This is a genomic window from Streptomyces sp. SA15 (assembly GCF_002291145.1).
Taxonomy (GTDB): domain Bacteria; phylum Actinomycetota; class Actinomycetes; order Streptomycetales; family Streptomycetaceae; genus Streptomyces.
In genome coordinates, this window is sequence record NZ_NTGE01000007.1 from 1 (window position 1) to 57,671 (window position 57,671).

A 57,671-nucleotide genomic window follows, 5' to 3' on the forward strand; every position below is an offset into this window, starting at 1 on the left:
CCGTGTGGCCGGGGTGTACTCGGACCTGGTACGGGCGTCGGGGGGCGAGCGGCGGCGCACGGCGGCCGGGGCGCTGCGGGAGGCGGCGGTGCGGGCGGTGCGCTGGCGGGGCGAGAGCGTAGCCTTCCCTGGGCTCGCCGAGCGGGCGACCACCACCTCGGCGTCGGCGACGCCCACCGTGTAACACGTACGGCTCGACCCGTACGGGAAGGGAACGACTCGCGCATGGCTTTCGAACCGCCGCGGCGTCTGGTCAGGGCGCTCGGTGAGACGGCGCTGGACGGTGACGACTGGCTGGAGAAGCTGCCCGAGGCGGCCGGGCAGGCCGTCGCGCTGCGTGAGTTGACCGTCGAGCGGGTGCAGGTGCCCGGTGGGCGCAGCAGCCTGGTCGTGCTGGTACGGCGGCCGGACGGCACCCCCGCCGTGCTCAAGCTGGCCCCGCCCCGGGCCCGCCCGGAGAGCGAGCGGGCCGCACTCGCCCACTGGGGCGGCCTGGGTGCCGTACAGCTGCTCGAGCCGTTCACGGCGGAGGGCGTGCTGCTGCTGGAGCGGCTGCATCCGGATGTGTCGGTGCGGTCGCTGCCGGAGGCGAAGGCGCTGCTCGAGGCGGCGGGCACGCTGCGGCGGCTGTGGGTCGAGCCGCCGGTCGGACACCCCTTCGAGACCGTGGCCGAGCGGACCGGGCGGCAGGCCGAGGCGATGCGGGCGAGCGCGGCCGCCGACGCGGAAGTACGGCCGCTGGTGGACGCGGCGCTCGCGGCGCGCGAGGAGCTGCTGGCCGCGCCGCCCGAGCAGCGGCTGCTGCACGGCACCTTCCGGCAGAGCAAAGTGCTCGCCGGGGACCGGATGCCGTGGCTGGCCGTGGGCCCCGATCCGGTGGTCGGCGAGTGCGCCTTCGACCTGGCGCGACTGGTACGGGACCGGGTGGAGGACCTCATCGCCTCGCCGTCGGGGGCGGCGACGACCCGGCGGCGGGTGAAGCGGCTCGCGGAGTCGCTGGACGTGGACCAGGAGCGACTGCGCGGCTGGACGCTGTTCCGGGCCGTGGAGTCGGGCGTGCGGGCGCGGAGGGTCGGGCGCCGGGCCGACTCGGAGTTGTTGCTGGAGTTCGCCGGCTGGCTGTAGGGCGTTGCAGCCGGCGTTCCGGGGGCTGCTGCCCCCGGACCCCGTCGGCCTGAACGGCCTCGTCCTCAATCGCCGGACGGGCTGGGTCGGTCAGCCCGGCCGGCGCTGTGCAATGCCGTCACACGGACCAGCGCTTGGGATCCGGGCCTCAGGCCGTCAGCCTCGCGACCGCCTCCTCCACCGTCAGCTCCTCGCGCTCACCGGTCCTGCGGTCCTTCAGCTCCAGCACGCCCTCGGCCGCGCGCCGCCCGGCCACCAGGATCTGCGGTACGCCCATCAGCTCCGAGTCGGTGAACTTCACGCCCGGGGAGAGCCCGGCCCGGTCGTCCACCAGGACGCGGACGCCGGCCGCCGCCAGCTTCTCGGAGACGTCGAGCGCCAGCTCGGTCTGGAGGGCCTTGCCCGCGGCGACGACGTGGACGTCTGCCGGGGCGACCTCCTTGGGCCAGCACAGGCCCTTGTCGTCGGCGCTCTGCTCGGCGAGGGCGGCGACCGCGCGGGAGACGCCGATGCCGTAGGAGCCCATGGTCACGCGGACCGGCTTGCCGTTCTGGCCGAGGACGTCCAGCTTGAGGGCGTCGGCGTACTTGCGGCCCAGCTGGAAGATGTGGCCGATCTCGATGGCGCGGTCCAGCTTGAGGCCGGTGCCGCAGTTCGGGCAGGGGTCGCCCTCCTGGACGACCACGACGTCGACGTACTGGTCGACCTCGAAGTCACGGCCGGCGACGACGTTCTTGGCGTGCGTGTGCTCCTTGTTGGCGCCCGTGATCCAGGCGGTGCCCGGCGCCACGCGCGGGTCGGCGATGTACGTGAGCTTCTCCCGGCCCTGCGGGCCGACGTAGCCGCGGACCAGGTCCGGGCGGCCCGCGAAGTCCGCCTCGGTGACCATCTCGACGACCGCCGGGGCGAAGTGCGCCTCGACCTTGCCCATGTCGACCTCGCGGTCCCCGGGCACGCCGACGGCGACGATCTCGCCGTCGACCTTCACGAGGAGGTTCTTCAGCGTGGCGGAGGCCGGGACACCGAGGGAGGCCGCGAGGGTCTCGATGGTCGGGGTGTCGGGGGTCGGGATCTCCTCGGCGGCCGGGACGCCGGAGGCGTCCACCGCCTTCAGCTCGTACGTGATCGCCTCGGTGTTGGCCGCGAAGTCGCAGTTCGGGCAGTCCGCGAAGGTGTCCTCGCCGGCGCCGGCCGGGGCGAGGAACTCCTCCGACTTGGAGCCGCCCATCGCTCCCGCGGTCGCGGCGCAGATGCGGTAGTCGAGGCCGAGCCGCTCGAAGACCTTCTGGTAGGCCTTGCGGTGCAGGGCGTAGGACCGGGCGAGGCCCTCGTCCTCCGTGTCGAAGGAGTACGAGTCCTTCATCAGGAACTCGCGTCCGCGCAGGATGCCGGCGCGGGGGCGGGCCTCGTCACGGTACTTGTGCTGGATCTGGTAGAGGATCACCGGCAGGTCCTTGTAGGAGGACGCCTGGTCCTTCACCAGCAGGGTGAAGATCTCCTCGTGGGTGGGGCCGAGGAGGTAGTCGCCGCCCTTGCGGTCCTTGAGGCGGAACAGCTCCGGGCCGTACTCGTCCCAGCGACCGGTCGCGTCGTACGGCTCACGCGGCAGCAGCGCGGGGAGCAGCACCTCCTGGGCGCCGATCGCGTCCATCTCCTCGCGGACGATGCGCTCCACGTTGGCGAGGACCTTCTTGCCGAGCGGCAGCCAGGTCCAGATACCGGCCGCGGTGCGGCGGACGTAGCCGGCGCGGACGAGGAGCTTGTGGCTGAGGACCTCGGCATCCGCCGGGTCGTCGCGCAGCGTCTTAGCCATCAACTGGGACATGCGCTGGACCGGTACGTTGGCCATGGTTCTCGAACTCCTGCTGCGAGTAGGTGATGGCAGGAGGTTATCCGGGTGGTACGGGGCGGTGGAAATCGGTTAGGGCCTGTCCGGCGGGTCAGGTCGCAGGAAATCGGCGGCGCTCATCAAACGCCGGTGAGCGGGGTCTGGTGCGTGCAGCTGCAAGGCGGAGGAGGGAGTCGACGCGGAGCGTCGGCGAGTGACGACAACGCGGCAGATGCGCGTGCCAGACCCCGCGTCTGCGGCATGACCCGCCGGACAGGCCCTAACGGCGGAGGGGAAGGGTGGCGCCCATGACGGCGTACGGCTTGGGGGCGCTGGGGAAGAGGACCTGGCGGGCGAGGTCCTGGTAGCCGAGGGAGTGGTAGAGGCCGCGGGCCGGGCTGTCGGTGTCGATCGCGGAGAGGATCGAGCGGGGTTCGGCGGCGCTGTCGGTGATCTTGGTGATCAGTGCGCGGCCGATGCCTCGGTTCTGGTAGCGCGGGTGGACGTGCAGCTCGGTGATCACGAAGGAGTTGTCGAGCCAGTCGTCGCAGTGCCTTGCTCGGAGGTACGGCTCCACGACTGTCGACCACCAGTGGGTGCGGTCGTTGGGCATGCCGTAGACGAACCCTACGAGGTTGCCTCCGACGGTTGCGCCGAGGGCCCTTGCGCCTGGGTAGGTCATGTGGCGGAGGACGATCTGGCGGCGGACGGCTACCTCGTCGGGTCCCAGTCCGAAGGCGACGGCTTGGACTGCTAGGGCCTCATCGACGTGGGCTGACAGGTCCAAGGGGCCGATGACGAGGTCCATGCGGGGAGCGTACAGGGGGGTGCCGGTGTCGTGCCGGGTGCAGGTGGTCCTGGGCTGAGCGCCCACGCGGCGAAGCCGCATATCGATACAGCCCCGCGCCCCTTGGGCACCTTCAGAACAGGACGCTCATGAAGGCACCGACCTCCTGGAAGCCCACCCTCCTGTACGTCCTTCTCGCCGCCGTATTGAAGTCGTTCACGTAAAGGCTGACCGCCGGCGCCACGTCCGCCAGCGCGTAACGCAGGACCGCCGCCATGCCCGGGGCCGCCAGGCCCCTCCCCCGGTACTCGGGGGCCACCCACACGCCTTGGATCTGGCAGGCGCGGTCGGTCGCGGCGCCGATCTCGGCCTTGAAGACGACCCTGCCGTCGGTGTCGAGGCGGGCGAAGGAGCGGCCGGAGCCGACGAGTTCGGCGACCCTGGCCTGGTACAGGAGCCCGCCGTCGCCGGCCATCGGCGAGACGCCGACCTCCTCGGTGAACATCGCCACGCACGCCGGCATGATCGTGTCCATCTCGTCCTTGCGGATGCGGCGGACGTACGGATCGGGGGCGATGTCGGTGGGCATGCGGTCGGTGACCATCAGGGGCTGGTGGGCGCGGACCTCACGCGCGGGGCCCCAGCTCGGTTCCAGCAACCGCCAGAGCTGGGCGGTGGATTCGGCAGGGCCGACGATGGACGAGCAGCGCCTGCCCGCTCTTCGTGCCCGGTCGGCGAAGGCGCGCACGGCGCGCGGGGTGGCGCAGATCGGGACCAGGTTCGCGCCGGCGTAACACAGGGACGTCAGCATGCCGCCCTCGTACCAACCCCACATCTCGCCGCCGAGCCGCCACGGGTCGAGGCCGGCGACCTGGACGCGGGACGTCACGAAGGCGTTCGCGACCGGCTCACGGTGGAGGACGGCGAGCGCGGCGTCCAGGTCGCTCGGTTCGAGGACCCGGGAGGTCGTCTGGGTCAACACGGGCGGGGCCTCACAGTGGGATCTGCTGATCTCCGCACTGTACCTGCGGAAGCTGGGCAGTGGCGCCCTGTGCTTGTTGCCGTTCGTTTGTAGGTGGAGGTGGGCTGCCGTGCTGTCCCTGGGGGCTGCCGCCCCCAGGCCCCCGCTTCGGCCCTGAAGGGGCCTCGTCCTCAAACGCCGGACGGGCTGAGAGTGCCTGACCGGCGTTGAGAGGTGGGGTCCCCAGGCGCTCGAGAGGTGGAGCCCGTAGACGCTCGAAAGACCCGTCAGCCCGCCACCGACACCGACGGCTCACCGGAGGTGACGCCGTCCGCCTCCATCTGCTCGGCCAGCTTCATGGCCTCCTCGATGAGGGTCTCCACGATCTTCGACTCGGGGACGGTCTTGATGACTTCGCCCTTGACGAAGATCTGTCCCTTGCCGTTGCCGGAGGCGACGCCGAGGTCGGCCTCGCGGGCCTCGCCGGGGCCGTTGACCACGCAGCCCATGACGGCCACGCGCAGCGGGACCTCCATGCCGGTCAGGCCCGCCGTGACCTCCTCGGCCAGCTTGTAGACGTCGACCTGGGCGCGGCCGCAGGACGGGCAGGAGACGATCTCCAGGCCGCGCTGCTTGAGGTTCAGGGACTCCAGGATCTGGTTGCCGACCTTGACCTCCTCGACCGGCGGGGCCGACAGGGAGACGCGGATCGTGTCGCCGATGCCCTCGGAGAGCAGGGCGCCGAAGGCGACCGCCGACTTGATCGTGCCCTGGAAGGCCGGGCCCGCCTCCGTCACGCCGAGGTGCAGCGGGTAGTCGCAGGCGGCGGCGAGCTGGCGGTAGGCCTCGATCATCACGACCGGGTCGTTGTGCTTGACGGAGATCTTGATGTCCCGGAAGTCGTGCTCCTCGAAGAGGGACGCCTCCCAAAGGGCGGACTCGACGAGGGCCTCGGGGGTCGCCTTGCCGTACTTCTGCAGGAGGCGCCTGTCCAGGGAGCCCGCGTTCACGCCGATGCGGATCGGGGTGCCGTGGTCCTTCGCGGCCCGCGCGATCTCCTTGACCTTGTCGTCGAACTGCTTGATGTTGCCGGGATTGACGCGGACCGCGGCGCAGCCGGCCTCGATGGCCGCGAAGACGTACTTCGGCTGGAAGTGGATGTCGGCGATGACCGGGATCTGGGACTTGCGGGCGATGGTCGCGAGGGCGTCCGCGTCGTCCTGCGTGGGGCAGGCCACGCGGACGATCTGGCAACCGGAGGCGGTGAGCTCGGCGATCTGCTGGAGCGTGGCGCCGATGTCGGACGTACGGGTCGTGGTCATCGACTGCACGGAGACCGGGGCGTCTCCGCCGACCGCCACGGACCCGACCTGGATCTGACGGCTCTTCCGGCGCTCGGCCAGCTTGGTCGGAACGGACGGCATGCCGAGAGAAATCGCAGTCATCTGCTGTGCAACCCCAAGTCGTGGATCAAGGTCCAGGTCCCGTCAGCGGCGGGCTCCAGGCTTCGAGATTACGGCACATGCCAAGGCCCGGGCACATCACGCCCGTAAACCCACTCGTTGGAGGGCAGCCCGGCACGCTGTGCCCTCTGGGGGGCCAAACCCCCCAGACCCCCCGATATGCCGGGCCGCCACAAACGCCGTATGGCTAGGAGATTCGCACCGGGTTAACGACGTCCGCGATCAGGACCAGGATCGTGAAGCAGATGAAGATCCCGGCCACCACGTACGCGACCGGCATCAGCTTCGCCACGTCGAACGGACCCGGGTCCGGGCGGCGCAGCACCTTCGCCGCGTTGCGGCGCAGCGACTCCCACAGGGCGCCCGCGACGTGACCGCCGTCGAGCGGTAGCAGCGGGAGCATGTTGAACAGGAACAGGGAGAGGTTGAAGCCGGCGATCAGCATCAGGGCCGTGGCCAGTTGCTGGGTCGGCGGAATGTCCAGGGTGAAGATCTCGCCGCCGACGCGGGCCGCGCCGACCACGCCCATCGGGGAGTCCTCCCCGCGCGGGGCGCCGTCGAAGGCCGCGTCCCACAGGGCGGGGATCTTGCTGGGCAGGGCCGCGAGGGAGTCGACGGCGTCGCCGATGCGGTCGCCCATCCAGGTCACCGACTCGCCGAAGTCCTGGCGGACGACGCCGGTGGCCGCGCTGAAGCCGAGGAAGCCCGCGGTGACGTACTCGCCGGGGACGACCTGGCCGCTGGAGTCCTTCTTCGCGACCTGGTTGGTGGCGATCTTCGCCTGCAGGGTGACTTCCTCGCCCTTGCGGTCGACGACGATCGGCACGGTCTTGCCGGGGTTGGCGCGGATGAGGTCGGAGAGCCGGTTCCAGTCGTCCGTGCGCACTCCGTCGAAGGAGACGATCTTGTCACCCGCCTTCATTCCCGCGGCGGCGGCCGGGGACGGGGCGTCGGACGCCTTGCAGGTCTCGCGGTTCTCGCTCTGGGAGATGACGCACTTGGCTACCGAGCTGACCGCGGTGGTCTGCTCCGTGATGCCGAAGCCCATCAGCACGGTGAGGAACAGCGCCACCGCCATGACCAGGTTCATGAACGGGCCCGCGAACATCACGATGACCCGCTTCCAGGGCTTGCGGGTGTAGAACATGCGGTTCTCGTCGCCGGGCCTGAGCTCCTCGAAAGCGGCCGAGCGGGCGTCTTCGATCATGGTGCGCCAGGGTGAGGTGGAGCGCACCTCCACCCTGCCGTCCGCGCCGGGCGGGAACATGCCGATCATGCGGATGTAGCCGCCGAACGGGATGGCCTTGAGGCCGTACTCGGTCTCGCCCTTCTTGCGCGACCAGATCGTCGGTCCGAAGCCGACCATGTACTGCGGCACGCGGATGCCGAAGAGCTTGGCGGTGGACAGGTGCCCCAGCTCGTGCCACGCGATGGACACCAGCAGTCCGACCACGAAGACCACTATGCCGAGGATGAACATCAGGGTCGTCATGCACGGGCCTCCGCCGTTTGTGCCGCCAGTTGCCGGGCCCGGGTCCGCGCCCAGGTCTCCGCTTCGAGGACGTCCGCGACGGTGAGCGAGGTTCCCGCGCGCGGGGTGCCGTGCTCGTCCACCACCCGGGTCACGGTCTCCATGATCCCGAGATACGGCAGCGCGCCGGCCCGGAAGGCCTCCACGCATTCCTCGTTGGCGGCATTGAACACCGCCGGGGCCGTGCCCGCGAGCTCTCCCACCCGGCGTGCCAGGTCGACCGACGGGAACGCGTCGTTGTCGAGCGGGAAGAACTCCCAGGTCGACGCCTTGCTCCAGTCGAAGGTGGGTGCGGCGTCGGGGACGCGTTCGGGCCAGCCGAGGCCGATGGCGATCGGCCCGCGCATGTCGGGGGGCGTCGCCTGGGCGATCGTGGATCCGTCTGTGAACTCAACCATCGAGTGGACATACGACTGCGGGTGCACGACCACCTCAATGCGATCGAAGGGAATGTCGTAGAGGAGGTGTGCCTCGATGACTTCCAGCCCCTTGTTGACAAGGGTCGAGGAGTTGATCGTGATGACCGGGCCCATGGCCCAGGTGGGGTGGTCGAGGGCGTCCTCGACCGTCACCCGGGCCAGCTCGGCCTTGGTACGGCCCCGGAAGGGGCCCCCGGACGCGGTGACGACCAGCTTGCGTACGTCCGCTCTCGTGCCGGACGCCAGCGCCTGGAACAGCGCCGCGTGCTCGGAGTCGACCGGGATGATCTGCCCCGGCTTGGCGAGGGCCTTGACCAGCGGGCCGCCCACGATGAGCGACTCCTTGTTGGCGAGCGCGAGGGTGCGCCCCGCCTCCAGGGCGGCGAGGGTCGGGGCCAGGCCGATGGACCCGGTGATGCCGTTGAGGACGGTGTGACAGTCGGAGGCGGCGACCTGCGTGGCCGCGTCGGGTCCGGCGAGGATCTCGGGCAGCGGCTCCCCGGTGCCGTACTCGGCGCTCAGGGCCTCCCGCAGGGCCGGTACGGCGTCCTCGCGGGCGACCGCGACGGTCCGCACCCTCAGCCGGTGCGCCTGCTCGGCGAGGAGAGCGATCCGGCCGCCGTTGGCGGACAGGCCGGTGACCCGGAACCGGTCGGGGTTGCGCAGTACGAGGTCGATGGCCTGGGTGCCGATCGAGCCGGTGGAGCCGAGGATCACCACGTCCTTCGGCCCGTCGCCCGCCACGGGGTCGTAGACGAGGTGGGGGTCGGCGAGAGGGGCTGGACTGTCACTCATTCCCCCATTGTGGCCGCAACGGCTGTGCGGGAGGACAGGGCGTCCCCTTCACAGGGGGCTCACAGGCGCAAGGGCCGGTCGGCGGAGATGTTCCTCACCCCCGTCGGCCGGCCCATGTCCGGCGATCAGCGGATCGGCCGGTGGACGTTCTCCCGTTCACTGGGTCCGGGGGTGGCGTCGGCGATCCACGGGCCCTCGCCCGACGGGTCGACGATGCCCCGTTCCAGCCACTCGTACGTGCCCGACAGGACTCCCTTGACGACCTTGCGGTCGACGTCGTCGGTGTTGTTCCACAGGCGGCCGAAGAGTTCCTCGACGCGGATGCGGGACTGGCGGCAGAAGGTGTCGGCCAGCTGGTAGGCCTCGCGGCCGTGGTCGCCCTGGCTGCGCAGGAGTTCGGCGCGGACGCAGGCCGCGCTCATCGCGAAGAGTTCGGCTCCGATGTCGACGATCCGCCCCAGGAAGCCCTGTTTGGTCTCCATCCGGCCCTGCCAGCGGGACATGGCGTAGAAGGTGGAGCGGGCGAGTTTGCGAGCGGTGCGTTCGACGTAGCGCAGGTGTGGGGAGAGGTCGACCTCGCGCTTGAACTCGCTGTAGGAGCCGGGGAGTTGGCCGGGGCCCGCGACCAGCTTCGGCAGCCACTTGGCGTAGAAGACGCCCGCGTTCGCGCCTGCCTTCGCCTTGTCCGACAGGGACTTGTCGGGGTCGATGAGGTCACCGGCGACCGACAGGTGGGCGTCGACCGCCTCGCGGGCGATGAGGAGGTGCATGATCTCCGTCGAGCCCTCGAAGATGCGGTTGATGCGCAGGTCGCGCAGGACCTGTTCGGCGGGGACCGCGCGTTCGCCGCGGGCGGCCAAGGACGCGGCCGTCTCGAAGCCCCGGCCGCCGCGGATCTGGACCAGTTCGTCGGCCATCCGCCAGGCCATCTCGGAGGCGAACAGCTTGGCCAGCGCGCCCTCGATGCGGATGTCGTTGCGGTCCTCGTCGGCCATCTGACTCGACAGGTCCAGTACGGCCTCCAGGGCGAAGGTCGTCGCCGCGATGAAGCTGATCTTCGAGCCGACCGCCTCGTGGTGGGCGATCGGCTTGCCCCACTGCTCGCGGGCCGCCGTCCACTCGCGGGCGATCTTCAGGCACCACTTGCCGGCGGCCACGCAGGACGCCGGAAGGGACAGCCGGCCGGTGTTGAGGGTCGTGAGGGCGATCTTCAGGCCCGCCCCCTCGGGGCCGATGCGGTTGGCGGCGGGGACCCGGACCTGGTGGAAGCGGGTGACGCCGTTCTCGATGCCGCGCAGGCCCATGAAGGCGTTGCGGTTCTCGACCGTGATGCCCGGCGAGTTGGTCTCCACGACGAAGGCGGTGATGCCGCCCTTGTGGCCCTCGCTCTTCGGCACCCGGGCCATCACGACCAGCAGGTCGGCGACCACGCCGTTGGTGGTCCACAGCTTCACCCCGTCGAGGATGTACTCGTCCCCGTCCGGCACCGCGCTCATCGCGAGCCGCGCCGGGTCGGAGCCGACGTCCGGCTCGGTGAGCAGGAAGGCGCTGATGTCGGTGCGGGCGCACCGCGGCAGGAACGTCTCCTTCTGCTCGGGCGTGCCGAACAGCTTCAGCGGCTGCGGTACGCCGATCGACTGGTGTGCCGACAGCAGCACCCCGACCGCCGGGCTGGCGGAGCCCGCCAGGGCCAGCGCCTTGTTGTAGTACACCTGGGTGAGACCGAGCCCGCCGTACTTGGTGTCGATCTTCATGCCGAGGGCGCCGAGCTCCTTGAGCCCGTTGATGACGTCGTCGGGGATCCGGGCGTCGCGCTCGATCAGGGCGCCGTCGATCTTCGTCTCGCAGAAGTCGCGCAGCTTGGCGAGGAACTCCTCGCCGCGCTGGGCGTCCTCGTCGGGCGGCATCGGGTGGGGATGGATGAGGTCGAGCCGGAAGCGGCCCAGGAACAGTTCCTTGGCGAAGCTGGGCTTGCGCCAGTCCTGTTCCCGGGCGGCCTCCGCCACCTGGCGCGCTTCACGCTCGGTGACGGTGGGTTGGGTGGGTGCTGCGGACATTGAGGCTCACCTCGCCGCGAATCGGGATCTTGGGGCCGTATGGTTACCGACGGGTGCTACTCGATCGTATGTACCCGATTCGGGCCCGCCCCACCACCCCTGGGACGGCTGTTCAGCCGATGTCGACGGAGTACGACTTGGTGTCCAGACGGCCCTTGCCCTTGAAGACCCCGGTGCCGGACTCGATGCCGGAGACGTACTTGTCGTTGCTCAGCAGCTTGCGCCGAACGAGTGCCTGGGGGAAGTGTGGCCGCCGACGGCCGGACGGGTTGCCGTATCCCTCCGTGATCTCCCACGGATCCCCCGCGGATCCCCCGCCGGAGAATTGCAGTCGAAGCGCTTCGACAACCTATGGACACCCACCCCCGGTGGAGCTACTGTCGAACCACCCTCACCCGCCCATATTCGCAACGCGCACTGTCGAAGCGCTTCACAAAGCTTGGAGAGCTGGATGGTCACCCTCGCCGAGGTCGCCCAGCACGCCGGAGTCTCGGCGAGCACGGTGAGCTATGTCCTCAGCGGCAAGCGGTCCATCTCCGCGACCACCCGGCAGCGGGTCCAGCAGAGCATCCGCGAACTCGGCTACCACCCGAACGCGGGCGCCCGCGCCCTGGCCAGCAGCAGGTCGAACATCATCGCGCTGATGATCCCGTTGCGCACCGACATGTACGTGCCGGTGATGATGGAGATCGCCATCGCGGTGGCCACCCGGGCCCGCACACACGGCTACGACGTCCTGCTGCTCACCGGCGAGGAGGGTCCCGACGCCGTGCGCCGCGTCACCGGCAGCGGGCTCGCCGACGCGATGATCCTGATGGACGTCGAACTCGACGACGAGCGGCTGCCGCTGCTGCGCGGCACCGACCAGCCGTCCGTGCTGATCGGACTGCCCGCCGACACCACCGGCCTGACCTGCGTCGATCTCGACTTCAGGGCGACCGGCGCGCTGTGCGTCGAGCACCTGGCGATGCTCGGACACCGTGACATCGCTGTCATAGGCGAGGCCCCCGCGGTGTACGAGCGGCACACCGGCTTCGCCGAGCGCACCCTCGACGGACTCCGCTCCCGCGCACAGGAGTTGGGCGTACGGCTGCTGCACCGGCCGTGCGAGGGCGGGTACGACGCGATGGCCGTGACCCTCGCCCGCATCCTCGACGAGCGCCCGGGCACCACCGGGTTCGTCGTGCAGAACGAGTCGGCGGTCGAACCGCTGCTCGCCCTGCTGCGCCAGCAGGGCCGCGCCATCCCCGAGGACGTGTCGGTCGTCGCGATCTGCCCCGACCAGGTCGCCACCCAGGCCTCCGTACGGCTGACGTCCGTCGCCATCCCCGCCCAGGAGATGGGCCGGCACGCCGTGGAGCGCCTGGTCGCCAAGCTGGACGGCCGGGGCACCGACGAAGTCGTGCTGATCGCACCCGAGTTGACGGAACGGGCGAGCACGGGCCCGGCTCCCTCCGCCGGCTCCTGACCGCCGCCCTTCCCTCGCACGCCGCGCCCCGCCGGGGCACCTCCATGCCTGCCCTCCTCCAAGGAGACGCCACGTGAACCAGCCTGCCGAAACCCAGACCCCGACCGGCGCGGTCAGCCTCGCGCAGTCGTCACCCACCGTCGGCACCTTCCGTGAGCGGGACGGCGCGCTGGAGTGGAGCGGCCGCCAGGAGACCGTACGCATCGAGCCTTGGGGGCCCGACGCGGTCCGGGTCCGGGCCCGGCTCGGCGGTCCGGTGCTCGAGGGGCTGCCGGGCGCGCTGCTGGACGAGGCGCCCGCCACCGAGAGCACCGTCAAGATCGAGGACGGGCAGGGGTCGTTGACCGTGGGCGCGCTGACCGTCGAGGTCGACGCCGAGGGTCTGATCCGCTTCCTGCGGAGCGACGACTCCGCCGAGCTGCTGGCCGAGGAGCGCGCCCACTTCTGGTGGCCCGGCTCGCGTCTCTACACCGCCGTCGGCAACGGCTACCACCGCCTGGAGCAGCGCTTCGCCGCCTACGAGGACGAGAAGCTGTTCGGCCTCGGGCAGCACCAGCACGGGCGCCTCGACCAGAAGGGCCTGGTCCTGGACCTGGTCCAGCGCAACGCCGAGGTCGGCATCCCGGTGCTGACCTCCAGCCGGGGCTACACGCTGCTGTGGAACAACCCGGCGATCGGCCGCGTGGAGCTGGCCGGCAACGGCACGCGCTGGGTGGCCGACTCGGCCCGGCAGATCGACTACTGGATCACCGCGGGCGCCCCGGCCGACGCGCAGCGCCACTACAGCGCGGTGACCGGCCGTACGCCGATGATGCCTCAGTGGGCGGCGGGCTTCTGGCAGTGCAAGCTGCGCTATCGCACGCAGGACGAACTCCTCGCCGTGGCACGGGAGTACAAGCGGCGCGGCCTGCCGATCGACGTCATCGTCTGCGACTTCTTCCACTGGACGCACCTGGGCGAGTGGAAGTTCGACCCGAAGGAGTGGCCCGACCCGGCAGCGCTGGTCCGCGAACTGGACGAGCTGGGCATCAAGTTGGTGGTCAGCGTCTGGCCGTCGGTGTCCCCGCTCAGCGAGAACCACCCGGTCATGGAGCAGCGCGGTTACTTCATCGGCACGCAGTACGGCCCGATGGCGCACGCCGACTGGCCGGACAAGGAGGTCGCCTCGACGGTCCAGGTGGCGTTCTACGACGCCACGAACCCCGAGGCCCGTGACTTCGTGTGGTCGCGGGTGAAGGAGAACTATCTGGAGGCGTACGGCATCACGGCCTTCTGGCTGGACGCCTGCGAGCCGGAACTGAAGCCGGGCTTCGCGGAGAACCTGCGCTACTGGGCGGGCCCGGGCCTGGAGGTCGGCAACCTGTACCCGGCCGAGAACGCCCGCACCTTCTACGAGGGCCTGCGCGCGTCCGGCGAGGACGAGATCATCACCCTCAACCGCTCGGCGTGGGCGGGCAGTCAGCGTTACGGCGCCGCCCTGTGGTCCGGCGACATCGGCACCGACTTCGCGACCCTGCGCCGCCAGATCGCGGCCGGCCTCAACACCGCGCTGTCCGGCATCCCGTGGTGGAACACCGACATCGGCGGCTTCCACGGCGGCGACCCGGACGACCCGGCGTACCGCGAGGTGATGGTCCGCTGGTTCCAGTTCGGCGCGCTGTCCCCGCTGATGCGCCTGCACGGCTTCCGCGACCCGGGCATGCCGCTGGGCCCGGAGATGACCGGCGGTCCGAACGAGGTGTGGTCGTACGGCGAGGAGGCCGGGGCGATCCTGGAGCAGTACCTGCGACTGCGCGAGCGCCTGAAGCCGTACGTGCTGCGGGTGATGCGCGAGGCGCACGAGGAGGGGCTGCCGGTCATGCGCCCGCTGTTCCTCGAATTCCCCGAGGACCAAGCGACTTGGTCGGTCGACGACGCCTACCTCTTCGGACGGGACCTGCTCGTCGCGCCCGTGCTCACGGCGGGCGCCACGGCCCGCACGACGTACCTCCCGGCGGGCGCGACCTGGACGGACGCGTGGACCGGTGAGACGTACGAGGGCGGTACGACCGTCACGGTCGACGCCCCGCTGGACCGCATCCCGCTGTTCCTGCGGGACGGGGCGAGCCTTCCGATCCTCCCGGTCGCCGAGTAGCGGCGGCGGCCGGGAGCGGTCCGGGTGCGGTCGGCCTTCGAGGGATGGGCCGACCGCACCCGCGCCGTACTGCCCGATGGGCCCCAGGTCTACGCTGTGGCCCCACGGCCGCCGGGTGATCTTCGGGAGTGCGCAGAACATGAACAGCCGTACGGGAGAACCGCGCAGGGGGTCTCGCCACAGACAACCGGGCCGTCGCGTCGGGCCGGTGCACAGACCGCGTACGACGATACGCACCGCCGGCGCCCCCGTGGCCCGGCCGGAGGCGCCCGGCATCCCCCGCGGCTTCCTCCCCGAACCCGCCCGGCACGTCGCCGTGTGGAGTGCGCTCACGCTTCTCGTCACCGGTGTCGTCTCGGTGGGCGTGTGGCTGTGCATCACCTTCCAGACCGCCGTCACTCCGGTGCTGCTCGCGCTGCTCGGCACCGCGCTGCTCGGCCCGTTCTACCGGCGGCTGGTCGCGATGAAGTTCAACAAGTCCCTTGCCGCCGGGCTGACTTGTGCCGCCGTGATCGTGGTTGTGGGCGGCGCCGCGTACATCGTGGTGACCGCTCTCATCGACACCGGCGACCAGATCATCTCCTCGCTGCGGAACGCGGCGCAGTCGCTCAGCGACGAGTTCGGCGTGGCCGGGACCTCCCTGGACGACCTCGCCAAGAACGCGAAGGACCTGCTGTCCAAGTTCGGCGGCACCGCGGCCTCCGGGGTGCTCAGCGGCGTCGGCGTCGTCACCGAGTTCATCGCCACGGCCATTCTGGCGATGCTGCTGATGTTCTTCTTCCTGCGCGACGGCGACCGGGCGATCGCCTCGCTGCACTCGCTCGCACCCCGCGGCACCGGGGAGACCCTTGAAGTGATGGCCCGGCGCGCCTTCCAGGCGATCGAGGGCTTCATGCGCGGGACGACGATCATCGCCTTCATCGACGCCGTCTGCATCGCCGTCGGCCTGCTGATCCTCCAGGTGCCGGGCGCCGTGGGCCTCGGGGCGCTGGTGTTCGTCGGCGCGTACATCCCCTATCTGGGCGCCTTCCTCTCCGGCGCGGTGGCGATCCTGGTCGCGTTCGCGGACCGGGGTCTCGCGACGGCGCTGTGGGCGCTCGGAGTGGTCCTCGCGGTACAGGTCCTCGAAGGGAACGTGCTCCAGCCGATGATCCAGAGCCGGACGGTCCAGATGCACCCGGCGGCGATCCTGCTGGCGCTCACGGCGGGCGCCTCGATCGCCGGGATCCTCGGCATGCTGCTGTCGGTGCCGCTCACCGCGGCTGCGTTCGGCGTGCTGTCGGAGCTGAGGGCACGGTACGGGGACGGGGCGGGCGCGGCGGCCGTCCCGTACAACGCGCTGCGGGCCGAGGTCGACCGGGCCTGACGGCATGGGCCGGCCCCGCAGGAGTGCGGAGCCGACCCATGGGAGTCTCCCAGGCCCTGGGACCTAGCCGACGACCCGGCCCAGTTCGATCCGGTCGATGTTCGGCGCCCATGCGCTCGCGTTGCCGAACGTCACCTTGTTGGCACCCTCCTTCAGCTCGACCGGGACGCCCAGCGTCCAGTAGTCGTCCCAGCTCCAGGTGTTCTTGAAGGTGACCTTCCGCGGCGCGCCGGTCCCGACCGTGATGTCCGCCGTACGGGACATGATGTCCGTGTTGTAGGCGTGGCCGTTGTCGCGCCGGTCGTTGTGCGCGTAGTGGACGACCAGCACGTAGCGGCCGGACTTCGGCGCGTCCACCGTGAACTCGGCTGTGCTTGAGGCGCTGTTGCCGAGCCAGCCGATGTAGGAACCGGCGGAGGCGTGCGGGGAGTCGACCAGCTTGGCACCGCCCGCGAGGGTGGCCGCGGCGCCTTCGTAGGAGAGCATGCCGTTCGTCGAGCCGTCACCGGAGACGTCGAGGGAGCGGACGGAGGCGTACGGGGCGGTCATCGCGACGCGGTTGTTGCCCGCCACGAGGTACAGCCGCAGGGGCCGGCCGGGCGCCGCCGTCACCGTCTCTGCGTGCAGGGCCAGCTTCACCGCCGCCGAGGCCTGCGGCACCACCGTGTAGTAGCCGTCGCGCGGGGCGTAGACGTCGAAGACGGCCTTGTCGCCGGAGCGCAGGACGAGGGCGCCCGTGCCCACGCCGGCCGAGGAGGAGTAGTCGTACGACGGCTTCCCGCTGATGTCCGCCAGCGTGGCCTCGTACGAGGCGGACGGCGCGCCGCCTCGGGCGGTGAGGTCGATGCGGTCGAGGGTGACCTCGGCGGCGCCCTTGGCCAGCGTCAGCTTGTGGGTGCCGGCCGACAGCCGCACGCCGACGTCCTTCTTGGCGCGGTAGGTCCAGTTCTCGGTGGAGGGGTAGGTGACCGTGACCGGATCGGCGCCGTCGATCGACAGCTTCTGTGTGGCGGGGGTGCCGGACTGGTTGCCGTACAGGATCGCCAGGTCGTACGTCCCGTCCTTGGGCACCGACACCGTGAAGTCGACCTTGCTGGAGTCGGTGTTGAGCGAGCCGACGTCCTTCGTGCCGGAGGTGGCGTAGCCGTTGGCGTTGCTGACCGTGCCCTGGGTGTAGACCTGGCCGCCGGTGATGGCGGCGTCCTCGGCCTCGTAGGAGGCGGTCCAGGGGACGGAGGCGGCGGTCGGGGTGCCGGAGCCGCCGGGGGTGAGGACGATGCGGTACGCCGCCATCTTGTGCGTGCCGCGCAGCGGGACGGTCACCGTGCCGTCGGCCGCCACCTGCACCTTCGTACGGGCGAGGACGCGCGGTGTGGCGTGCTGTCCCTCGTAGCCGGACCAGGCGGCCTCGGCGACGGTCGCGGTGACCGTGCGGCCGAAGAGGGACCGGGAGACGTTCTGTACGACCACGTCGGAGTCGCCGGCCGAGCCGCCGAGCAGGACCTGGGCCTGGCGGCGGGAGGTGTCCAGGGAGGCGAGTCCCTGGAGGGTGTCGATGGTGTTGGCCTGTGGCGGGGTCACCTTGACGGTGTTGCCGGTGAGTCCGGCGTACCAGCGGAAGAACCACCAGCCGCCGTTGGGGATGTTGGACCGGACGACATTGCCGTCCATGTTGCCGGCGGCGTCCCAGTAGGCCTGGTTGGCGTACACCTTGTTCCGCTCGAACATCGAGACCCACTGCACGAGTTGCCCGGGCACGGACAGGTCGCGGCGGTTGGCGTACTCGTCGATGTTGATCTTCAGCGGGGTGATGCCCGCCTCACGTTCCAGCGCACGGTAGTTGTCGTAGTGCGCCTGGAAGTCGCGCAGCGAGCCGGAGCCGAGCTCGTGCCAGGTCATCACCTGGGGCATCACGTTCTCCCGCTTGGCGAAGGCGAGGAAGTCCTTCAGCAGGCGCGTGTGGTAGGCGGCCTCGTTCGGGCCGGCGATCCTCGCGTCGGGGTCGATCGCGCGGATGCGCTGGTACACCGTCTTCCAGTCCTTGAAGAACCGGTCGCGGTTGGCTTCGTACTGCGCCTGGTTCGAGGTGCCGAGGTTGTACCAGATCTGGTCGGGCTCGTTGAACGGGATGTAGACGAAGCGGTCGCTGTTCGGGTCCGCCGACACCTCCTTGGTGATCTTGTCGACCTTGGGGAGGTAGTCGTCGATGCCGAGGTCCTCGTACGGCCACTTGGCGTAGATGTCCTGCATCATCACGTTGATCTCGCCGCCGCCGTTGCGGAAGAACGACTTGGAGACGGTGAGCGCGTCGCCGTTGGGGTGCTGGGCGCCGCCCTCCGGCTTCTGCGAGATGCTGGTGATCTTCAAGGGCTCCAGGGCCGCGTCGCTGGGCACCCCGTCGTCGCTGAGCCCGTACAGCGCGCCGTTGGCGCCCCGCATCACGGGGCCCTCGGATGCGGCGAGGTCGACGGTGAGGCGCTGCGGGTCGGCGGCGGCTGCCGCGGAACCCGTGGCGGGGAGGGTGCCTGCCATGAGGGCCGCTCCGAGTGCGGCTGTGAGCAGGGCGGTTCTGGCTCTCGTGCGGGTGGGGATGATCACGCTGCTGGACCTCCGGTCACTTGACGGCTCCACTGGTGATTCCGGACACGATCTTTCGCTGGCCGACGAGGAACACGGCGACCATGGGCAGGCTCATCACCACGACGTACGCGAAGACGAGATGCCAGTTGTTGAGGTAGAGCTGGGCGCTGGCGACCTGGTAGAGGTTCAGCGGGAGGGTGGCCCGCTCGCCGCCGCCGAGCACGAAGAAGGCGTAGAAGACATCGCTCCAGGCGTAGAGCATCACCATGATCGTCGCGGTGGCGATGACCGGCCTGAGCAGCGGAAGGACGATCCGCAGGAAGATCCGGGACGGCTTCGCCCCGTCGATGCGCGCCGCCTCCTCCAGCTCGACGGGGATGGCGCGGATGAAGCCGGTCATGAAGAAGATCGACGTCGACAGATACATGCCGGTGTAGACGGCGATCATGCCGGGGCGGGTGTTCGCGAGCCCCAGCTGCCGCAGCTCCATCACGATGGTGATGACGGCGGGCGGCAGCAGCAGTCCGCTGACGCACAGCGCGTACGCCGCCGAGACCAGCTTGGACTTGCGGCGGGCGAAGACCCAGGCGGCGCCCGCGCCGAGGATCAGGACGAGGGCCACCGAAGGCACCACGACGAGCAGCGAGTTGAAGAAGCCGCGCAGCATCTCGCCCTCGCTGACGGCGTCCTGGTAGTTGCCGCCGGGCTGCCAGTGCCGGGGCAGGTCCAGATTGGGCTTGATGGCCTCCGCCTGCGGTTTGGCGGAGGTGACGGCGACGAGCCACAGGGGGACGCCGACGGCGAGCCCCGCGATCAACAGGACAAGGACCGGACGGCCGTACCGCCAGGCGACGGACGGGTTCACAGCATCTGCTCCCTTCGCCGCAGTCCGATGACGAGCGGGATCGCGATGGCGACCACGACCAGGAACAGGACGAGGCTCATGGCGGAGGCCTGGGCGTACAGGCCCTGGCCGAAGATCCGGAACATGTAGATGTTGAAGACCTCCGTGGAGGCCGCGGGCCCGCCGCCCGTGGTGGCCTGCACGATGTCGAAGGTGTTCATCGAGCCGATCAGCGCGGTGGTGACGTTGAAGGTGACGGCCGGCGCGAGCATCGGCCAGCGCACCGACCAGAAGGTCCGCCAGGGGCCCGCGCCGTCGCACTTGGCGGCCTCCAGCATCTCGCCGGGGATGCCCTTGAGCCCGGCCAGGTAGATCAGCATGGCCAGGCCCATCCACTTCCAGCCGTGGATGAGGGTGACCAGGACCAGCGTCCAGGTCGTCGAGCCCAGCCACGGAATGTCCGTGCCGAGGACGGAGTTGACGGCGCCGTCCTGGTCGAGGAGGGCCTGGAAGACGTAACCGGTGGCGAGCGCCGAGATGAGCACCGGCAGGAAGAAGACGGCGCGGAAGAACCGGTTGAAGCGGGTGTCGTCCTCCAGCAGCAGCGCGAGCACGAGCCCGAAGCCGTTCTGGAACACCGCCGCCAGCAGCGCGTACAGCAGGGTCGTGCGGATCGCCCGCACCAGCGTGCCGTCGTCGGCGATGGTCTTGAAGTTGTCCAGGCCGGTGAAGGCGATGTCCGCGTGGTACGAGGACCAGTTGGTGAACGGGTAGTAGAAGTTGAGCAGGTTCGGCACCAGGAAGAAGCCCGCGAAGACGGCGATCGCGGGGAGCGCGAACCACCAGGGGTGGTGCACGGCGGCACGCGGTATCCGCCCCACTGTCCTCGCCGCACCGGTTGCCGGTTTCTGCTTACGCGTACGTATGGCCGTGTCCGCCATCGGAAGTCCCCGCTGCCGTAGGTGCTAGAAACGGTGCTAGAAACCGGGCGCGCCCTGGGCCTTGGCCACCTGCGCGAACTGGTCCTGGATCGCCTGGGCGACCTGCTGCGGACTCTTCTTGCCGAAGATCATGTCGGCGAGGTAGAGGTGGGTGTCCGGGGCGACGATCGCCTTGGCCTGGAAGACCCCGATGGCCTTGGGCAGGGCCGCGACCTGGTCCTTGGACGTCTGCGGCAGCCCGTCTGGGGTGGGCACGGACGGCTGCACGGAGGGGATCTTCATCGCCTTGATGTAGTCGGCGTAGTCGGGGCCGAGCCAGAAGGCCATGAACTGCCGGGCCGCGTTCTGCCGCTTCTCGTCACCGGTCTTGAAGGCGACCACGCCGTTGGTCTGGTCCGGCGAGTACAGGCCGGTCGCGGAGGAGTTGGCGATCGGGAACCAGCCGATCTTCTTGTCGATCTCGGCGGTGGAGTACTTGGCCTGGAGCTGGCTCTGGAAGGAGGTGACGTTGAGGACCATGCCGGCCTCGCCCTTCCACAGCGCGTCGGCCTGCCCGGTGAAGGTGCCCGTCTTGTAGTTCTTCTGGGCGAGCCCGGCGTCGAGCAGCTTCTCCTTGTACTTCTTGATGGCACCGACGACGACCGGGTCGGTCCACTTCTTCTTGTTCGCGTTCAGGTCGGCCCACCACTGCTTGTCGAGGTCGGTGAGCTGGACCTGCATCTGCCACTGCAGGGGCCACTTGTCGCCGCCGGCCTCGTAGAAGCCGGCCGCGTCGGTGTCGTCGACGACCTTCTGGCCGAGGGCCAGCAGCTCGTCGTACGACTTCGGGAAGTTCTGCTCGGTGATTCCGGCCTGCTTGAAGACGTCCTTGTTGTAGTAGACGCCGAGCATGGCGGGGCTGGTGACGATCGCCGCGTACCGCTTGCCGTCGATGACGCCGAGCGAGCGCTCGGTGCCGCCCAGCTTGGAGACCCACTCCTCCCCGTCGAGGGTGAGGAGGTTCTGCTGGGGCTGGATGAAAGGCAGCGTGGAGATGGACGGCTGCCAGAACATCAGGTCCGGGCGGTCGCCGGAGGCCAGCTTGGTCGGCACGTTCGTCTCGTACAGGTCCGGGATCGCCTGGGTCTCGACCGTGGCGCCGGTGGCCTTCTTGAAGGCGTCGATGACCTGCTTTGGCGCGGTGACCGTGTTCTGCGCGGTCCACATGGTCAACTTCACGCCGTCCAGGCGGGCGGTGGGGTCGACGGCCGTCTGCTTCGCGTCCGTGCCCGAGTCGCCGGCGGTGGGATCGCTGCACGCGGTGGCGGCCAGTCCCAGGGCGCATATCAGGGCCAGGGCGGGGAGAGCTCTTGTCTTCATCACGTGCCTTTCACGAACGAGCGGTTCAGGGGCAGGACTCGGAACAGCTGGGCGTTTACGAGGAGTTCCTCGGGAGGGTCGGCGGCCCCGAGCTCTCCCGCACCACCAGCTCCGGTACGGAGACGGGGTGCGGGGCGATCCGCGCGGACTCCTCCAGCACCCCGTGCAGCAGGGCGAACGCGGCCCGCCCGAGGCCGGTGAAGTCCAGGCGTACGGTCGTCAGCGCCGGGGTCAGATAGGCGGAGTGCGGGGCGTCGTCGAACCCGGCCACGCTGACCTCGCCGGGGACGGACCGGCCGGTCTCGTGCAGGGCGCGCAACACCCCGAGCGCGAGATCGTCGTTGCCGCACAGGATCGCGGTGACGGCCGGGTCCTGCGCGAGCTTCAGGCCGGCCGCGTGGCCGCCCGCCGGGCCCCAACTGCCCTGCACGGGACGGGGTTCGGGCGCTCCGGCCTCCCTGAGCGCCTGCCGCCAGCCGGTGGTGCGGGCGCTGGTGCGGCGGGTGCTGGACGGTATGGCGACGTAGTGCACGGTCTGGTGGCCGAGGGCGAGCAGATGGCGGGTCGCCTCGTAGGCGGCCTCGCGGTCGTCGGTCCACACCCAGGGGCGGCCGGGGTCGGGCGGGCTCGCGGGGGTCTCGACGACGCCGACGACCGGCAGCTCGACGGGGACGGCGCCCAGGGCCCGTACACCGGCCGGATCGTAGGCGATCACGATCAGCCCGCCGCCCGCGTCCGCCGCCCGCTGCACCTCGGCGGCGACGGCGGCCTCGTCGGCCGATTCCAGGACTCCGATCCCGACCGCGTAGGACGCGGCGCGGGCCGCCTCCTCGATGCCCTGGAGGATGGAGGCGTAGCCGTAGTGGGTGGTGTTGGCGGTCAGCACGGTCACGGCCCTGCGCTGCCCGCTGGCCAGGGCGAGCGCGGTGGCGTTGCGGCGGAAGCCCAGCTCGTCGATGGCCGCGAGCACCCGTTCCCGGGTGGACGGCTTGACGCTGGGATGGCCGTTGATCACCCGGGAGACGGTCTGGTAGGAGACCCCGGCTGCGGTCGCGACGTCCCTGATGCTCGCCGGGCGCCTTGTGTGACCGGTCACATTCATGCCAGGATTGTGACCGGTCACAATGCGGTCGTCAAGAGACCGTAACGAGGGATTCACGAGGGGGACCACCTTGACCGGTACGGCGGATTCGGCGCGCAAGGCCTCCAACGACCCACAGTTCAGGTTCAGTTGGGGCCATTCGGCGCTGGGTGCCGAGTTCGCCACCGCGTCGGACGGCACGCTGCGGTTGGTCCGACTGGGCCGTCCCGGCCGTCCCGGTGAGACTTCACCGCGGGTCAGCCGGGAATCCACCCTCCCCCTCCTCGAACTGACCGCGCTCGGGCATGGCAGCGGCTGGTCCGGCCCGCGCTTCACGGGCACGGCCTTCGGTTCGCGCCTGAGATACCGGGACCATCACAGCGGCAGCCGCACCGGCTGGGAGTGGCTGACCGTCGAACTCCACGACCCCGAGACCGGGTTGACGGCCTTCGTCGAGCTGACCTCCCCCACCGGCCTGCCCGTGCTCCGCTCCCGCGTCCGCCTCCGCAACGACGGCACGCGGCCCCTGATCGTCCAGTCCGTCAGCAGCCTGCTGCTCGGCGGCCTGCCCTCCCCCGACGCCCTCGACGTGCACCGGGCGCGCAACGACTGGCTCGCGGAGTGCCGTTGGCACGCCGAGCCGCTGCGCGACACGGTCGCCGACATCAACGTCGGCGCGCACCAGCACGACAGCCGGGCCGCCCTCGTCCTCACCGGGCGCGGCAGCTGGCCGACCGACGGCCACCTGGCCATGGGGGCGGTCACGGAACGCGGCGGCGGCCGGACCTGGCTGTGGCAGGTCGAGTCCCCGGCCGGCTGGCGCTGGGACCTGGGCGAACACGCGCACGGCACGTATCTGGCGCTGAACGGTCCCACGGACGCGGAGCACCAGTGGCGGGTCCGGCTCGCGCCGGGCGCGGAGTTCACCACCGTGCCGGGGGTGGTGGCCCTCGGCTCCGGATTCGACGAGGCGATGGGCGCGCTGACGTCGTACCGCCGTGCCGTACGCCGCCCCCACCCCGACCACCAGGCGCTTCCCGTCGTCTTCAACGACTACATGAACACGCTGATGGGCGACCCGACGACCGAGAAGCTGCTGCCGCTCATCGACGCGGCGGCCGAGGCCGGGGCGGAGTACTTCTGCATCGACTCCGGCTGGTACGACGACGACACCGAGGGCTGGTGGGACAGCGTCGGCGAGTGGCTGCCCTCGCCGCGCCGCTTCCCGGGCGGCGGGATCCGGGCGGTCCTGGACCGGATCCGGGAGCGCGGCATGGTGCCCGGGCTGTGGCTGGAGCCCGAGGTCGTCGGCGTGCGCAGCCCGATCGCGTCCGCCCTCCCCCTGGAGGCCTTCTTCCGCCGCGACGGCGTGCGCCTCGCCGAACAGGGCCGCCACCAGCTCGATCTGCGCCACCCGGCCGCCCGCGCCCACCTCGACAAGACGGTGGACCGGATCGTCGGCGACTGGGGCGTGGGCTATCTCAAGCTGGACTACAACATCGTGGTCGATCCGGGCACCTGTGCCGACGGGGACCTCGCGCCGGGGGCCGGGCTGCTCGGCCATGCCCAGGCGTATCTGGACTGGCTGTCCGAGCTGCTGGACCGGCATCCGGGTCTGGTCGTGGAGAACTGCGCCTCGGGCGGCATGCGGATGGACGGGGCCACGCTCGCCGTCGCCCAGCTCCAGTCCACCAGCGACCAGCAGGATCCGCTGCGCTACCCGGCGATCGCCGCGGCGGCGCCGACGGCGGTCCCGCCGGAGCAGGGCGCCGTCTGGGCCTACCCGCAGCCCGCCTTCGACGACGACCTGATCACCTTCACGCTGGGCGGTGCGCTGCTGGGGCGGATCCATCTGTCCGGCCATCTGGACCGGATGTCGGAACACCAACTCGGCCTCGTACGGGACGCGGTGGGTGCGTACCGGGCGATCCGCGGGGACCTCCAGAAGGCCGTGCCGTTCTGGCCGCTCGGTCTGCCGGGGTGGACGGACGAGTGGCTGGCCCTGGGGATGAGGGTGCCGGACGGACCGTCGTACGTCTCGGTGTGGCGGCGCGGCGGGGAGAGCGAACTCCACGTCCCAGTGGAGCACTTGGGCGATGAGGTCTGTGCCGAGATCCTGCACCCGTCCGCCGCGACGGCCGGCGCGGCGGTCTGGGACGGGAACGGACTGCGGGTGTCGCTGCCGCGCACACCGGGCGTCCTGCTGATCCGGCTCACTTCGGGCGCGTAGGAGACGAGGCCCGAGCCGGTGCCGAGGCGCCGGCTCGGGCGTTCGGTCAGCTGCTGGTGACCGACATGCTGTTGGTCCGGAAGTCGAGGCCGCCGGACGACGAGGTGATCTCGAAGCCGAACTGGACGTCGCCGATGGTCTCGTTGCCCATCCAGCCCTTGGTGTCCTTGATCCACTTCAGGACCGGGAGGATCTGGACCGTGCCGGAGGTGGAGTCCGAGGTGCGCAGGAACGAGAAGACGTCCCAGTACGTGCCGTCCGTCCGGGTGACCCGGCCCTTGTAGACATTCCAGTTGTGGCCGCCGAGCGTGGCGTTGCCCTGGTAGGAGCCGAGCGCGCCGACGTCCCCGTTGTAGTTGACCCAGAGCATGATCTCGTAGTCGTAGTCCGTGTCCCAGACGTCGTACGAGGTGTTGTACGCGCCCGAGGACGGGACGGTGACGTTGTAGCTGCTGTTGAGCGAACCCAGCGAGGTGATGGACTTGTTGATCACCTTCTTGGCGTTCGGGTAGGACTTGATGCCGCCGGTGTTGGGGTGGTTGGCCCAGACACCCCAGTTGGTGCCGGAGTTGGCCCAGATGCACTGGCTGCCGGCGCCGCCGCCCCAGATGTTGTTGTAGAGCGTGTAGCCGTTCAGGCTGGTGTTGCCCCACTGGTCGCAGGAGTTCCAGACCGCGGCGGAGGCGGGGGCGGAGGCCATGCCGATGGTGACGCCGAGCGCGAGGGCCGGCGGCAGCAGGACCTTGCCGATTCTGCTCAGTGTGCGTGTTGCCATGGTGTCCCTTCCATGGGTGGGGGGAATTGCGGGGGGAGTTACCACGTCCCCAGGGCGAGGACGCGTTCTTCTCCGGCGACGAGGTTGAGCGGCTCAGCGCCGGAGGAAGTCCGGAGTTCGATGCGGTGGGTGCGCGTGGGGCGTACGACCGCGGTCGCTTCGTGCGGGCTCCAGGTCAGGTCGATCTCGGCACCGAACCGGGTGCGGATGCCACGCAGTTCGCCCTTCGGGTACGCCGCGGGAAGCGCGGGCAGCAAAACCAGCCGGTCCGGCGTCGACTGCACGAGCATCTCGACGAGCACGGCGGGCAGGGTGTGGGCGGCATCCGCGTTGTAGACGTCGCGGTTCGGGTAGTGGGCGCTCATCAGGGAAGCGTGGAAGAAGTCCCCCTTGAGCACCTGGCCGAGGGCGTGCGCGACCCGCCCGCCGTCGCGCAGCCGGGCCGCGACGAGGGCGTGGTGGAGGTGGCCGTGGGCCGAGTCGTTCTCGGCGCCGCGGAGTTCGAGGGCGCGGTGGGCGGCTGCCGCGAGGTCCGGGGTGTCGTACGGCGTGATCTCGTCGAGCGGCCAGACGCCGTAGAGGTGGCTGAGATGGCGGTGGTCGTAGGTGTCGTCCAGGCCGGGCCAGGCCCATTCGGCGAGGGCGCCGTCGGCGTTGATCCGGTGGGGCGGGAGCCGGTCGGCGAGGGCGCGCCAGCGGTCTGCCTGTTCCGGATGCTCCTGATGTTCCAGGTGGTAGTCGGCGGCGGTGAGGAGGGCGTGCCGGGCGGCCGAGAGGTCCATGGCCGCGTTGATCGCGCCCCAGCTGGCGTTCGCCGGGCGGTTCTCGGGCGAGTAGGAGGGGACGACGATCAGGTGGCCGTCCTCGTCGGTACGGGTGAGGAAGTCCTCGTAGAACAGGGCGACTTGGGCGAGGGCGTGGGCGGTGCGCGGGTCGCGTTCGCCGCGGGTCTCGTCGTGGTTGACGAGGGGCTTGAGGAGCCAGTCGGCGCCGGCGGTCCACAGGTGGAGCGGATATTCGCGACTGAAGTGGTACGTCAGCCCGGACTCGCCGTCGGTGTGCGCGGGCGCGACGACGCCGCGGGCGCCGAAGACCGCGCGGGCGTTCTCACTCCAGTCAGCCAGTTGACGCTGGATCAGGGAGGCGTGTGCCTCGGTGACTTCGGGGAGGGCGGCGGCTGCCGCTGAAGCCGTCTGGAGGTTGAGGTTGGCGTCGTTGGTGAAGGCCCCCGACCAGGCCGTGTTCCAGTCACCGGTCCACAGGCCGACGAGGCGGGGCGGAAGCATTCCACTGGCCGAGAGCAGGTGGTAGCGGCCGGCGGCGAAGAGGCGTTCAAGGAGGGCTGGGCTGTCGGGGCGTTCCAGCAACTCGGAGCCGGGGAGGGCGCGTTCGGCGGGGTCGGCGTTGAGGTCGAGAGCGACGCGCTCGTAGGCGGTGCGGTGCAGCGCGGTGTGACGGGCCAGGAGGCCGGCGTACGGGTCCTCGTCGTCGGGGAGCAGGTCGCCGAGGGCGCGGGCGTGGGCGAGGGCGTCCGGCTCGGGGGCGGCCGGGCCGTCCGGGGGGCGTGCGGCCGGCCCGTCTGCGTGGCGCACGGCCGGCACGTCCGGGTGGTGTACGGCCGGTCCGTCCGGGCGGTGTACGGCCGCCCCGCCCGTGTGGCGCAGGACGCGGGTCAGCAGCAGGACGGACTTGGCGCCGGTGACCCGTAGGCCGGGAGGCGTGAGCGACGTACGGCCGCCGGTGACCACGACGAGCGTCACTCCGGTGTACCCGCGGTCGCTGCCGGGGTAGCGGGCGCGCAGGGTGAGCAGGGCGCCCTCGGGGGTGAGGACGGCTCCGTGGCCGACGGCGAGGTCGTGGGGTGCGCCCGGGAGCCGGTGGTCGAGGGCGATGTCCAGGTCCGGTGCCGAGAGGTGGTGGACGATCACGTCATCGGCGCGTGAGACGAAGACCCGGCTGCCGAAGCCCTCGCACTCCGCCGTCGCGACGCCCGTGGTGAAGTCGACGGAGCGGCGGTACCGGCGCGGTTCGGCGGGCCGCATCGCGCGCAGCCGTATCTGGAAGGCCGGGTGGAAGGGCTGCACCCACTGGAGGTCGCGGCCGTCGGTGAAGGTCTCGGCGGCGGTCGACTCACCGGCCAGCAACCGGTCCTGGAGCGCGGGGAGTTCGGCGGCCAGCTGGGGCGGCCGGGCGCGCTCCCCACCGTTCGGGCGGACCAGGGTGTGGTGGGTGACGATGACGCGTTCGTCGTTCGGATCACCGAACACAAGGGTGCCGTGGTGGCCGTTGCCGCCCAGGAAGGCGTCCTCCCAGCGGGCGGCCGGCTCCGGCTCCCACGTGCCGTGGACGGGGCCGTCGGTGATGGCTTGAGCAGGGCCCGTCACGGCTTGAGCACGGCCGGTCATGGCTTGAGCACGGCCGGTCATGGCTTGAGCACGGCCGGTCATGGCTTGAGCACGGCCGGTCCCAGCCTCAGCACGGCCGGTCATGGCTTGAGCACCGCCGCTCCGTAGCGGCCGAGGGTGAGCTCGCCCTCGACGTCCGTCCCCGTCAGTACGTCGTGAGGGGCCCCCGGCACCTCGACGGTCACGGACTCGCGCCCGTGGTTGAGGACGAACAGCAACTCACCCCGACGGACCACCTCGACCCCGGCGGGGACGGCATCCAGCACGGGACGAACCCCGGCCTCGGCGGCCACACCGGCGAGCAGGTCGCGCAGCGCCTCCGGCTCGGGAAGCGTCGAGACGTACCGGGCGCGGCCCTTGCGCAGCACCGCGGGCAAACCGTCCAGCTCCCCGCCCTTGTACGCGGCCTCCGCCTCGGCGTCCTCGGTCTTCTCGATCTCCTCCGACCACAGGGTGCCGCGGAAGCCGTCGCACTCGACGGTCTCCCCCGCGTCCAGCGGCCACCACTCGTGCAGCGTGCGGATGCCGAACAGCTCGCGCAGCCGGGCGTCCATCCCGCCGGTCCGCACCCGGTCGTCCTCGTCGGCGATGCCGGTCAGGAAGCCGCTGACGAGGGTGCCGCCATCGCGGACGTACGCGAGGAGGTTCTCGATCGCCGCGTCCGTGAGCGCGTACAGCTGGGGGACGACGACCAGCTTGTACGCGCTCAGGTCGTGCTCGGGGTGAGCGAAGTCGGTGGTGAGGTGGGCCTCCCAGAGGGCGCGGTGCCAGGCTCTGAGGAGGTCGGGGTGGTCGACGTGCGTGGACAGGCGGCCGTCCTGGGCGCCGGCCCACCAAGCGTGCCAGTCATGCAGGATCGCGATGTCGCTGTCGGAATGACTGCCCGCCACTTCGCCGCTGATCCTCGCGAGGTCGGCGCCGAGCTGCTTCACCTCCTGGTACGTACGGCCCTCCTCCCCCGCGTGACTGACCATCCCGGAGTGGAACTTCTCGGCGCCCTGCCGGGACTGCCGCCACTGGAAGTAGCAGACCGCGTCGGCGCCCCGGGCCACTGCCTGGAGCGACCAGAGGCGGTTGAGTCCGCGGGGCTTGGGGTGGTTGACGCCCCGCCAGTTGACCGGGCCGGCCGCCTGCTCCATCAGCATCCAGGGGCCGCGGGCCTGGGAGCGGGTCATGTCCTGGACGAGGGCGCCGTTCTGGGCGCCGAGAGGGTCGCGCGGATCGGGGTAGAGGTCGACCGAAACGACGTCCTCCTCCTCGACCCAGCGCCATGCGTCCTGGCCGACCCACAGCGGCATGAAGTTGGTGGTGACGGGGATGTGCGGGGTCGCCCGGCGGACGATGTCACGCTCGGCGACGTAACACTCCAGGAGCATGTCGGACGTGAACCGCTTGAAGTCCAGCACCTGGCTGGGGTTCTTCAGGTAGTGGGCGTGGCGGGGCGTGTGGATCTCGTCCCAGGCGCCGTAGCCCTGGCTCCAGAAGGCGGTGCCCCAGGCGGTGTTGAGGGCGTCGAGCGTGCCGTACTTGTCCTGGAGCCAGCGGCGGAAACGGGCGGCGGCCTCGTCGCTCCAGTCGTAGGTGCAGTACTCGTTGTTGATGTGCCACAGGGTGAGGGCCGGGTGGGTGCCGTAGCGGGCGGCGAGGTCCTCGGTGATGGCGGCGGCGTACCGGCGGTAGGTGGCGCTGGAGTGCGAGAAGTGCTGGCGGCCGCCCCACCACTCGGTACGGCCGTCCTGGTCGACGGGCAGGGTGTCGCGGTGCAGGTGGCCCATCCAGGGCGGGGGCGAGGCGGTGGGGGTGGCGAGGACGACCCCGATGCCGTTGTCGTGAATCAGATCCATCAGCCGGTCCAGCCAGCCGAAGTCCCGCTCCCCCGGCCGGGGTTCCAGCTTCGCCCAGGAGAAGACGCCGAGGGTGACGGAGTTGACGCCGGCGTCCTTCATCAGACGGACGTCCTCGTGCCAGGTCTCCTCGGGCCACTGCTCGGGGTTGTAGTCGCCGCCGTAGAGGATGCCGCGCTCGCGGGTCACATGGCTGAGGTCGGGCATCAGACGGGCTCCCCGTACTGGACGCCGCGCCCGTTGGTGGCGAGGTAGACGCGGCCGTACACGCGCGGGTCACCGGTGATCGCCTCGCCGATCCAGCCCCACTGGTGGGCGTCGTCGTTGATCCGCACCCAGCTCTTCGCGCCGTCGTCGGAGCGATAGACGGCGGTGATGGTCTCGGTGGACCCGACCAGGTAGATCGCCGGGTAGTCGGCACCGTCCGCGGCCTTGCCGAAGCCGAGGCAGTACGAGGCCCAGCAGCTGGGGACCTTCGAGAAGGTGGCGCCCCCGTCGGTGGACCGGTACAGCCCGTTCCACTTGGTGGACAGCCACAGGTCACCGCTCCGTCCCGGCGCCGCGACCAGCTCGAACTGGCTGTCGCCGGAGGGCAGTTGGGTGGCGCGGGCGGTGAAGGTGAGGCCACTGTCGGTGCTGGCGAACAGCGTTCCCGTGTCGGTGTCGTACGCGTACAAGAGCCTCGGGTCGGCCGGGTCGGCGACCGGCGTGGCGCCCTTCGGGAAGGAGGTGACCTCGGACCAGGTGGCGCCGTTGTCCGTGGAGCGGTGGGCGGGGTACTTCGTGCCGTCCCAGTGCACGAAGACCCAGAGCAGCACGCTGCCGTCGGCGTTGGTGGCGATCGGCCCCGGTGCGTCCTTGGCGATGGCGGGCTGGGCCTTGAAGGGCGCCCAGGTCTGCCCGCCGTCGTTCGAGTAGGCGCCGTTGCCGTTGTCGCCCCAGCCGCTGCGGACCACGTACGCCGGCTTGGCCGCGGCCTGGGCGAGCCCCGTCGCCGACCCGAAGATGGGGTTCGACGCCATGCCGCGCGAGGGGGACGCCGTGAGCGACTCGTGGTACATCACGCCGATGTCCCCGTTACCGCTGATCAGGTGCGCCGTTCCGACCGGGGGCGAGATCAGCTGGCGGGCGGACGCCTCCTCCAGGCCGCGGATCTGCGGGGCCCAGTTCCTCAGGTCCCGCGTGCCGTATATGGTCGCGCCGGTGCCGTAGAGGACGTGCCGGGAGTCGTACGGGTCGAGGGCGAGGGCCTGGATCCACCAGCCGAACTTCGGCTTGTCCGCTCCCCACTTGAGGTAGGGGGTCTCGGAGACGTCGAAGACTGCCGTGTCCTTCAGGGACGTCCAGGTGCGTCCGCCGTCGGTGCTGCGGAACACCGTGTCGACCTCCGCCCACCGGTTGTTGGTGGAGACGACGAGCGTGCCGGGCCGACGGGCGTCGACGGCGACACCGCCGTAGCCGAAGTTGTCGGCCGAGCCGTCGGCGGTGGTGCCGCCCGGCTTGACGGGCGTGACCTCGGTCCACTTGCCGTTGAGGGTGCACAGCTTGTGCACGCTGCCGTTGGACTGGCCGTTGGGGCCGGGCGCGTTGGCGTACGTCACGTACAGGTGGCTGGTGCCCCGGTCGTAGGCCGCGCGGATCGGCACCTTGGCGGCGGTGCCGGATGGCCGGCCGGGGACGGCCTCCCAGGTGGTGCCGTCGGCGGTACGGAACAGGTTGGCCGTGGTGCCGTCGCTGTCACCCCAGCCGGCGTAGAGCGTGCGCCCGGCGGCGACGAGGAGGGTGACGCCCTGGCCGCCCGCGTTCGGGCTGCCCGGGAAGCCGGAGGCGGTGGCCCAAGTGGCCCCCCGGTCGGTCGACTTCAGCAGCCCGTCGTGCCGGGTGCCCAGCCACAGGACGTCACTGTTGCGCGGATCGACGAGCAGCCGCTCGCCGCAGCCGCGCCCGTCCTCGTTGGCACCGAGCTTCACGGTGAGGTCGGTGCGCTGCCAGGTGGCGCCACGGTCCTCGGACCGCAGGACGGCTCCGTTGCCCGCCCAGGACTGGGCGTAGGTGCCGAGGGCGAGGTACAGCCGGTTCGGGTGCGCCGGATCGACGGCCATGGCCTCGACGCCGAGCAGGTTCCAGTCGTCCCAGCCGATGTGGTCGGTCAGCGGGACCCAGCTCGCGGTGCGGTCGTCCCACCGGTAGGCGCCACCGATGTCGGTACGGGCGTAGGCGAGGCCGCGGACGGAGGGATGGAAGAGGATGCCGGTGACGAAGCCGGTGCCGCCTTGGACGGCGTTGCGCCAGCGGTAGGCGGGGGCGGTGGCGGACTCCGCGGCCCGGGCGGGACCGGCGAGAGTGGGAAGGCTCGTGAGCGCGGCGGCGGCCGCGGTCCCGGCGAGAACGGCTCGTCTGCTCAAGCGCGACGCGTGCATGACATACCTCGTTCTGTGCGGCTCGGGGAAAGCAGGGAATGGGGAGGTCCGGGGTCGCCGCGGCCGACCGCCGGTTAGGAGCAGGTCGGCCGCGGCGAGGATGAGGGGGAAGGGGAGGGGAGAAGGGCGGGTGTCAGCCCTTGACCGCGCCGGTCAGCATGCCCTTCTTGAAGTGCCGCTGGACGAAGGGGGAGGCAACCGCAACGGGAATCAACGCAAGAACCATGACAGCCATCTGCAGCCCCAGGGCGGAGAGTTGTCCGGTGCGGACCGCCTGCTGGAGGCCGGTCGGCGCCTCGCTGTTCTTCTGGACCAGCTGGATGAGCACGTTCTGCAGCGGCATCATCTGCTGGTCGGTGAGGTAGATGGAGGCGTTGAACCAGGCGCTCCAGTACCCGACCGCGTAGAACAGGGAGATGACGGCGAGCACCGCTCGCGACAGCGGCATGATGATGGTCAGCAGGATGCGCAGGTCACTGGCCCCGTCGATGCGGGCGGACTCGGTGAGTTCCGGGGAGATCCCCATGAAGAAGGCCCGCAGGACGAGGATGTTGAAGACGCTGACCGCGCTCGGCAGGATCAGCGACAGATAGGTGTCGGTGAGACCCAGCGACTGCACCAGAAGGTACGTCGGGATGAGGCCGGCCCCGAAGAACATGGTCGCCATCATGGTCATCAGAAAGAACCGGTGGCCCAGACTGCCCGGCCGGGACAGGCCGTAGGCCGCGAGCACCGACACCGTCATCGAGAACAGCGTGCCGAAGAGCGTGACACCGACCGAGACCATGATCGCCCGGCTGACCTGGCCGCCGCTGAGCAGTTCCGTGTAGTTGACGAAGGTGATGCCCTGGGGGATCACGACGAGACCGCCCACCCGGTCGATCACGGGTTTCGGGGAGAGGCTGGTGACGATCACGATCCACAGCGGGCCAAGCACCCCCAGGCAGCACAGGACCAGGAAGCCGCCCTTGGCGGTGAGTCCGACCTTGCTGGGCGGCTCCTCCCACACGGGGCGGGCGGGAGCCTTGAGGCTGCGGATGAGCTGCGTGTTGAGGCTCATTTCTTGTACACCCCCTGCTCGCCGAGCAGGTGCGCGAACTTGTTCGCGCCCAGGACGAGACAGACTCCGATGGCGCCCTTGACGAGGCCGACCGCGGCCGCGTAGCTGAAGTCGCCGTTCTGGATACCCATGTTCCACACGTACGTGTCGAGGACCTCGCTGGCCCCCGCGCCGACCGCGTCCCGCTGGAGCAGGAACTGTTCGAATCCGACGCTCAGCGCGTCACCCACCCGCAGCACGAGCAGCAGCGCGATCACCGGGCGCAGAGCGGGCAGCGTCACATGCCACATGCGTCGCCAGCGCCCCGCGCCGTCCATGGCTGCCGCCTCGTACAGATCGGTGCTGACCGCGGCCAGCGCGGCGAGGAAGACGATGATCCCCCAGCCGGCGTCCTTCCACACGGCCTGCGCGGTGACCAGGTACTTGAACAGGTCCGCGTTGGTCATCAGGTCGAAGCCGCTCCACCCGTGGTCCTCGAGGGTCTGGGCGATGATGCCCGCGCCGCCGAAGATCTGCTGGAAGACGGTGACCACGAGGACCCACGAGAAGAAGTGCGGCAGATACATGATCGCTTGCGCCACGGCCCGGACCCGGGGCCTGATCACGCTGTTGATGAGCAGCGCGAGGGCGATGGGGATCGGGAAGAACAGCACCAGTTGGAGCACGAAGAGGACGATGGTGTTCTGCGCGGCGTCCCAGAACAGCGGGTCGTCGACCATCCGCGAGAACTGCTCGACGCCGACCCAGGGACTGTGGAAGATCGCTGTGATGCCGTTGCTGGAGACATACGGGTCGTAGTCCTGGAAGGCGACGACGTTGCCGAGCAACGGGACGTAGTTGAAGATCAGGAGCAGCACGATGACGGGCAGCGTCATCAGGATGAGTGCGCGGTCGCGGCGCAGCCGGATCCGCCAGGGAATCTTGCCCGCCCTGCCCGCCTTGCGCGGCACCCGCTCCTTCTCCACAACCGTGGCGACCGCGGCCGTCGGCTCCTCGACGGCCGCGGGGGGACGACTCCCGTCGGGCCTGCTCCCGGCCGTGAGAGACATCAGTTGCCGCTGCCGTTCTTGTCGATGAGCTGCTTGTACCAGTCGCGCAGCTTGTCGCCGCCGGAGGACTTCCAGGTGGAGATGGCGGCCTGCACGTCCGACAGCTTCCGATTGCCGCGCACGTAGTCGAGCTCCAGCTGCTCGAACTGGCTGGAGAGGTTCGCGTAGCGGGTCGGCTCGACGATGTTCATGCCGAAGGTGGACGTCTTCTTCATGAAGGCGCCCATCCGCTGCTGCCACTCGACCTGCTTGCGGGCGACGTCGGGGAAGTCGGGGTGGGCGAAGTAGGCGGCCGGCGCGGCCAGCATCACCCAGGCGTTGAGCACCTCGGAGTTGCCCAGGTCGTTCTTGACCGGGACGCCGTCCTTGACCGTGTAGTGGGTGCCCTCGACGCCGTAGTCGACGAGCATCCGCTCCTTGGTGCCGTAGGGCGCCGCCGAGAAGTTGGCGGCGGCCAGCGCGTTCTCGATCGTCGCCTTCGAGGCGCCCTTGCGGATCAGCGACCAGATGGTGGCGGGCTGCGACGCGTACAGCGTCGGGTTGCCGCCGTCCGCGCCGAAGAGGTCGATGGCGTCGATCTGGAGGTCCGGGTTGGACTGGGCCTGTTCGGCGGTCTTTCCGTACCAGTCGGCGATGTTGGTGTTGTAGACCAGGATCTGCCCGGCGGTGAACCGCTGGCCCTGGTCGCCCGAGCGCGCCTTGTCGTCGGGGTGGACCACGCCCGCGTCGAACAGCTTGCGGACCCACTCCAGGGCTTCCAGGTACTCGGGCTGCTCGATGCGGTACGTCAGCTTCCCGTCGGATCCGATGTCCCAGCCGATCGTCCCGGAGCCACGGACCCCGAAGATGCTCCACGCCGACCAGGTCATGTCACCGCAGGCCCACACCTTGGCCTTGGAGCTGGTGGCCTCTTTGGCCCAGCTCATGAACTCGTCGGGCGACTTGGGTACCGAGTAACCCTTCTTGTCGAAGATGTCCTTGCGGTACAAGGGCGTGATCCAGTTCGCGGTGGCGGCCGGCATCGGGATGCCGCGCAGCGCACCGCCGAAGATGCCCATGCGCCAGGCGTCGGAGGGGATCGCGGCCAGGTTCGGGTACTTCTTGACCTTGTCGCCCGCCAGGTACGGGCCGAGGTCCATGAACTTCGCGGTGACCGCGTTCGCGATCTTGCCGACCAGCTCCCAGCCCGGCACGACCACCATGTCGGGTATGGAGCTGGAGGCGAGGACGGCGCCGAGCTTCTCGCCATAGGTGTTGCCGTCCTGGTTCTGCCAGGTGACCTTGGTGCCCGCGGCGGCGTCGAGTGCCCTGTAGTAGGCGCAGCCGGCCTTCGGTGGGGAGCCCCAGAACGGGGACATGATCTTGAAGGGGGCGCCGGTGCCGAGCTTCTCCGGGACCGAGGTGGCGAGGGCCGCGAGCTCGACCTTGCCGGTGTATCCGGAAGCCGAACCGTTCTTCGAGGGCAGGTCCGGCTTGGCGACCGCGCTGGCGACGAACGTCGGGAGCAGCTTGTCCGCGGCCTTGCCCGACGTGGTCCCCTCACGCGACCCGCTGTCCGAACCGCCACAGGCGGAGAGCAGCGGCATCCCGCCCGCCACCGCGGCGGTGGCGACCGCGGTGGAGGCGAGGAAGCTTCTCCGGCTCGGCCCGGAGGAGGCGGAAGCGGCGTTCGGCGTCATTGCGTCAACCCTTCATGGCGCACCAGGACACCCGGCGGGGGAGCCGTCGGCTGCGGTGTCTTGAGTGGAACTGGCTGAGCTGAAGCGGCCCCGGTTCCTCGATCATCGAGATAGTCGAAGTAGTCGAAGCGCTTCGATGTTGCTGCGAGGTTAAGTGAAGGCATGGGGGTGCACAAGGGTCGATTCCAAGATTCCTCCGAGGTGTAGAGGAGTCGACCGCTCTTCTATGCCGCTTGAAATAACGGTCAGGAGTCGGACTTGTTGCCCCGGTGTCTCTTGACACCACCCCCGGATCGAATGAGCATCGAAGCGCTTCGAAAGCGCGTCGCCGCTCCACAGCAAAGGGAACCCCACGTGACCGCACAAACGCCGCCCACGCCGCCGTTCCGCGACCAGCAGCTGCCGTTCGCGAAGCGCATCGACGACCTGCTGTCGCGGCTGACCCTCGACGAGAAGGTCGGTTTCCTGCACCAGTTCGCGCCCGCGGTCGAGCGCCTCGGCATCGCCGCCTTCCGCACCGGCCAGGAGGCCCTGCACGGAGTGGCGTGGATGGGCCCGGCGACGGTGTTCCCGCAGGCGGTGGGCCTTGGCGCGACCTGGAACACGGATCTCGTACGACGGGTCGGCGAGGCGGTGTCCAAGGAGGTCCGGGCCATGCGCGCCCGCGACGACCGCGTCGGGCTGAACGTCTGGTCGCCGACCGTCAACCTCCTCCGCCACCCCCTGTGGGGCCGCAACGAGGAGGGCTACTCGGAGGACCCCAAGCTCACCTCCGCCATCGCCGCCGCGTACACGCACGGCCTGCGCGGCGACCACCCGACGTACTGGCGCACCGCTCCCGTCCTCAAGCACTGGCTCGCGCACAACAACGAGACGGACCGGTCCACCGCGTCGAGTTCGGTCCGCCCGCGCGTGCTGCACGAGTACGACCTGCGGGCCTTCCGCGAGACGGTCGAGGCGGGCGCGACGGCCGGGGTGATGCCGGCGTACAACCTGGTCAACGGCCGCCCGAACCACGTCTCGCCCTACCTGCGCGAGCACCTGCGCGCCTGGACGGACGAGGAACTGCTGGTCTGCTCGGACGCGGGCGCGCCCTCCAACCTGGTCGACTCCGAGCACTACTTCGACACCCACGAGGAGGCCACGGCCGCCTCCCTCCTCGCCGGAGTCGACAGCTTCACCGACCACGGCACGGACAGCTCGCAGATCGTCGCGCGCATCCAGGGGGCCCTGGAACAGCGTCTGCTGACCGAGGGCGACATCGACACGGCCGTACGCCGCCAGCTCTCGGTCCGTTTCCGGCTCGGCGAGTTCGACCCGCACGACGACCCGTACGCCGACACCCGGTACTTCGACACCCCGGAGCACCGGGCGCTCGCCCAGGAGGCCGCCGAGCAGGCGATCGTGCTGCTCAAGAACGACGGCGTGCTGCCGCTGGCCCTCGACACGCGTATCGCCGTGGTCGGTCTGCTCGCCGACGAGTGCAAGCTGGACTGGTACAGCGGCACGCTGATCCACCGCTCCACCCCGCTGGAGGGCCTGTACGAGCGGTTCGGCGCCGAGCGGGTGGAGTTCGCGGAGGGCGTGGACCGGGTACTGCTGAAGACCTCCGCAGGCACGTTCCTCCACGTGCCTGAGGCCAAGGACACCGCCGACGAGGTACGCGGCGCCGAGGGCGCCTTGGACCCGGCCCTCCTCGCGGGCCGCACGGACCTTCCCCCGCTCACCGCGGACGCCACCGGCACGGAACTCGCGCTCGTCGACTGGGGCGAGGGCGTCCTCACGCTCCGCGCGCCCGACGGCCGCTACCTCTCGGTCGCCGAGGACGGCTACCTCCGCGCCTCCGCCGACCAGCCCGGAGGCTGGATCGTCCAGGAGACGTTCCGCCTGGAACCGCACGAGAACGGACACCTCCTCAGGCATGTCGGTACGGGTCGCCACGTCTCTGTCGCCGCCGACGGAGCAAAGGTTGCCGACGAGCATCCGGAAACGTTCGAGCTGATCATCGTCGAACGCGGTGAGGACGCGGTGACCCGGGTCACCGCACAGGCCGACGTCGTCCTGGTGGTCGCGGGCAACGACCCGCACATCAACGGCCGCGAGACCGAGGACCGTACGACCCTGCGGCTGCCCGCCCAGCAGGAGCGGCTGCTGCGCGCCGCCCGCGCCGCGAACCCGAACACCGTGCTGGCGCTGGTCTCGGCGTACCCGTACGCGGTCGACACCGCCGACCTCCCGGCGGCGCTGTGGACGGCCCACGGCGGCCAGGCGGCCGGCACCGCCCTGGCCCGCGTGCTGGCCGGCGACGTCTCCCCCGCGGGCCGCCTCCCGCAGACCTGGTACGCCGACGACACCGACCTGCCCGACCTCCTCGACTACGACGTGATCGGCGGCCGCCAGACGTACCTCTACTTCGAGGGCACGCCGCTGTTCCCGTTCGGACACGGGCTGTCGTACGCCTCGTTCTCGTACGGCGATCTGACGGCACGGGTCGACGGCGAGACACTGCATGTCTCCTTCACGATCACGAACACCGGTGACGTCACCGCCGACGAGGTCGCCCAGCTCTACACACGCGCCGCGGACCCGACGGTCCCGCGCCCGCGCCGCGAGCTGGCGGCGCACCGCAGGATCACTCTGGCCCCCGGTGGCCGCGCGGAGCTCACCTTCGAACTCCCCCTGTCCGTCCTCGAGTTCTGGGACGTGGCCCAGGGCGGCCGCTGGCGCCTGGAGCCGGGTCCGTACGAGATCCTGGCCGGCGCCTCCAGCGAGGACATCCGCCTCCGTACGACCGTGCTGCTCGACGGCGAGCCCGCCGCCCCACGCGCCGTCCGCGAACGCGGCCTGGACGCGGCGGACTTCGACGAGCAGAGCGGCATCGACATCGTGGACCGTACGAAGACCTCGGGCGACGCGGTGACGGCGGCGGAGGGCCGGACCGGTGAACTGCTGTACCGGTCCTGCGACTTCGGCGGCGGCGTCACGGAGGTGACGGCCGCGGTGGCGGGCGAGGGCGCGGTCGAGATCTCGCTGGACGGCGGCCCGGTACTGGCCACTTTGACGGCCGACGCGTCGGACTCCGGGCCGTACGACTACACCACGCTCGGCGCCGGGATCGTCGCCGAGGGCGTGCACGACGTGCACCTCAGACTGCGCGGCCCGTTGCGGCTTGCGCGCGTCGGCTTCTCCGGTTGAGGGTCCGGACGAGGCCGACTTGAAGAAGGGGCCCGGCACCGGAAGGCATCGATGCCGGGCCCCTTCGGGCAGCTTAGCTGAAAATGGTTGCCATTAGCTAGAGGGTGAGCCCGGTCAGCACGAGAACCCGCTCGTACGTGTAGTCGTCCATCGCGAACTTCACGCCCTCGCGGCCCATGCCGGACTGCTTGACGCCGCCGTACGGCATCTGGTCGGCACGGTAGGAGGGCACGTCGCCGATGACGACACCGCCGACCTCGAGTGCGCGGTGGGCACGGAAGGCGACCTGCAGGTCATGGGTGAACACCCCTGCCTGGAGGCCGAACTTGGAGTCGTTGACGGCGGCGAAGGCGGCGGCCTCCCCGTCGACCTTCTGCACGGTCAGGACGGGCCCGAAGACCTCCTCGCAGGAGATCGTGGTGTCCGCCGGTACGTCGGTGAGGACGGTCGGCGCGTACGAGGCGCCGTCCCGCTTGCCGCCGGTGAGGAGGTTCGCCCCGGCCTCGACGGCTTCGTGGACCCACGCCTCGACGCGCTTGGCGGCGTCCTCGCTGACCAGCGGCCCGACGTCGGTCTTGTCGTCGCTGGGGTCGCCGGTGACCTGGCTCTCGACGGCGGCGACGACGCGGGGCAGCAGGCGGTCGTAGACGGAGGCGTCGGCGATGACCCGCTGCACGGAGATGCAGGACTGGCCGCCCTGGTAGTTGGAGAAGGTGGCGATGCGGGTGGCGGCCCAGTCGAGGTCGGCGTCGGAGGCGTAGTCCCCGAGGACGACGGCGGCGCCGTTGCCGCCCAGCTCCAGGGTGCAGTGCTTGCGCGGCACCGAGTCCATGATCGCGTAACCGACCTTGTCGGAACCGGTGAAGGAGATGACGGGCAGGCGCGGATCCTGTACGAGTGCGGGCATCCGCTCGTTGGCTACGGGGAGGATGCTCCACGACCCGGCGGGGAGCTCGGTCTCGGCGAGGAGTTCGCCTATGACGAGGCCGGAGAGCGGGGTGGCGGGTGCCGGCTTGAGGATGATCGGCGCGCCTGCCGCTATCGCGGGTGCGATCTTGTGGGCGCACAGGTTGAGCGGGAAGTTGAAGGGCGCGATGCCGAGGACGACGCCCTTCGGGAAGCGGCGGGTGAGGGCGAGACGGCCCTGGCCGCCGGGGTCGGTGTCGAGGCGCTGGGCCTCACCGCCGTTGAAGCGCCGGGCCTCCTCGGCGGCGAACCGGAACACGGAGACCGCGCGGCCGACTTCCCCCCGGGCCCACTTGACCGGCTTGCCGTTCTCGGCGGAGATCAGCCGGGCGATCTCCTCGGTGCGCTCGACGAGCCGCTTGCTGACGTGGTCGAGGGCGGCGGCGCGCACGTGGGCCGGCGTGGCGGCGAAGTCCTCGCGGACGGCGTAGGCGGCGGCGATGGCCTCTTCGACGTGGGCGTCCGTGGGGACGCTGACCTTGCCGACCAGTCGGCCGTCCCACGGGGAGGTGACGTCGAAGGTGTCCTCGCCGGTGGCCTGGCGGCCGGCGAGCCAGAAGGCGTGGGTGGAAGTCATCGTGGAGTTCCGGCCCTTCCGTGGTGGGGGTGTGCGTGGTGTCGGGGTCCACGGTAGGGCGGGGGTGGGCGGGGGGCGCTTGTCCGAGTCGTACTGGTGGAGGTGGGAGGTGCGCCGGATTGGCGTGGTGGGTGGGGGTGCGGCTCGAGGACGACCCGACCGGCACCGCCGCAGAGTAATAGTCAAGACCTGTGGATCGTTCTAGTTGTCGTCGCAGTTCCGATGCCATCGGCGGTTCGACGTCGTGTCACTCCTGAAGAACTGGTCGGCCTCAGCGAGCAAGAAGCCTCCGCCCGCGTACGGCTCCTATGACTTGCAGAGGGCGCACACGAGACGGTAGCTACGGGGACTACGTCACTCACAGGTTGCGGTACCCGAGGAGCCGGAGCATCGCGCGACGCGCACCTATAGGAAGCCAGATCCTGCGGAGGCAGTCCTTGCCGTGCTTGCTCCGTTTGACCACGAATGTCGAGTGGACGCGCTCTTCGTCCGCGTAGACGCCCAGAGCACCCCCGGTGAGCATGTGGAGAAAGCCGTCGAAATCGCTGAGCCCGCCGCCATCGTCCCCGCACTCGGGGGCGAACTCGTCGCCGTACTCGGCGTCGAGCTCGTCGAGATCGACCCCGGCGGCGGCCAGAACGGCACGCGGTTCACCGGTGGTCTGCAGCACCCAGCGGCCCTCGATCTTCACATCAGGGATGTTCGGCGCTGCGGCGAGCAACTTCGTATAGTGGAAACGAAAGTTGAGCGAGCACACAGCGACGACCAGGGCCTCCGGATACTTCTTCTTCTGCGCCCGGAACTCGTCCTCCAGCGCGTCGGGCTGCATCCCGTCCTCGACGAGCGCCGGATCGGTGATCTTCACCGTGGAGCCCCACACGGCCACGCTCACCTCATCCAGGTCCTTCCTGCGGACCGGACTCTTCGGAAGCGCGAGCCGGGACGGGGCACGCTCACGCCGCACCGCCGAGACCGTCGAAAGGCCGAGCACCGCCGTCCGGGCCGCCTCCGGGTCGTGGGCGGGGGCCGCCGACGGCCGCTGGTCAGGCAGGACCGGCGCGGCGAACGGCGGGTGGACGACGACCAGATGCGCGAACCCCCTGTGATCCGGGGCCTCGGACACGGGGCGAGGGACAGGCCGCATGCGGCGAGTATGCCGCAGCCCGCCATCAGCGGCCAAGCACCTTCCTGCCCGAAGCCGGCGGGGCCGTCGGCTCCGCTCCGAGCTCCTGATGCGCGAGGGTGCGACAGCACACGGACCGGGTCCGGACCGCGGTCTCAGCGAAGTGTCGCACTAGCGCGCTACTGCGACACTCACGTACACCTGGGCCGCTCCCGCAGCACCCGCCGCACTTCCGCACGCCCCGCGCCGCTCCCCGCCATCGATAGGCCGCCGTCTTTGGGGCCATGCGCGTACACGCGGACGCACTCCACGACGACGCAGCGCTTGCACATCCTGACGAACCCCCGCACCCACGACCGTGGCGGCGGGCTCAGCCCATTTTGCGCCGGATCGCTGTGCCCCGGGCGGGGTTCGCCGCTGACTCCTCGGCCGACGACAACTCCCGGCGCCGGAAAGTACCCGCGGCCAGAGTCAGCGGGCCGATCAACGACACGAGCACCGCGACAGCGCCGAGCGCGACCGGCAGGCTGGTCAGCTCGGCGACCCCGCCCACCATCGGAGGGCCGAGCAAGAACCCGCTGTAGGCAATGGTTGTCGCAAACGCGACCTCGCGCTCACCACCGCCCCCATCGGCCCGTCGCCCGGCCGCGCCACTCAACTCCATGACGACGGGAGACGCGTACGCCAAACCGACACCAGCGACAGCGAAGCCGGCGAAGGTGAGCGCCGGCGACGGCGCCATGACCGCGGTGGCCAGCCCCAGCCCACCGATCGCCGCACCCCCGATGAGCATCCGTGGTGCGCCCCAACGACGCTGGATCGCCTCACCGCACAAGCGGGTGCACGCCATGGTGATCGAGAAGCACGAGTAGATCAGGGCGCCGGTGGCCTCGCTGAGACCGCGCTCCCGCACACCGAACAGCGCCGACCAGTCCGCGGTCGCTCCTTCGGCTATCGAGGCACACAGTGCCACGCCGCCGAGCAGCCACAGCGCCGGTCGCCTGAACGGTGCCCGCCCGGCGCGCCCGCCCTCTGCGGGCACCCTCAGTTGTTCCTCGACGGGAATCCAGCGGGCGATGCCGACGGTGACGCCGCCGCAGATCACCGCGACGATGACAAAATGACGGCTCGGAGCCAACCCTTGTCCGGCCGCGACCGCAGCGCCGACCGAACCGGCCAGCGTGCCGAAACTGAAGGCCGCGTGGAACAGCGGCATGATCGCCCGACCGGTCCGCCGGGTCGCTGTCACGCCGGACACGTTCATCGCCACGTCCATCGCGCCGACCATTGCGCCGAGTACGATCAGCAGCAGGCCGAGCGTCACGGGCGACCTCGCCAGTCCCAGAGCCGGAAGCATCGCTGACCCGGCAACGCCGGCCACCGTCATCACGACGCGAGCGCCGAACGCCGCGCACAGCCGACCGGCGAGAATCGAAGCGGCGATCATACCTACGCTGGCACCGAGCAGGGACAGCCCCAGCGCACCCTCCTCCGCACCGATCTGCGCGGCCAGCGCCGGCACCCGAGGGGCCCACGAGCCAAGCAGCGCGCCGTTGAGAACGAACGCACCGAGTACCGCGATGATCCCCGGGTCCCGGCCGCCGGCTCGGTCCGGATGGGTACCGGTCATTGTCAGCTCCGTCCCGGCCCGGTCCTGGTCGAGCCACGATCGGCCCGGCGCCGTGGCACACCTGCGGAGATCTCCGTGGATCACGCCAATGGAACCGAGCGTAGGTGCGCCGGAACACCTGCCGGCCGCGATGGCAGGTTCGCGCCAAGAAGATGTGGAGATTTGATCGATGAAAACGGCATCCCGCACGCCATGCCCGGACACGGCCGGTGCGTCGTAGCCGACCCTGCCGCCTGGAAACCTGGCCAGCCGCTCTGCAATCCGCAGCACCTGCGCCCGCTCCCGCCGCGCGAGGCGTCGGCTCCTCCCCGTTCTACAAGCGTTCGGTAGCTGCCAGACCCTGTAACGCGGGTGGCGTCCCGCCGCGTGGTGTAGCGATACGGACTGCCGGACTCCAGGCGGGCTGCACGAGGCCATCACCCCGGGTCACGACGCGATCTGCGCGGGGCCCGGACGCTCACCCAGTGATTGGCAGATCTGTTCCACCGGCACGGCCACCTCACCTGGGGTTTTCCTTCGCGGGGGTGGAACAGATCTGCCAATTCCCCCCGCTGGATCGGCGGCTGGGTCTTCCTGTTCGCCCTGCTCGCGGGCGGAGGGGGCGGAGGGGGCGGAGCCCCCAGCAGGCGCCCGCACCCACGCCGGGTGCCTACTCCGCCGACGTCGCCTTCAACGCCAGCCACAACTCCATCCGCACATCCGGATCGTCCAGCGACCGCCCCAGGATCTCCTCCACCCGCCGCATCCGGTACCGCAGCGTATGCCGGTGAACCCCCAGGTCCGCCGCCGCCGCGTCCCACTGCCCGTGCCGCGACAGCCACGCCCGCAGCGAGGCCACCAGATCCCCCCGGCCGGTCGCGTCGTGCTCGTGCAGCGCCCGTAGCAAGCCGTCCGCGAAGGCCTTCACCGCGTCGTCGGCGAGCAACGGCAGCACGGACCCCGCCGCCATCTGCTCGTGCTCGACGCACACCCGCCCCCGCCGCCGCGCCACCGACAACGCCTGCTCGGCCTGCTTGTACGCGGCCGCCGCCGCGATCGGGCCGGCCGGGGCCGACAGCCCCACGACCAGTTCGTCCTCGTCGCCGGCCGCCGCCTGATCCCGTATTCCTGCCCGCGCCGCCTCCACCGCCGCCGCGTACTCTCCGCACGCGGCCACCGCGGCACCCCCGTCCGCGGCCAGCACCACCAACCGCTTCCCCTCGCCGTCACCCTCGGGCACCACCAGCACGGCCTCCCCGGACCGGGCCGCCGCCGACTCCACGACCTCGACGAGCGCGCCCAGCGGGTCACCGCCCGTGTCGGCGGCGGCGAGCGCGGCGGCCGTCGGCTTGGTGAGCGGTCCGTGCGCGCGGCCGTCGGCCCGCACCCGCGCGGCCGACGTGGAGGAGGCCGACTCGGCGACGATCATCCGGAACGGGGCGTCCAACAGTTCCCCGTACAGGTCCCCCGCCACCGCACGCGCATGGTCCGGCTCGCCCGCGAGCAGCATGCGCAGCACCGCCACCCCGATCCGCTGTTCGGCCGTGTGCAGGGCCCGTGAGCGTTCCGTGGTGAGCGTCAGCAGTGCGATGGCCGAGTGGAGGGCGTACCGCTCGGCCGTACCGAGAGCCGCGGCCGTCCCCACGGCGAGGGCCGCCCGCGGTCGCCGTCCCGTGCCCAGCGAGTGCAGTTCGACCCGGTCCTCGTGGTCGGGTCCGCCCACCACCGACGAGGCCGGCGCGGGCCGCTCCCACAGCCGTTCCACATCCGCCGTGAGCCGGGCGGCCCGCCGCCCCGCCCACTCCGGCGCGGTCGCGACGACGGCGCCGGACGCGTCGTACAGCGCCGCCCATCCGTCCACCTGCGAGGCGAGCTCGGCGAGCAGCCCCTCCGGCCCGTCCGTCAGCGCCTGCTTGGTCAGCTCGCGCTGGGCGGCGAAGCCCGCCGTCACCGCCCGGTACTGGTCGGCCGCGATGGCCGCCGACACGGCCTTGCTGATGGCGAGGAAGGGCGTGCGGCGCGGCACCTCCAGCAGCGGCAGCCCCTCCTTCTCGGCCGCGTCGACGAGCGCGGCGGGGATCTCCTCGTAGTTGACCCCGACGGCGAAGCCGAGCCCCGCGACCCCCGCCCCGACCAGCCGCTTCACATAGCGGGCCATCGCTTCCGGGTCCTCCGCGTCCAGCTTCAGCGCGGTGATCAGGAGCAGTTCCCCGCCCTCCATGTACGGGACGGGGTCGGCGAGCTCGCTGGCGTGCGCCCAGCGGACGGGCACGTCCAACCGGTCCTCGCCCGCGCGTACGGTCAGCTTGAGCGCGGAGTGGTGGACGAGCGAGGCGAGCGTCGGGGGCATGAGGCCTTCAGGTATGTGGGACCGTCGTGATCTTTGTGACCTTTTGGCCGCCGCGTATGAACGACCTATGGTGATTCTGCCTCACCGTACGGTCCCGGTGCGCCCCAAGTCCCCATGCCCTGCTCAGTGACCCTGCTCAGTGATCCTGCTCAGTGATCCTGCTCAGTGATCCTGCTCAGTGACCCTGCTCAGTGACCCTGCTCAGTGACGCAGATCCACCAGCAGCGGCGGCGCGTGCTCCCCCTTCACATTCGTCAGCGACAGCACCGCGTGCCCCGGCGGCACCCCGTGCGCCAGCTCGGACGCCGACCACCGCTCCCGCTCGACCTGCCGGACGGTGACCGCCTCCGTGGTCACCGCCTTGCCGGTGACCAGCTTGCGCAGGGCGTGCATGGCACGGGTCATGGGCTGGTCGGCGAACACGGTGTGCTGGGCCACGTCTGTCGTCTCCACCCACTCGGTGCCCCAGGCCCCGGCGAACCGGCTGCCGTCCCAGGTGGTGACCCCGGACAGGGCCATACGGCAGCCGACCGCGGCGTACAGCGGCCCGTGCAGGGCCTCGGGGACGTCGGCGACCGTGCGCAGGGCGAGTACCACGCCGGCGTTCTGCGAGCGCAGCCGCTGGATGCGGCGCACCGACTCGGCGGTGACCGCGCCGGTCGCGTCGTCGAGGACGAGGCAGGCGAAGTGCGCGCGCCCGCTCTCCCGGGCGACGGCGGTGAACTGGGCGAGGACCAGCCGGGCGAGCAGCCGGGACGCCTCCTCGTGGCCGCGCTCGGGCAGGTCGATACGGACCCGGAGGTGGTGGTGGGCGACGGCCCGCAGCGAGAACGGCCGGATCGTGTCGTCGCCCGCGCCGAAGAAGTCGGCGAAGGCCGGCCGGTCCAGCAGGGCGAGCCGGTCGGCCAGCACCGGGCCGGGGTCGCCGGGGGTGCCCGACTGCCTTACCCGGGCGTCGAGTTCCCGGCGCAGCACGGCGTACCGCTCCTCCGTCAGGGCCGTGCGCAGGTCCGTCAGAGCCGACGGCTCCCCCTCCAGCAGCTCCCGCAGGACGGGCAGGGCGGGGAAGGCGCCGTGCACGGCCCGGTACGGGCCCAGCAGCTGGGCCAGCGAGGTCGCGGCGCGCTGGGCGCCCACGGTGTCGAGGTCCCCGGCCAGGGCCTCGGCGAGGAGGGCCGCGGCCTCGTCCGGGTCGTCGGTGCCGGCGTACGGGTCGAGGTCGTAGACGGACTTGGGGTCGCCGATGCGGACGACGACATCGAAGGACGCGTCCGGGCCGAGCGCCGCCCCGGTCGCGCCGACCGCGACGACGGCACACCGCCCGGTCAGCGCCTGCAGGGCGAGGGACTCCACCACCGGCGCGATCACGTGCCGGGTCTTGCCCGACCCCGACGGCCCGACGACGAGGAGCGAGGTGCCGAGGGTCTCCGGTTCGAGGGCGGCGCCGACACCGCCGTACGCGAGCGGCGTGCGGTCGCCGGGTACCCAGCTTCCGATGCGGACCTGGCCGACGAGCAGATCGTGCGGGGCCGTGCGGGCGGGCAGGTCACGGGCACCGGAGGGGTGGGTGAGCGCGGCCGAGCCGTGGCGCAGCACGGCGTCGGTGAACTCGGCGAGGCGTCCCTGGTGGCGGGCGTGCGTCCACGCGTGGGTGAGGCGGGCGCAGTCGACGTCGCTCATCCGCCCGGCCAGTACCTCGGCGGTGAGCAGATCGGCGGCCTGGTGCTGCCCGGCCTCGCGGAGGGCCGGCCACTGGGCGGCGGGCACGGCGACCGGCCGCGCGGGCCCGTCCGTGCCGGTGGACCGGCGGGCGGCGAGCCGCTCCTTGGCGTAGGCCGGCCAGTCGCCCGCCCGGGCGAACGGCCAGATCACGAGGAGGGTGATGACCGTGTACAGGCTGTAGACGAACAGCGGCGACTGAAGCAGGTCGTAGCCCTGGGAGAGGGCGATGGTCAGGTTGAGGAGGGGGTCGACGACCGGGACCGGGTCCCAGAACGCTCCGGGGAACGCGTCGGGGAACACGAGCGCCAGCGCCACGAGGGCGCACAGGGCGGTGAGCGCGGCTCGCCGGGGCTGGGGTTTGCGGGCGAAGTAGAAGCGGAACGCCTTGCCCCAGCTGCCGAGACGGGCCATGGCCGAGACGATCACGACGAAGGCGATGCCGTTATAGGCGATGAGGGCCTGATTGCCCCACCCGTCGGACTCGTTGCCCTCCGCAGGGGCCTTGGGATTGACCAGGGTCCCGGCATCCCACCAGTCGTCCGGCGTGACCAGCCGCAGCGGAGCCCACTGGTACGGAATCGCACCACGCAGCCAGAAGGACCAGATGATCAGCCCGGCGACCGCCGGGATCACCATGCCGACGATGGTCATCGGGCTGAGCCGCTGCTCCTGCTCCGCGCCCTTCGGCGGCCGGTAACCCAGCCGCCAGATGCCGGGCCGGACCTTGGGACGGGACTCGTTCAGCCAGTCGGCGATTCCCGATGGCGCCGGCCGGCCCGGGGCGTGCGTCGGCCGCGGCGGTACCGCCGACACGTCCGGCGGCACCGCCGGACGTGGCACAGGGTTCGCATGCGTACCCCGCGCGTTCTGCGTCCCGTCGCTGTCCATCGCCCTCGCCCCTTGACCAGCCGTTCCGTCCTCCGTCAGCGAGTCAATCTAACGCCCTCGCCAAGGGAGTTCACCGCTTACGCGGCCGGGCCGGCACGGACTCGCCCTGTCCAAGACGGACAAGCCGTGCCGCCGAGAACGCCCACATGGAGCATGCCCGCCCCCCTCTCCCCGTCCTAGCCTGCGAGAAAAGAACGCAAGCGTCTGCACTTCCCGTCCGCAAGCCCCCTTCGCACTTCCCGTCCGCAAGCCCCCTTCTCACACCCCCTCCGCATACCCCCTCGCAAACCCAGGAGCCCCCCATGACCGCACTTCCGCAGGAGCGCCGCGTCGTCACCGCCATCCCCGGCCCGAAGTCGCTTCAGCTGCAGGCCCGCCGCGTCGCCGCGGTCGCGCAGGGGGTGGGCTCCGTGCTGCCCGTGTTCACCGCGCGGGCGGGCGGCGGGATCATCGAGGACGTCGACGGCAACCGCCTCATCGACTTCGGCTCCGGCATCGCGGTCACGTCCGTCGGCGCCTCCGCCGAGGCCGTCGTACGCCGGGCCACCGCGCAGCTCGCCGACTTCACCCACACCTGCTTCATGGTCACGCCGTACGAGGGGTACGTCGAGGTCGCCGAGGCGCTCGCGGAGCTGACGCCGGGTGACCACGCCAAGAAGTCGGCCCTGTTCAACAGCGGTGCCGAGGCTGTCGAGAACGCCGTGAAGATCGCCCGCTCGTACACCAAGCGCCAGGCGGTCGTCGTCTTCGACCACGGCTACCACGGGCGTACGAACCTCACGATGGCGCTGACCGCGAAGAACATGCCGTACAAGCACGGCTTCGGTCCCTTCGCGCCCGAGGTCTACCGCGTCCCGGTCGCCTACGGCTACCGCTGGCCGACCGGCCCTCAGAACGCGGGCCCGGAGGCCGCCGCGCAGGCCATCGACCAGATCACCAAGCAGGTCGGCCCGGAGAACGTCGCCGCGATCATCATCGAGCCGGTGCTCGGCGAGGGCGGCTTCATCGAGCCGGCCAAGGGCTTCCTGCCCGCGATCAGCCGGTTCGCCTCGGAGCACGGCATCGTCTTCGTCGCCGACGAGATCCAGTCCGGCTTCTGCCGTACCGGCCAGTGGTTCGCCTGCGAGGACGAGGGCATCGTCCCCGACCTGATCACCACGGCGAAGGGCATCGCGGGCGGCCTGCCGCTCGCCGCGGTCACCGGCCGCGCCGAGATCATGGACGCCGCGCACGCGGGCGGCCTGGGCGGCACCTACGGCGGCAACCCGGTCGCCTGCGCGGGCGCGCTCGGCGCGATCGAGACGATGAAGGAGCTCGACCTCAACGCGAAGGCGAAGGCCATCGAGGCCGTCATGAAGCCCCGCCTGACCGCGATGCAGGACAAGTTCGACATCGTCGGCGACGTCCGCGGCCGTGGCGCGATGATCGCCATCGAGCTGGTCAAGGACCGCGCCACCAAGGAGCCGAACCCGGAGGCCACCGCCGCCCTCGCCAAGGCCTGCCACCAGGAGGGCCTGCTGGTCCTGACCTGTGGCACGTACGGCAACGTGCTGCGTTTCCTGCCCCCGCTGGTGATCGGCGAGGACCTGCTGAGCGAGGGCCTCGACATCATCGAGCAGGCATTCGCGCGCATCTGACCGACGGTCCGCACACTTGATTCCGCCAGCGGTAGACCGTGTGAAGAAGGTGTGCGAGGTGGATGGCAGGACGCGATTCCGCCTGTCCTCCGCCCGACCCCTGTCGTAGGTTCTACCCAGATGAGAGATACACCCCGCCCACAGGGGACTGTGGGCGACATCAGGCCGGGGCCTCCCCAGCTTCGACCTGGTCGTGCCCTCGCGCACACAACCGGAGCCTCCGGCTCTGGATCTCCTCACCGATCGGACAGTCGCCCGCCCCAAACCCCCCGGGGCGGCCGACCATCCGATCCGATCGGCCGCCCCGGAACCACCCCCCCTGTTCCGGGGCGGCCGGCCTCCTTCCTCTTTCTCGGCGTTCTCGGTGTTCTCGGCCTTCCGGCCCTCCTCTTCGCGCTGATCACCTGGCAGGTCGTCACCGACGGCCCGCTGCTGCGCACGGACGAGCGCGTCAGCCGCGCCCTGATCCACCCGGACCGCTTCTCGCAACTCCTCGCCGACCTGGGAAATGTCCAGGTCGCGGTCCCTGTCCTCCTCCTCGTCCTGGTGTACGTCGCCCGGCGGGCCCGCGGCATTGGCAGAGACCGCTGGTGGCTCCCGCCCACCGCGGCGGCCCTCCTCATGGCCCTGGTCCCGGCGCTGATCGCCCCCCTCAAGGAACTCATCGACCGCCCGGGCACCCCGGCCGTGCCGCCCGGCACCGGCTACTACCCCTCCGGCCACACCGCCACGGCCGCCATCGCCTACGGCGCCGCGACCCTGCTGCTCCTGCCCTGGCTGCGCTCGACCACGACCCGCCGCGCATGCGCGGTCCTCTGCACCGCCCTCGTCCTCGGCGCCTCCTACGGCCTGGTCCGCCGCGGGTATCACTGGCCACTGGATGTCGTGGCCAGTTGGTGTCTGTGCGTGGTGCTGCTCGCGTCGCTGTGGCTGTTGCTCGCGCGGTGGCCGATCCTGGGCCGCCGCGCCTAGTCCTCCTCCGTCGCCAACCCGGCCGCCGCCTCGTGCATCGCCAGTTCGAGCAGCGCCGGGTCGGTGAGGGTTCCGGAGCCGTCCGGCGGGACCAGCCAGCGGACGCCTCCGGTGGAGCGGCCCGGGTACGGCACCACGATCCAGGTGCCGGCGCCGGCCGTACGGATGCCCGTGCCGAGCCAGCGCGCCGCGGTGCCCGGCGGTACGAAGAAGCCCATTCGGGCGTCGCCGAAGTCGACGAGCACCGGGCCCGGTCGGTCGAGGAAGCGGGTGAGGACGTCGAGGGTGGGATAACCGAGCTCGCCCGGCAGGATCAGTACGTCCCAGGCCTTGCCCGCGGGCAGCAGCGCGACCCCGAGGGGATTGCGCTCCCACTCCCAGCGGCAGGACTCGGGGTCCGGCGCGACGGATGCCAGCCACTCCACCGCCGTCTTCGCCCCTGTCATGAGGAGACCTCCCTTTCATTCGTCGACGCTGGTCGCGTCATGAGGGAGAGGGAGGTCTCCTGGCCGGCGTTACGCGGGTTTTGGCGGCTTTCTCGAGTGAACCAGGTCACATACGACTGTTCACCAGGTCACACACGGCTGTTCAGCTGTCGAAGCCCAGACCCAGCCGGTCCATCGTCCGCAGCCACAGATTGCGCCGACCGTCGTGCGCGTCCGCCCGCGCCAGCGACCACTTGGTGAGCGCGATGCCGGTCCAGGCGAAGGGCTCCGGCGGGAAGGGCAGCGGCTTCTTGCGGACCATCTCGAGCGAGGTCCGCTCCGTGGTCTCCCCCGCCAGCAGGTCCAGCATCACCTCGGCTCCGAACCGGGTCGCGCCGACCCCCAGGCCGGTGTAGCCCGCCGCGTACGCCACCTTGCCGTGACGGGCCGTGCCGAAGAACGCCGAGAAGCGCGAGCAGGTGTCGATCGCCCCGCCCCACGCGTGTGTGAAACGGACGCCCTCCAGCTGTGGGAAGCAGGTGAAGAAGTGCCCGGCCAGCTTGGCGTAGGTCTCCGGGCGGTCGTCGTACTCGGCGCGCACCCGGCCGCCGTACGGATAGATGGCGTCGTAGCCGCCCCAGAGGATCCGGTTGTCCGCGGACAGCCGGAAGTAGTGGAACTGGTTGGCGCTGTCCCCGAGCCCCTGTCTGTTCTTCCAGCCGATCGAGGCCATCTGGTCGGCGGTCAGCGGCTCGGTCATCAGCGCGTAGTCGTAGACCGGGACGGTGTACGCGCGGACACGCCTGACCAGGTTGGGGAAGACGTTGGTGCCGAGAGCGACCTTGCGGGCCCGGACCTGACCGTACGGAGTGCGTACGGCCATCCCGGCGCCGTACGGCTTCAACGTCAGCGCCGGTGTGTGCTCGTGGACGCGGACGCCGAGGCGCAGGCAGGCGCGCTTGAGGCCCCAGGCCAGCTTGGCGGGGTTGAGCATGGCCACGCCCCGGCGGTCGTACAGGCCCGCTCGGAAGGTCGGTGAGTCGACTTGTTGCCGTACGGCCTCGGCGTCCAGGAACTCCACGCCGTCTGCGAGGCCCCGGCGGTCCATCTCCTCGTACCAGTCACGCAGTTCCCAGGCCTGGTACGTCTCGGTCGCCACGTCGATCTCGCCGGTGCGCTCGAAGTCGCAGTCGAGGTCGTGCCGGGCGACCGCCTTCTCGATCTCGTCGAGGTTGCGGGCGCCCAGCTCCTGGAGCTGGTGGATCTCGTCCGGCCAGCGGGTCAGCCCGTTGGGCAGGCCGTGGGTGAGTGAGGCGGCGCAGAAGCCGCCGTTGCGGCCGGAGGCTGCCCAGCCCACCTCGCGGCCTTCCAGCAGGACGACATCCCGCCCGGGGTCGCGCTCCTTGGCGATGAGCGCGGTCCACAGTCCGCTGTAGCCACCGCCGACGACCAGCAGGTCGCAGGTCTCGGCGCCGGTGAGGGCGGGCTCGGGGTGAGGCTTGCCGGGGTCGTCCAGCCAGTACGGGACCGGCTGGACGTCGGAAAGGGATCTGGTCCAACGGCTCATGGCGCTCGGGGCCATGATGTCAACTCCCTACACTTCTTTTTTGTTTACGCCTTTTGCTTGTTGCGGCGATTTCCGATGAGCATCGAGGCCAGGACGAACAGGACGGCGACGAGGAACATGGCCGTACCGATGACATTGATCTGAACCGGTGTTCCGCGCTGTGCCGAGCCCCAGACGAACATGGGGAAGGTGACGGTCGAGCCCGCGTTGAAATTGGTGATGATGAAATCGTCGAAGGAGAGCGCGAACGCGAGCAGCGCGCCCGCCGCGATGCCGGGGGCCGCGATCGGCAGGGTGACCCGGACGAAGGTCTGGAACGGGCCGGCGTACAGGTCCTGCGCCGCCTGCTCCAGCCTCGGGTCCATCGACATCACGCGCGCCTTGACGGCCGTCACGACGAAACTGAGGCAGAACATGATGTGCGCGATGAGGATCGTCCAGAATCCCAACTGCGCACCCATGTTGAGGAACAGGGTGAGCAACGAGGCCGCCATGACGACTTCGGGCATCGCCATCGGCAGGAAGATCAGCGAGTTCACCGCGCCCCGCGCGCGGAAGCGGTAGCGGACCAGCGCGAAGGCGATCATCGTGCCGAGGGCGGTCGCGCCGAGCGTCGCCCAGAACGCGATCTGCAGACTGACCGACAGCGAGCCGCACAGGTCCAAGACCCCGCACGGGTCCTTCCAGGCGTCCGTGGAGAACTGCTGCCATTCGTAGTTGAAGCGCCCCTTCGGTTTGTTGAAGGAGAACACCGTGACGACGACGTTCGGCAGGAGGAGATAAGCGAGCGTCAGCAGTCCCGCGATGACCACGAGATTGCGCTTGAGCCAGTTGACGCTCGTGCCGAATATGCGACTCCGTCGCGTGTTCATTTAAACCAGATCCTCCGTGCCGGACTTGCGGATATAGAAGGTGACCATGACGAGGATCGCGGCCATCAGGATGAAGGAGAGCGCCGCGGCCGTCGGGTAATCGAGGATCCGCAGGAATTGGGACTGGATGACGTTTCCGACCATGCGTGTGTCCGTGGAGCCGAGCAGGTCCGCGTTGACGTAGTCGCCGGCCGCCGGGATGAAGGTCAGCAGCGTGCCGGAGACCACGCCCGGCATCGACAGCGGGAAGGTGACCTTCCGGAAGGTGGTCCAGGGCCGTGCGTACAGGTCGCCCGCCGCCTCGTGGAGCCGTCCGTCGATGCGCTCCAGCGAGGAGTAGAGCGGCAGGATCATGAACGGCAGGAAGTTGTACGTCAGTCCGCACACGACCGCGAGCGGCGTGGCCAGCACGCGGTCGCCGGAGGTCCAGCCGAGCCAGCTGGTGACGTCCAGGACGTGCAGCGTGTTGAGGGCGCCGACGACCGGGCCGCCGTCCGCGAGGATCGTCTTCCAGGCGAGGGTGCGGATCAGGAAGCTGGTGAAGAAGGGCGCGATCACCAGGATCATGATCAGGTTCCGCCAGCGGCCCGCGCGGAAGGCGATGAGATACGCCAGCGGGTAGCCCAGCAGCAGACACAACACCGTCGCGGCGGCCGCGTAGGCGACCGAGCGCAGGAACTGCGGCCAGTACTCGCTCAGCGCGTCCCAGTAGGTCGCGAAGTGCCAGGTGACCTTGTAGCCCTCCTCCAGGGAGCCCGTCTGCACGGACGTGGAGGCCTGGTAGATCATCGGCAGCGCGAAGAAGACCAGCAGCCAGAGGATGCCGGGCAGGAGCAGCCAGTACGGGACCAGCCGGCCGCGTCTGCGCGGAGGCTTCTTCTCCGGAGCGGGCGCCAGGGGAGGCGCTTCGGTGAGCGTCGACATCAGGCCGCCTCTTCCTCGACGGTCTCCACGCCGGCGTCGATGTCCTGGGCCGCGTCCAGGCCGAAGGTGTGCGCCGGGTTCCAGTGCAGGACCACGTCGGCGCCGGGCACGAGCCGGCTGTCGCGGTCGATGTTCTGGGCGTAGACCTCGAACTCGGGGCAGACGGGGCTGTCGATGACGTACTGCGTGGAGACGCCGATGAAGCTGGAGTCGGCGATCTTCCCGGTGATGCGGTTGCGGCCCTGGGGTATCTCGCCCGCGTCGGCGGCGTGGGTGAGGGAGATCTTCTCCGGGCGGACGCCGACCAGCACCTTGCCGCCGGTCGTGGTGGGCGCGCCGCACCGCGCCTCGGGGAGGACCAGCTTGCCGCCGCCCGCCTTCAGCACGATCTCGTCGCCGCTCTTGGAGTCGACCTCGGCCTCGATGAAGTTGGAGGTGCCGAGGAAGTTGGCGACGAAGGTGGTCTGCGGGTTCTCGTAGAGGTCGGTGGGCGAGCCGAGCTGTTCGACGCGGCCCGCGTTCATCACGGCGACCGTGTCGGCCATGGTCATGGCCTCCTCCTGGTCGTGCGTGACGTGGACGAAGGTGATGCCGACCTCGGTCTGGATGCGCTTGAGCTCCAACTGCATCTGGCGGCGCAGCTTGAGGTCGAGGGCGCCGAGGGGCTCGTCGAGGAGGAGCACCTTGGGGTGGTTGATCAGCGCGCGGGCCACGGCGACGCGCTGCTGCTGTCCGCCGGAGAGCTGGTGCGGCTTCTTGCGTGCCTGTTCGCCGAGCTGGACGAGTTCGAGCATCTCCTCGACCTGCTTCTTCACCGACTTGATGCCGCGTCGGCGCAGGCCGAAGGCGACGTTCTCGAAGATGTCGAGGTGCGGGAAGAGGGCGTAGGACTGGAAGACCGTGTTCACCGGCCGCTTGTAGGGCGGCAGATGGGTCACCTCCTGGTCGCCGAGGTGGACGGTGCCCGTCGTGAGCTCCTCAAGTCCCGCGATCATGCGCAGGGTTGTCGTCTTGCCGCAGCCGGAGGCGCCGAGCAGGGCGAAGAAGGAGCCCTGCGGGACGGTCAGGTCCAGTGGATGTACGGCGGTGAAGGAGCCGTAGGTCTTGCTGACGCCCGAGAGGCGGACGTCGCCGCCGTGGTCGTTGTCGTTCGTCTTGTTCGTCACGGTGGTCACGCCCCAGTCAGCTTCGCGAACTTCTCTTCGAACTCGGTCTCTTCCTTCGAGCTCAGCGAGCGGAAGGCGTGCGACTTCGCGGCCATGGCCTTGTCGGGGATGATCAGCGGGTTGGTCGCCGCATCCTTGTCGATCTTCTCCAGCTCGGCCTTCACGCCGTCGACGGGGCACACGTAGTTGATGTACGCGGCGAGTTCGGCGGCCGGCTTCGGCTCGTAGTAGAAGTCGATGAGCCGCTCGGCGTTCGTCTTGTGCCGGGCCTTGTTGGGGATCAGCAGGTTGTCGGTCGACGTCATGTATCCGCTGTCCGGGATCAGGAAGTCGATGTCCGGGCTGTCCGCCTTCAGCTGGACGACGTCGCCGGCCCAGGCGATGCAGGCGGCGAAGTCGCCGCTGGTCAGGTCGGAGGTGTAGTCGTTGCCGGTGAAGCGGCGGATCTGGCCCTTGTCGACGGCCTTCTGGATGCGGGCGACGGCCGCGTCGTAGTCGTCGGCGGTGAAGTTCGCCGGGTCCTTGCCCATGTCGAGCAGGGTCATGCCGATGCTGTCGCGCATCTCGGACAGGAAGCCCACGCGGCCCTTGAGCTTGGCGTTGTCGAGCAGGTCGGAGACCGACTTCACCTCGACGCCGTCGAGGGCCTTCTTGTTGTAGGCGATGACGGTCGAGATGCCCTGCCAGACGTACGAGTGGGCGCGGCCGGGGTCCCAGTCGGGGTCGCGGAACTGCGCCGACAGGTTGGCGAAGGCGTGCGGGAGGTTGGACGGGTCCAGTTTCTGCACCCATCCCAGGCGGATGAGGCGGCCGGCCAGCCAGTCGGTGAGGACGATGATGTCGCGGCCGGTGTCCTGGCCCGCGGCGAGCTGCGGCTTGATCTTGCCGAAGAACTCGTTGTTGTCGTTGATGTCCTCGGTGTACTTGACCTTGATGCCGGTCCGCTGGGTGAACTGGTCGAGGGTGGGGTGGTGCTTCTCGCTCTCGTCCACGTCCATGTACTCGGTCCAGTTGGAGAAGTTGACGGTCTTCTCCTTCGCCGAGTGGTCGTCCGCGGCGACGCCGCCCTGGGTCTTGCCCGCCGCGGGGATGCCGCAGGCGCTCAGCGCCCCGAGACCGCCGACCGCGAGCGCTCCGCCCGCGGAGGCACGCAACAGGGACCGCCGGGTCATGGCGGCCCGGCCGTTGCGGAAACTGCGCCGCATGGCGGCCACCTGGGCCGGGGACAGGCGGTCGGGCTCGTACTGCTCCATGCGCGTGATGCCCTTTCGGGAGTGCCCTTTTGGGAGGGTGTGCGGCCGCGGGTCAGGCGGCCCGAATACGGCTATCGGTCCCCGAAGATGGTGCGGTGCCAGTCCTTGCGGGGCACCGCCGTGTTGTCGAACATGACGTGCTTGATCTGGGTGTACTCCTCGAACGAGTACGCGGACATGTCCTTGCCGAAGCCGGACGCCTGGTATCCGCCGTGGGGCATCTC

40 protein-coding genes (1 of these 40 running past the window's edge) are annotated in these 57,671 nt (G+C 70.4%); 9 read left to right on the forward strand and 31 right to left on the reverse strand.

Going from position 1 to position 57,671, the window contains the following annotated elements:
• Window positions 1-184 (forward strand): DUF4439 domain-containing protein (locus CLM62_RS00230; protein WP_143658886.1); only part of this gene is annotated, 184 nt, incomplete at its 5' end.
• A 41-nt stretch (window positions 185-225) separates the two neighbouring features.
• Entirely contained in the window at window positions 226-1,125 is a 900-nt protein-coding gene (locus CLM62_RS00235; protein WP_095747836.1) for an aminoglycoside phosphotransferase family protein, read from the forward strand.
• A 148-nt stretch (window positions 1,126-1,273) separates the two neighbouring features.
• Here CLM62_RS00235 and CLM62_RS00240 read toward each other — a convergent pair whose 3' ends face one another.
• The 7 genes from CLM62_RS00240 to CLM62_RS00275 form a co-directional block, all read right to left on the reverse strand.
• On the reverse strand, window positions 1,274-2,974 hold the full coding sequence (locus CLM62_RS00240; RefSeq protein WP_095747837.1) for a proline--tRNA ligase: 1,701 nt from the start codon (window positions 2,972-2,974) through the stop codon (window positions 1,274-1,276).
• Between the two features lie 259 nt (window positions 2,975-3,233).
• Entirely contained in the window at window positions 3,234-3,761 is a 528-nt protein-coding gene (locus CLM62_RS00250; protein ID WP_095747918.1) for a GNAT family N-acetyltransferase, read from the reverse strand.
• A 112-nt stretch (window positions 3,762-3,873) separates the two neighbouring features.
• Window positions 3,874-4,722 carry a GNAT family N-acetyltransferase gene (locus tag CLM62_RS00255; protein WP_095747838.1) on the reverse strand — a complete coding sequence of 283 codons (849 nt, stop codon included), beginning with the start codon at window positions 4,720-4,722 and terminating at the stop codon, window positions 3,874-3,876.
• A gap of 266 nt (window positions 4,723-4,988) precedes the next feature.
• The gene (gene ispG, locus CLM62_RS00260) at window positions 4,989-6,146 is read right to left on the reverse strand and encodes a flavodoxin-dependent (E)-4-hydroxy-3-methylbut-2-enyl-diphosphate synthase (protein WP_095747839.1); all 1,158 of its coding nucleotides are present in this window, start codon (window positions 6,144-6,146) and stop codon (window positions 4,989-4,991) included.
• 205 nt (window positions 6,147-6,351) lie between these two features.
• Window positions 6,352-7,644, reverse strand: a complete 1,293-nt coding sequence (locus CLM62_RS00265) for an RIP metalloprotease (RefSeq protein ID WP_095747919.1) — start codon at window positions 7,642-7,644, stop codon at window positions 6,352-6,354.
• Window positions 7,645-7,652: 8 nt separating this feature from the next.
• Complete coding sequence (gene dxr, locus CLM62_RS00270) at window positions 7,653-8,909, reverse strand: 1-deoxy-D-xylulose-5-phosphate reductoisomerase (protein WP_095747840.1); 1,257 nt, start codon at window positions 8,907-8,909, stop codon at window positions 7,653-7,655.
• 125 nt (window positions 8,910-9,034) lie between these two features.
• A complete protein-coding gene (locus CLM62_RS00275) occupies window positions 9,035-10,966 on the reverse strand; it encodes an acyl-CoA dehydrogenase family protein (RefSeq protein WP_095747841.1) in 1,932 nt (643 codons plus the stop codon).
• Window positions 10,967-11,417: 451 nt separating this feature from the next.
• On the opposite strand from CLM62_RS00275, the gene CLM62_RS00285 reads away from it, so the two are divergent.
• The 3 genes from CLM62_RS00285 (at window position 11,418) to CLM62_RS00295 (ending at window position 15,934) form a co-directional block, all read left to right on the forward strand.
• Window positions 11,418-12,434 carry a LacI family DNA-binding transcriptional regulator gene (locus CLM62_RS00285; protein ID WP_095747842.1) on the forward strand — a complete coding sequence of 339 codons (1,017 nt, stop codon included), beginning with the start codon at window positions 11,418-11,420 and terminating at the stop codon, window positions 12,432-12,434.
• Between the two features lie 73 nt (window positions 12,435-12,507).
• Entirely contained in the window at window positions 12,508-14,568 is a 2,061-nt protein-coding gene (locus CLM62_RS00290; RefSeq protein ID WP_095747843.1) for a TIM-barrel domain-containing protein, read from the forward strand.
• 208 nt (window positions 14,569-14,776) lie between these two features.
• Window positions 14,777-15,934: an AI-2E family transporter gene (locus CLM62_RS00295; RefSeq protein WP_257003594.1), complete on the forward strand. Its 1,158-nt coding sequence runs from the start codon at window positions 14,777-14,779 to the stop codon at window positions 15,932-15,934.
• Between the two features lie 63 nt (window positions 15,935-15,997).
• Here the strand turns inward: CLM62_RS00295 and CLM62_RS00300 are convergent, their stop codons facing one another.
• From CLM62_RS00300 to CLM62_RS00320, 5 genes are all read right to left on the reverse strand, one after another.
• Entirely contained in the window at window positions 15,998-18,466 is a 2,469-nt protein-coding gene (locus CLM62_RS00300; protein WP_095747921.1) for a CBM35 domain-containing protein, read from the reverse strand.
• A gap of 82 nt (window positions 18,467-18,548) precedes the next feature.
• Window positions 18,549-19,379, reverse strand: coding sequence for a carbohydrate ABC transporter permease (locus CLM62_RS00305; RefSeq protein WP_095747844.1), 831 nt, complete (start codon window positions 19,377-19,379; stop codon window positions 18,549-18,551).
• Window positions 19,376-20,299: a carbohydrate ABC transporter permease gene (locus CLM62_RS00310; RefSeq protein WP_095747845.1), complete on the reverse strand. Its 924-nt coding sequence runs from the start codon at window positions 20,297-20,299 to the stop codon at window positions 19,376-19,378. Before CLM62_RS00310 ends, CLM62_RS00305 begins: the two co-directional genes overlap by 4 nt.
• Window positions 20,300-20,335: 36 nt before the next feature.
• The gene (locus CLM62_RS00315; RefSeq protein WP_095747846.1) at window positions 20,336-21,658 is read right to left on the reverse strand and encodes an ABC transporter substrate-binding protein; all 1,323 of its coding nucleotides are present in this window, start codon (window positions 21,656-21,658) and stop codon (window positions 20,336-20,338) included.
• Between the two features lie 55 nt (window positions 21,659-21,713).
• Complete coding sequence (locus CLM62_RS00320) at window positions 21,714-22,760, reverse strand: LacI family DNA-binding transcriptional regulator (protein WP_095747922.1); 1,047 nt, start codon at window positions 22,758-22,760, stop codon at window positions 21,714-21,716.
• A 22-nt stretch (window positions 22,761-22,782) separates the two neighbouring features.
• Here CLM62_RS00320 and CLM62_RS00325 point away from each other — a divergent pair, with 22 nt between their 5' ends.
• On the forward strand, window positions 22,783-24,969 hold the full coding sequence (locus CLM62_RS00325; RefSeq protein ID WP_095747847.1) for an alpha-galactosidase: 2,187 nt from the start codon (window positions 22,783-22,785) through the stop codon (window positions 24,967-24,969).
• Between the two features lie 46 nt (window positions 24,970-25,015).
• On the opposite strand, the gene CLM62_RS00330 is transcribed toward CLM62_RS00325, so the two are convergent.
• The 7 genes from CLM62_RS00330 to CLM62_RS00360 all read right to left on the reverse strand — a co-directional run bounded on the left by CLM62_RS00330 (window position 25,016) and on the right by CLM62_RS00360 (window position 36,201).
• Entirely contained in the window at window positions 25,016-25,744 is a 729-nt protein-coding gene (locus CLM62_RS00330) for a hypothetical protein (RefSeq protein ID WP_095747848.1), read from the reverse strand.
• A gap of 38 nt (window positions 25,745-25,782) precedes the next feature.
• Window positions 25,783-28,149, reverse strand: coding sequence for a glycoside hydrolase N-terminal domain-containing protein (locus CLM62_RS00335; RefSeq protein WP_095747849.1), 2,367 nt, complete (start codon window positions 28,147-28,149; stop codon window positions 25,783-25,785).
• An 80-nt stretch (window positions 28,150-28,229) separates the two neighbouring features.
• Window positions 28,230-30,200, reverse strand: coding sequence for a beta-galactosidase (locus tag CLM62_RS00340; RefSeq protein ID WP_095747850.1), 1,971 nt, complete (start codon window positions 30,198-30,200; stop codon window positions 28,230-28,232).
• A complete protein-coding gene (locus tag CLM62_RS00345) occupies window positions 30,200-32,413 on the reverse strand; it encodes a sialidase family protein (RefSeq protein WP_095747851.1) in 2,214 nt (737 codons plus the stop codon). Before CLM62_RS00345 ends, CLM62_RS00340 begins: the two co-directional genes overlap by 1 nt.
• Before the next feature lie 133 nt (window positions 32,414-32,546).
• Complete coding sequence (locus tag CLM62_RS00350; RefSeq protein ID WP_095747852.1) at window positions 32,547-33,473, reverse strand: carbohydrate ABC transporter permease; 927 nt, start codon at window positions 33,471-33,473, stop codon at window positions 32,547-32,549.
• Window positions 33,470-34,522, reverse strand: a complete 1,053-nt coding sequence (locus CLM62_RS00355) for a sugar ABC transporter permease (RefSeq protein ID WP_095747853.1) — start codon at window positions 34,520-34,522, stop codon at window positions 33,470-33,472. Before CLM62_RS00355 ends, CLM62_RS00350 begins: the two co-directional genes overlap by 4 nt.
• On the reverse strand, window positions 34,522-36,201 hold the full coding sequence (locus CLM62_RS00360) for an extracellular solute-binding protein (protein ID WP_095747854.1): 1,680 nt from the start codon (window positions 36,199-36,201) through the stop codon (window positions 34,522-34,524). The genes CLM62_RS00355 and CLM62_RS00360 overlap by 1 nt, the downstream gene beginning before the upstream one ends.
• Before the next feature lie 354 nt (window positions 36,202-36,555).
• Between CLM62_RS00360 and CLM62_RS00370 the strand changes: the two genes are divergently transcribed.
• Window positions 36,556-39,396: a glycoside hydrolase family 3 C-terminal domain-containing protein gene (locus CLM62_RS00370; RefSeq protein WP_095747855.1), complete on the forward strand. Its 2,841-nt coding sequence runs from the start codon at window positions 36,556-36,558 to the stop codon at window positions 39,394-39,396.
• A 97-nt stretch (window positions 39,397-39,493) separates the two neighbouring features.
• On the opposite strand, the gene CLM62_RS00375 is transcribed toward CLM62_RS00370, so the two are convergent.
• From CLM62_RS00375 to CLM62_RS00395, 5 genes are all read right to left on the reverse strand, one after another.
• Window positions 39,494-40,939 carry an aldehyde dehydrogenase family protein gene (locus CLM62_RS00375; RefSeq protein WP_095747856.1) on the reverse strand — a complete coding sequence of 482 codons (1,446 nt, stop codon included), beginning with the start codon at window positions 40,937-40,939 and terminating at the stop codon, window positions 39,494-39,496.
• A 358-nt stretch (window positions 40,940-41,297) separates the two neighbouring features.
• On the reverse strand, window positions 41,298-42,083 hold the full coding sequence (locus tag CLM62_RS00380) for a DUF6333 family protein (RefSeq protein ID WP_143658888.1): 786 nt from the start codon (window positions 42,081-42,083) through the stop codon (window positions 41,298-41,300).
• 349 nt (window positions 42,084-42,432) lie between these two features.
• Entirely contained in the window at window positions 42,433-43,692 is a 1,260-nt protein-coding gene (locus CLM62_RS00385) for an MFS transporter (protein WP_095747858.1), read from the reverse strand.
• A 649-nt stretch (window positions 43,693-44,341) separates the two neighbouring features.
• Window positions 44,342-46,021, reverse strand: coding sequence for a PucR family transcriptional regulator (locus CLM62_RS00390; RefSeq protein ID WP_095747859.1), 1,680 nt, complete (start codon window positions 46,019-46,021; stop codon window positions 44,342-44,344).
• 201 nt (window positions 46,022-46,222) lie between these two features.
• The gene (locus tag CLM62_RS00395; protein ID WP_095747860.1) at window positions 46,223-48,631 is read right to left on the reverse strand and encodes an ATP/GTP-binding protein; all 2,409 of its coding nucleotides are present in this window, start codon (window positions 48,629-48,631) and stop codon (window positions 46,223-46,225) included.
• Between the two features lie 302 nt (window positions 48,632-48,933).
• On the opposite strand from CLM62_RS00395, the gene gabT reads away from it, so the two are divergent.
• Together gabT and CLM62_RS00405 are read left to right on the forward strand one after the other, a co-directional pair.
• Complete coding sequence (gene gabT / locus CLM62_RS00400; RefSeq protein ID WP_095747861.1) at window positions 48,934-50,268, forward strand: 4-aminobutyrate--2-oxoglutarate transaminase; 1,335 nt, start codon at window positions 48,934-48,936, stop codon at window positions 50,266-50,268.
• A 120-nt stretch (window positions 50,269-50,388) separates the two neighbouring features.
• On the forward strand, window positions 50,389-51,240 hold the full coding sequence (locus tag CLM62_RS00405; RefSeq protein WP_095747862.1) for a phosphatase PAP2 family protein: 852 nt from the start codon (window positions 50,389-50,391) through the stop codon (window positions 51,238-51,240).
• Here CLM62_RS00405 and CLM62_RS00410 read toward each other — a convergent pair.
• The 7 genes from CLM62_RS00410 to CLM62_RS00440 form a co-directional block, all read right to left on the reverse strand.
• Window positions 51,237-51,686 (reverse strand): hypothetical protein, encoded by a 450-nt coding sequence (locus CLM62_RS00410; protein ID WP_095747863.1) that lies wholly within the window; start codon window positions 51,684-51,686, stop codon window positions 51,237-51,239. The genes CLM62_RS00405 and CLM62_RS00410 overlap by 4 nt on opposite strands.
• Window positions 51,687-51,828: 142 nt before the next feature.
• Entirely contained in the window at window positions 51,829-53,247 is a 1,419-nt protein-coding gene (locus CLM62_RS00415) for an FAD-binding oxidoreductase (RefSeq protein ID WP_095747864.1), read from the reverse strand.
• Between the two features lie 29 nt (window positions 53,248-53,276).
• A complete protein-coding gene (locus tag CLM62_RS00420; protein WP_095747865.1) occupies window positions 53,277-54,104 on the reverse strand; it encodes an ABC transporter permease in 828 nt (275 codons plus the stop codon).
• Window positions 54,105-55,028, reverse strand: coding sequence for an ABC transporter permease (locus CLM62_RS00425; RefSeq protein ID WP_095747866.1), 924 nt, complete (start codon window positions 55,026-55,028; stop codon window positions 54,105-54,107).
• Window positions 55,028-56,203, reverse strand: a complete 1,176-nt coding sequence (locus CLM62_RS00430) for an ABC transporter ATP-binding protein (protein ID WP_095747867.1) — start codon at window positions 56,201-56,203, stop codon at window positions 55,028-55,030. Before CLM62_RS00430 ends, CLM62_RS00425 begins: the two co-directional genes overlap by 1 nt.
• Window positions 56,200-57,447, reverse strand: coding sequence for a spermidine/putrescine ABC transporter substrate-binding protein (locus CLM62_RS00435; protein ID WP_095747868.1), 1,248 nt, complete (start codon window positions 57,445-57,447; stop codon window positions 56,200-56,202). The genes CLM62_RS00430 and CLM62_RS00435 overlap by 4 nt, the downstream gene beginning before the upstream one ends.
• A gap of 71 nt (window positions 57,448-57,518) precedes the next feature.
• A protein-coding gene (locus CLM62_RS00440) for a gamma-aminobutyraldehyde dehydrogenase (protein WP_095747869.1) crosses the window boundary here: on the reverse strand, window positions 57,519-57,671 show its 3' portion. Its footprint extends 1,383 nt past the window's final position; only the last 153 of its 1,536 coding nucleotides appear in the window; its start codon lies off the right edge, out of view; its stop codon occupies window positions 57,519-57,521.

Excerpts from the sequence above, each read along its gene's own strand:
- CLM62_RS00435 (WP_095747868.1), bottom strand. The coding sequence starts at position 57,447 with ATGGAGCAGTACGAGCCCGACCGCCTGTCCCCGGCCCAGGTGGCCGCC.
- CLM62_RS00380 (WP_143658888.1), bottom strand. The coding sequence starts at position 42,083 with ATGCGGCCTGTCCCTCGCCCCGTGTCCGAGGCCCCGGATCACAGGGGG.
- CLM62_RS00415 (WP_095747864.1), bottom strand. The coding sequence starts at position 53,247 with ATGGCCCCGAGCGCCATGAGCCGTTGGACCAGATCCCTTTCCGACGTC.
- CLM62_RS00325 (WP_095747847.1), top strand. The coding sequence starts at position 22,783 with ATGCGGTCGTCAAGAGACCGTAACGAGGGATTCACGAGGGGGACCACC.
- CLM62_RS00420 (WP_095747865.1), bottom strand. The coding sequence starts at position 54,104 with ATGAACACGCGACGGAGTCGCATATTCGGCACGAGCGTCAACTGGCTC.
- CLM62_RS00250 (WP_095747918.1), bottom strand. The coding sequence starts at position 3,761 with ATGGACCTCGTCATCGGCCCCTTGGACCTGTCAGCCCACGTCGATGAG.
- CLM62_RS00300 (WP_095747921.1), bottom strand. The coding sequence starts at position 18,466 with ATGGCAGGCACCCTCCCCGCCACGGGTTCCGCGGCAGCCGCCGCCGAC.
- CLM62_RS00355 (WP_095747853.1), bottom strand. The coding sequence starts at position 34,522 with ATGTCTCTCACGGCCGGGAGCAGGCCCGACGGGAGTCGTCCCCCCGCG.
- CLM62_RS00335 (WP_095747849.1), bottom strand. The coding sequence starts at position 28,149 with ATGACCGGCCGTGCTCAAGCCGTGACGGGCCCTGCTCAAGCCATCACC.
- CLM62_RS00315 (WP_095747846.1), bottom strand. The coding sequence starts at position 21,658 with ATGAAGACAAGAGCTCTCCCCGCCCTGGCCCTGATATGCGCCCTGGGA.
- CLM62_RS00390 (WP_095747859.1), bottom strand. The coding sequence starts at position 46,021 with ATGCCCCCGACGCTCGCCTCGCTCGTCCACCACTCCGCGCTCAAGCTG.
- CLM62_RS00340 (WP_095747850.1), bottom strand. The coding sequence starts at position 30,200 with ATGCCCGACCTCAGCCATGTGACCCGCGAGCGCGGCATCCTCTACGGC.
- CLM62_RS00345 (WP_095747851.1), bottom strand. The coding sequence starts at position 32,413 with ATGCACGCGTCGCGCTTGAGCAGACGAGCCGTTCTCGCCGGGACCGCG.
- gabT (WP_095747861.1), top strand. The coding sequence starts at position 48,934 with ATGACCGCACTTCCGCAGGAGCGCCGCGTCGTCACCGCCATCCCCGGC.
- CLM62_RS00330 (WP_095747848.1), bottom strand. The coding sequence starts at position 25,744 with ATGGCAACACGCACACTGAGCAGAATCGGCAAGGTCCTGCTGCCGCCG.
- CLM62_RS00310 (WP_095747845.1), bottom strand. The coding sequence starts at position 20,299 with ATGGCGGACACGGCCATACGTACGCGTAAGCAGAAACCGGCAACCGGT.
- CLM62_RS00425 (WP_095747866.1), bottom strand. The coding sequence starts at position 55,028 with ATGTCGACGCTCACCGAAGCGCCTCCCCTGGCGCCCGCTCCGGAGAAG.
- CLM62_RS00235 (WP_095747836.1), top strand. The coding sequence starts at position 226 with ATGGCTTTCGAACCGCCGCGGCGTCTGGTCAGGGCGCTCGGTGAGACG.
- CLM62_RS00410 (WP_095747863.1), bottom strand. The coding sequence starts at position 51,686 with ATGACAGGGGCGAAGACGGCGGTGGAGTGGCTGGCATCCGTCGCGCCG.
- CLM62_RS00395 (WP_095747860.1), bottom strand. The coding sequence starts at position 48,631 with ATGGACAGCGACGGGACGCAGAACGCGCGGGGTACGCATGCGAACCCT.
- CLM62_RS00375 (WP_095747856.1), bottom strand. The coding sequence starts at position 40,939 with ATGACTTCCACCCACGCCTTCTGGCTCGCCGGCCGCCAGGCCACCGGC.
- dxr (WP_095747840.1), bottom strand. The coding sequence starts at position 8,909 with ATGAGTGACAGTCCAGCCCCTCTCGCCGACCCCCACCTCGTCTACGAC.
- CLM62_RS00385 (WP_095747858.1), bottom strand. The coding sequence starts at position 43,692 with ATGACCGGTACCCATCCGGACCGAGCCGGCGGCCGGGACCCGGGGATC.
- CLM62_RS00265 (WP_095747919.1), bottom strand. The coding sequence starts at position 7,644 with ATGTTCATCCTCGGCATAGTGGTCTTCGTGGTCGGACTGCTGGTGTCC.
- CLM62_RS00240 (WP_095747837.1), bottom strand. The coding sequence starts at position 2,974 with ATGGCCAACGTACCGGTCCAGCGCATGTCCCAGTTGATGGCTAAGACG.
- CLM62_RS00360 (WP_095747854.1), bottom strand. The coding sequence starts at position 36,201 with ATGACGCCGAACGCCGCTTCCGCCTCCTCCGGGCCGAGCCGGAGAAGC.
- ispG (WP_095747839.1), bottom strand. The coding sequence starts at position 6,146 with ATGACTGCGATTTCTCTCGGCATGCCGTCCGTTCCGACCAAGCTGGCC.
- CLM62_RS00275 (WP_095747841.1), bottom strand. The coding sequence starts at position 10,966 with ATGTCCGCAGCACCCACCCAACCCACCGTCACCGAGCGTGAAGCGCGC.
- CLM62_RS00350 (WP_095747852.1), bottom strand. The coding sequence starts at position 33,473 with ATGAGCCTCAACACGCAGCTCATCCGCAGCCTCAAGGCTCCCGCCCGC.
- CLM62_RS00285 (WP_095747842.1), top strand. The coding sequence starts at position 11,418 with ATGGTCACCCTCGCCGAGGTCGCCCAGCACGCCGGAGTCTCGGCGAGC.
- CLM62_RS00405 (WP_095747862.1), top strand. The coding sequence starts at position 50,389 with ATGAGAGATACACCCCGCCCACAGGGGACTGTGGGCGACATCAGGCCG.
- CLM62_RS00320 (WP_095747922.1), bottom strand. The coding sequence starts at position 22,760 with ATGAATGTGACCGGTCACACAAGGCGCCCGGCGAGCATCAGGGACGTC.